The 57,671-nt window shown below is 50.7% G+C and carries 50 protein-coding genes and 1 other annotated feature (2 of these 51 running past the window's edge); of the genes, 3 read left to right on the top strand and 47 right to left on the bottom strand.

Translation table 11 applies throughout. The features are described from left to right. The 14 genes from MHB80_RS11215 to lspA form a co-directional block, all read right to left on the bottom strand. Positions 1 to 520: the 5' portion of an ABC transporter ATP-binding protein gene (locus MHB80_RS11215; protein WP_341282212.1), read on the bottom strand. It extends 365 nt beyond the left edge of the window; the window shows 520 of its 885 coding nt (coding positions 1-520); it begins with the start codon at positions 518 to 520; its stop codon lies beyond the left edge, outside the window. A 5-nt stretch (positions 521 to 525) separates the two neighbouring features. After that, on the bottom strand, positions 526 to 3,456 hold the full coding sequence (locus MHB80_RS11210) for an ABC transporter permease (RefSeq protein ID WP_341282211.1): 2,931 nt from the start codon (positions 3,454 to 3,456) through the stop codon (positions 526 to 528). A 3-nt stretch (positions 3,457 to 3,459) separates the two neighbouring features. Continuing rightward, positions 3,460 to 4,548, bottom strand: coding sequence for an efflux RND transporter periplasmic adaptor subunit (locus MHB80_RS11205; RefSeq protein ID WP_341282210.1), 1,089 nt, complete (start codon positions 4,546 to 4,548; stop codon positions 3,460 to 3,462). Further along, on the bottom strand, positions 4,514 to 5,284 hold the full coding sequence (locus MHB80_RS11200; RefSeq protein ID WP_341282209.1) for an ABC transporter ATP-binding protein: 771 nt from the start codon (positions 5,282 to 5,284) through the stop codon (positions 4,514 to 4,516). Before MHB80_RS11200 ends, MHB80_RS11205 begins: the two co-directional genes overlap by 35 nt. Before the next feature lie 216 nt (positions 5,285 to 5,500). After that, positions 5,501 to 6,148 (bottom strand): orotate phosphoribosyltransferase, encoded by a 648-nt coding sequence (gene pyrE / locus MHB80_RS11195; protein ID WP_341282208.1) that lies wholly within the window; start codon positions 6,146 to 6,148, stop codon positions 5,501 to 5,503. Between the two features lies 1 nt (position 6,149). Next, positions 6,150 to 6,881 (bottom strand): orotidine-5'-phosphate decarboxylase, encoded by a 732-nt coding sequence (gene pyrF, locus MHB80_RS11190; protein ID WP_341282207.1) that lies wholly within the window; start codon positions 6,879 to 6,881, stop codon positions 6,150 to 6,152. A 134-nt stretch (positions 6,882 to 7,015) separates the two neighbouring features. Then, the gene (gene carB, locus MHB80_RS11185; RefSeq protein WP_341282206.1) at positions 7,016 to 10,237 is read right to left on the bottom strand and encodes a carbamoyl-phosphate synthase large subunit; all 3,222 of its coding nucleotides are present in this window, start codon (positions 10,235 to 10,237) and stop codon (positions 7,016 to 7,018) included. Continuing rightward, a complete protein-coding gene (locus MHB80_RS11180; protein WP_341282205.1) occupies positions 10,224 to 11,375 on the bottom strand; it encodes a carbamoyl phosphate synthase small subunit in 1,152 nt (383 codons plus the stop codon). Before MHB80_RS11180 ends, carB begins: the two co-directional genes overlap by 14 nt. Before the next feature lie 62 nt (positions 11,376 to 11,437). Then, positions 11,438 to 12,727 (bottom strand): dihydroorotase, encoded by a 1,290-nt coding sequence (locus MHB80_RS11175; protein WP_341282204.1) that lies wholly within the window; start codon positions 12,725 to 12,727, stop codon positions 11,438 to 11,440. Between the two features lie 31 nt (positions 12,728 to 12,758). Further along, positions 12,759 to 13,658, bottom strand: coding sequence for an aspartate carbamoyltransferase catalytic subunit (locus MHB80_RS11170; RefSeq protein WP_341282203.1), 900 nt, complete (start codon positions 13,656 to 13,658; stop codon positions 12,759 to 12,761). Further along, positions 13,659 to 14,228 (bottom strand): bifunctional pyr operon transcriptional regulator/uracil phosphoribosyltransferase PyrR, encoded by a 570-nt coding sequence (pyrR, locus tag MHB80_RS11165; protein ID WP_341282202.1) that lies wholly within the window; start codon positions 14,226 to 14,228, stop codon positions 13,659 to 13,661. It abuts the gene before it with no gap. Positions 14,229 to 14,812: 584 nt separating this feature from the next. Next, positions 14,813 to 16,048: an LL-diaminopimelate aminotransferase gene (locus MHB80_RS11160; RefSeq protein WP_341282201.1), complete on the bottom strand. Its 1,236-nt coding sequence runs from the start codon at positions 16,046 to 16,048 to the stop codon at positions 14,813 to 14,815. Positions 16,049 to 16,174: 126 nt separating this feature from the next. Further along, the gene (locus MHB80_RS11155) at positions 16,175 to 17,110 is read right to left on the bottom strand and encodes an RluA family pseudouridine synthase (RefSeq protein WP_341282936.1); all 936 of its coding nucleotides are present in this window, start codon (positions 17,108 to 17,110) and stop codon (positions 16,175 to 16,177) included. A gap of 22 nt (positions 17,111 to 17,132) precedes the next feature. Next, a complete protein-coding gene (lspA, locus tag MHB80_RS11150; protein WP_341282200.1) occupies positions 17,133 to 17,657 on the bottom strand; it encodes a signal peptidase II in 525 nt (174 codons plus the stop codon). A 146-nt stretch (positions 17,658 to 17,803) separates the two neighbouring features. Between lspA and MHB80_RS11145 the strand changes: the two genes are divergently transcribed. Beyond that, on the top strand, positions 17,804 to 18,520 hold the full coding sequence (locus tag MHB80_RS11145; RefSeq protein WP_341282199.1) for a TraR/DksA C4-type zinc finger protein: 717 nt from the start codon (positions 17,804 to 17,806) through the stop codon (positions 18,518 to 18,520). 115 nt (positions 18,521 to 18,635) lie between these two features. Here the strand turns inward: MHB80_RS11145 and MHB80_RS11140 are convergent, their stop codons facing one another. The 33 genes from MHB80_RS11140 to MHB80_RS10980 all read right to left on the bottom strand — a co-directional run bounded on the left by MHB80_RS11140 (position 18,636) and on the right by MHB80_RS10980 (position 55,781). After that, a complete protein-coding gene (locus tag MHB80_RS11140) occupies positions 18,636 to 18,983 on the bottom strand; it encodes a DUF5665 domain-containing protein (protein WP_341282198.1) in 348 nt (115 codons plus the stop codon). A 158-nt stretch (positions 18,984 to 19,141) separates the two neighbouring features. Beyond that, positions 19,142 to 22,231 carry an isoleucine--tRNA ligase gene (ileS, locus tag MHB80_RS11135; protein WP_341282197.1) on the bottom strand — a complete coding sequence of 1,030 codons (3,090 nt, stop codon included), beginning with the start codon at positions 22,229 to 22,231 and terminating at the stop codon, positions 19,142 to 19,144. A 42-nt stretch (positions 22,232 to 22,273) separates the two neighbouring features. After that, positions 22,274 to 22,574, bottom strand: a binding site (T-box leader). A 68-nt stretch (positions 22,575 to 22,642) separates the two neighbouring features. After that, the gene (locus MHB80_RS11130; RefSeq protein ID WP_341282196.1) at positions 22,643 to 23,140 is read right to left on the bottom strand and encodes a DivIVA domain-containing protein; all 498 of its coding nucleotides are present in this window, start codon (positions 23,138 to 23,140) and stop codon (positions 22,643 to 22,645) included. A gap of 87 nt (positions 23,141 to 23,227) precedes the next feature. Then, positions 23,228 to 24,016, bottom strand: coding sequence for a YlmH/Sll1252 family protein (locus tag MHB80_RS11125; protein ID WP_341282195.1), 789 nt, complete (start codon positions 24,014 to 24,016; stop codon positions 23,228 to 23,230). A gap of 27 nt (positions 24,017 to 24,043) precedes the next feature. Continuing rightward, positions 24,044 to 24,292, bottom strand: a complete 249-nt coding sequence (locus MHB80_RS11120) for a YggT family protein (protein ID WP_046230427.1) — start codon at positions 24,290 to 24,292, stop codon at positions 24,044 to 24,046. A 34-nt stretch (positions 24,293 to 24,326) separates the two neighbouring features. Further along, entirely contained in the window at positions 24,327 to 24,782 is a 456-nt protein-coding gene (sepF, locus tag MHB80_RS11115; RefSeq protein ID WP_341282194.1) for a cell division protein SepF, read from the bottom strand. A 3-nt stretch (positions 24,783 to 24,785) separates the two neighbouring features. After that, positions 24,786 to 25,502: a YggS family pyridoxal phosphate-dependent enzyme gene (locus tag MHB80_RS11110; RefSeq protein ID WP_341282193.1), complete on the bottom strand. Its 717-nt coding sequence runs from the start codon at positions 25,500 to 25,502 to the stop codon at positions 24,786 to 24,788. Positions 25,503 to 25,507: 5 nt separating this feature from the next. Beyond that, on the bottom strand, positions 25,508 to 26,362 hold the full coding sequence (gene pgeF, locus MHB80_RS11105; RefSeq protein ID WP_341282192.1) for a peptidoglycan editing factor PgeF: 855 nt from the start codon (positions 26,360 to 26,362) through the stop codon (positions 25,508 to 25,510). Positions 26,363 to 26,395: 33 nt separating this feature from the next. Continuing rightward, a complete protein-coding gene (locus MHB80_RS11100) occupies positions 26,396 to 26,674 on the bottom strand; it encodes a YlmC/YmxH family sporulation protein (protein ID WP_046230423.1) in 279 nt (92 codons plus the stop codon). A gap of 306 nt (positions 26,675 to 26,980) precedes the next feature. Further along, positions 26,981 to 27,763 carry an RNA polymerase sporulation sigma factor SigG gene (gene sigG / locus MHB80_RS11095; RefSeq protein ID WP_338555683.1) on the bottom strand — a complete coding sequence of 261 codons (783 nt, stop codon included), beginning with the start codon at positions 27,761 to 27,763 and terminating at the stop codon, positions 26,981 to 26,983. Between the two features lie 102 nt (positions 27,764 to 27,865). Then, positions 27,866 to 28,588 (bottom strand): RNA polymerase sporulation sigma factor SigE, encoded by a 723-nt coding sequence (sigE, locus tag MHB80_RS11090; protein ID WP_046230421.1) that lies wholly within the window; start codon positions 28,586 to 28,588, stop codon positions 27,866 to 27,868. Positions 28,589 to 28,593: 5 nt separating this feature from the next. Continuing rightward, positions 28,594 to 29,598 carry a sigma-E processing peptidase SpoIIGA gene (spoIIGA, locus tag MHB80_RS11085; RefSeq protein WP_341282191.1) on the bottom strand — a complete coding sequence of 335 codons (1,005 nt, stop codon included), beginning with the start codon at positions 29,596 to 29,598 and terminating at the stop codon, positions 28,594 to 28,596. 347 nt (positions 29,599 to 29,945) lie between these two features. Beyond that, positions 29,946 to 31,079: a cell division protein FtsZ gene (ftsZ, locus tag MHB80_RS11080; protein WP_046230419.1), complete on the bottom strand. Its 1,134-nt coding sequence runs from the start codon at positions 31,077 to 31,079 to the stop codon at positions 29,946 to 29,948. A 16-nt stretch (positions 31,080 to 31,095) separates the two neighbouring features. Then, on the bottom strand, positions 31,096 to 32,343 hold the full coding sequence (ftsA, locus tag MHB80_RS11075) for a cell division protein FtsA (RefSeq protein WP_341282190.1): 1,248 nt from the start codon (positions 32,341 to 32,343) through the stop codon (positions 31,096 to 31,098). Positions 32,344 to 32,698: 355 nt separating this feature from the next. After that, positions 32,699 to 33,448, bottom strand: coding sequence for an FtsQ-type POTRA domain-containing protein (locus tag MHB80_RS11070; RefSeq protein WP_341282189.1), 750 nt, complete (start codon positions 33,446 to 33,448; stop codon positions 32,699 to 32,701). Positions 33,449 to 33,532: 84 nt separating this feature from the next. Further along, a complete protein-coding gene (gene murA, locus MHB80_RS11065; protein ID WP_341282188.1) occupies positions 33,533 to 34,810 on the bottom strand; it encodes a UDP-N-acetylglucosamine 1-carboxyvinyltransferase in 1,278 nt (425 codons plus the stop codon). A gap of 15 nt (positions 34,811 to 34,825) precedes the next feature. Continuing rightward, entirely contained in the window at positions 34,826 to 35,731 is a 906-nt protein-coding gene (gene murB, locus MHB80_RS11060) for a UDP-N-acetylmuramate dehydrogenase (protein WP_341282187.1), read from the bottom strand. Positions 35,732 to 35,901: 170 nt separating this feature from the next. After that, positions 35,902 to 36,999 (bottom strand): stage V sporulation protein E, encoded by a 1,098-nt coding sequence (gene spoVE / locus MHB80_RS11055; protein WP_341282186.1) that lies wholly within the window; start codon positions 36,997 to 36,999, stop codon positions 35,902 to 35,904. A gap of 44 nt (positions 37,000 to 37,043) precedes the next feature. Further along, a complete protein-coding gene (gene murD, locus MHB80_RS11050; protein ID WP_341282185.1) occupies positions 37,044 to 38,489 on the bottom strand; it encodes a UDP-N-acetylmuramoyl-L-alanine--D-glutamate ligase in 1,446 nt (481 codons plus the stop codon). 323 nt (positions 38,490 to 38,812) lie between these two features. Then, positions 38,813 to 39,775, bottom strand: coding sequence for a phospho-N-acetylmuramoyl-pentapeptide-transferase (gene mraY / locus MHB80_RS11045; RefSeq protein ID WP_341282184.1), 963 nt, complete (start codon positions 39,773 to 39,775; stop codon positions 38,813 to 38,815). A gap of 4 nt (positions 39,776 to 39,779) precedes the next feature. Then, on the bottom strand, positions 39,780 to 41,246 hold the full coding sequence (gene murF / locus MHB80_RS11040; protein WP_341282183.1) for a UDP-N-acetylmuramoyl-tripeptide--D-alanyl-D-alanine ligase: 1,467 nt from the start codon (positions 41,244 to 41,246) through the stop codon (positions 39,780 to 39,782). Further along, entirely contained in the window at positions 41,243 to 42,733 is a 1,491-nt protein-coding gene (locus MHB80_RS11035; RefSeq protein WP_341282182.1) for a UDP-N-acetylmuramoyl-L-alanyl-D-glutamate--2,6-diaminopimelate ligase, read from the bottom strand. The genes murF and MHB80_RS11035 overlap by 4 nt, the downstream gene beginning before the upstream one ends. A 99-nt stretch (positions 42,734 to 42,832) precedes the next feature. Beyond that, the gene (locus tag MHB80_RS11030; protein ID WP_341282181.1) at positions 42,833 to 44,776 is read right to left on the bottom strand and encodes a stage V sporulation protein D; all 1,944 of its coding nucleotides are present in this window, start codon (positions 44,774 to 44,776) and stop codon (positions 42,833 to 42,835) included. A gap of 148 nt (positions 44,777 to 44,924) precedes the next feature. Next, on the bottom strand, positions 44,925 to 47,204 hold the full coding sequence (locus MHB80_RS11025; RefSeq protein ID WP_341282180.1) for a penicillin-binding transpeptidase domain-containing protein: 2,280 nt from the start codon (positions 47,202 to 47,204) through the stop codon (positions 44,925 to 44,927). Positions 47,205 to 47,213: 9 nt separating this feature from the next. Then, a complete protein-coding gene (locus MHB80_RS11020) occupies positions 47,214 to 47,615 on the bottom strand; it encodes a cell division initiation protein (RefSeq protein ID WP_341282179.1) in 402 nt (133 codons plus the stop codon). A gap of 20 nt (positions 47,616 to 47,635) precedes the next feature. Beyond that, positions 47,636 to 48,586 carry a 16S rRNA (cytosine(1402)-N(4))-methyltransferase RsmH gene (rsmH, locus tag MHB80_RS11015; protein ID WP_341282178.1) on the bottom strand — a complete coding sequence of 317 codons (951 nt, stop codon included), beginning with the start codon at positions 48,584 to 48,586 and terminating at the stop codon, positions 47,636 to 47,638. A gap of 76 nt (positions 48,587 to 48,662) precedes the next feature. Next, positions 48,663 to 49,100 (bottom strand): division/cell wall cluster transcriptional repressor MraZ, encoded by a 438-nt coding sequence (gene mraZ, locus MHB80_RS11010; RefSeq protein ID WP_046230405.1) that lies wholly within the window; start codon positions 49,098 to 49,100, stop codon positions 48,663 to 48,665. Between the two features lie 189 nt (positions 49,101 to 49,289). Continuing rightward, a complete protein-coding gene (locus tag MHB80_RS11005; protein WP_341282177.1) occupies positions 49,290 to 50,333 on the bottom strand; it encodes a DUF4349 domain-containing protein in 1,044 nt (347 codons plus the stop codon). Positions 50,334 to 50,503: 170 nt separating this feature from the next. Beyond that, on the bottom strand, positions 50,504 to 51,763 hold the full coding sequence (locus MHB80_RS11000; protein ID WP_341282176.1) for an adenosylhomocysteinase: 1,260 nt from the start codon (positions 51,761 to 51,763) through the stop codon (positions 50,504 to 50,506). Positions 51,764 to 51,789: 26 nt separating this feature from the next. Next, positions 51,790 to 53,430, bottom strand: a complete 1,641-nt coding sequence (gene bshC / locus MHB80_RS10995) for a bacillithiol biosynthesis cysteine-adding enzyme BshC (protein WP_341282175.1) — start codon at positions 53,428 to 53,430, stop codon at positions 51,790 to 51,792. Positions 53,431 to 53,605: 175 nt separating this feature from the next. Further along, positions 53,606 to 54,001 carry a DUF3397 domain-containing protein gene (locus MHB80_RS10990; protein WP_056041655.1) on the bottom strand — a complete coding sequence of 132 codons (396 nt, stop codon included), beginning with the start codon at positions 53,999 to 54,001 and terminating at the stop codon, positions 53,606 to 53,608. Positions 54,002 to 54,014: 13 nt separating this feature from the next. Next, entirely contained in the window at positions 54,015 to 55,028 is a 1,014-nt protein-coding gene (locus tag MHB80_RS10985) for a 2-dehydropantoate 2-reductase (RefSeq protein WP_341282174.1), read from the bottom strand. 99 nt (positions 55,029 to 55,127) lie between these two features. Next, complete coding sequence (locus tag MHB80_RS10980) at positions 55,128 to 55,781, bottom strand: RsfA family transcriptional regulator (protein WP_341282173.1); 654 nt, start codon at positions 55,779 to 55,781, stop codon at positions 55,128 to 55,130. Positions 55,782 to 56,050: 269 nt separating this feature from the next. Here MHB80_RS10980 and MHB80_RS10975 point away from each other — a divergent pair, with 269 nt between their 5' ends. Both MHB80_RS10975 and MHB80_RS10970 read left to right on the top strand, forming a co-directional pair. Further along, the gene (locus tag MHB80_RS10975) at positions 56,051 to 56,287 is read left to right on the top strand and encodes a DUF2626 domain-containing protein (RefSeq protein ID WP_046230399.1); all 237 of its coding nucleotides are present in this window, start codon (positions 56,051 to 56,053) and stop codon (positions 56,285 to 56,287) included. Positions 56,288 to 56,609: 322 nt separating this feature from the next. Continuing rightward, on the top strand, positions 56,610 to 57,671 hold the 5' portion of the coding sequence (locus tag MHB80_RS10970; RefSeq protein WP_341282172.1) for a hypothetical protein. It continues 36 nt past the right edge of the window; only the first 1,062 of its 1,098 coding nucleotides appear in the window; it begins with the start codon at positions 56,610 to 56,612; its stop codon lies beyond the right edge, outside the window.

The raw sequence follows: 57,671 nt of genomic DNA, 5'->3' as shown, positions 1-57,671 counted from the left end.
CAGTATCTACCGATCCCGTCGGCTCATCCGCCAGCAGCAGCTGCGGACGATTGCACAAGGAAATGGCGATCGCGACCCGCTGCTGCTCCCCGCCGGATAATTGATGGAGCTTGTTGTTCATTCGCTCCTTGAGTCCTACCCATTCCAGCAGCTGCTTGGCATAGGCCCGGTCGACCTTGCCTGAAAGCATCATTGGCATTTCGACATTTTCCAGTGCCGTTAAATACGGCAGCAGGTTGCGGGCATTATTTTGCCAGATAAAACCGACCGTTTCCCGCTTGTATTTCACAAGATCGTCCGGGTTGATTTTCAGCAAATCCCACGGTCCCACTCTGACTTGGCCAGCAGACGGGTGATCGAGGCCGCCCAAAATATTGAGCAGCGTCGACTTCCCGCTTCCGCTATTCCCGATAATCGCCATTAGCTCGCCTGGGTTTACTTTAAGATTAAGACCTTGCAGAGCGACAACCTCGAGATCATCCGTTTTGTAAATTTTGACTAAGCCTTCGCAATCGATCATAGCTGTTAGCGCTCCTCTCCCATTTTAACCGCCTGATGCACCCGCAGCCTGCGAATATGCAGGAAGAGCAGCAGCGCTCCAGTAATCATCATGAAAGCGACGACGATAAACAGCTGATTCGTATCCTTCGCTTCGAAGACGACGCGGAACGGCGGCACCGTTTCTGTGGCATTTTCCGCCGTCTGCAGGAATGGCAGGAACAGTATACTCGTCAGCTTGCCGATCATAACGCCTAGACCGATGGAAAGTCCCGCTGTAAACAGCTGCTCCAGCATGAGCATGCCCGTAAGCTGCCTGCGTGACAGCCCCATCGCCCGCAGCACGCCAAATTGCACGACCCGTCCTGAAAGATTAAAGAACCAATACAGCACGTACCCTGTCAATGTAACGATGACGGATACGAGGAAGCCGAGACTGAGAATCCCGAATACGCCGCCTCGAGTTGGAAGCTTGGACTGGATAATCAGTTCATTGCGTACATCCTTGACGGTAGCGACATCAATGCCCTGCTTCTGCAGCTCTTCCAAAATCGGCGCAACCTTGGCGCCATCCTTCATTTTGAGCCAAACCTCATAAGGCATAATCGGAAGCTGATCGTAAATGTAATCGAGATTCGTAATGACGAACGGCGATTGATCCGGATATTGCGTCGGCCAATAAGGCAGGATGCCTACGACCACAAAATCCAGCTTGCCTTCGGTAAAGCCAACCGACATGGTATCTCCCGGCTTAAGCTGATATTTCTCCGCTACTCCAGTTGGAATAAGCGCCGCTTGCTCATACATCCCTAAGTAGTTCAAATACGTAAACGGATGTGTGGGGAACAAGTCATTGCGGAACCAAGCTACCTTGGAGAAATCGACATTGTCGATGCCCATCACCGTGCCCTGACCAATGGAGCGTCCCGATACGACGATATTCCCTTTCGTTTGCAGCACGCGTGCTGCAGCTTCAACGCCTTCCATTTTGCGGAACAGCTCAAACGGCGGTTCACTGTACAAAATGCGCGTAGGCACAGGCTGCTGCGCACCGCCTCCACCGCCGCCGGAGCCTCCGCCAGCTCCACCACCAGAGCCGCCGCCTGACGACCCGCCACCGCCGGAGCCATTTCCACCGCTGCCGCCATTGCCGCCGCCGTTTCCATTGTTTCCACCGGTATATTTGACTTCTGGCGTACCATCCCACACCGTTTGAATGACGACGTCCGAGCCGAATTTATACAGCGTACGCTCCGTCGAGTTCAAATCGATCGTACGGGCGGCAGATGCGTTATATACACCCAGCCCGAGTGTCAGTACGAGTAAAATCATTAAAGGGTAATAGCCTTTGGAAGAACGCGATAGCTGGGTAAGTGTTAAATAAAGCGGAACGGGTAAAAACTTACGGCCCAGCCAGTTAAACACCTTGAGCAGCCACGGGAACAACCGCAGGAAAAACAATCCCATTGCGAAAATCGATAAAGCCGGCACGAAAAACAGAAACGGCTGCACATTAAGCTGATCCGTCGTAAGTCCCGTCTGGAAGGTCAGCATTTGGCGCTGATTGAACATGTACCAGCCATATCCCGCTGCGCCAAGCAGCAAAACATCGATAAACCAGCGCTGCCAAAACGGACTGCGGTCCGAACGGGCTAGCTCTCTCTTGTAGCTTACAATCGACGATCTGGCATAAATAATCGCCGGAATAATGGTCGAAAGCAGCGCCAGCACAACGGCAGCCACGCCAGCAATCATCGCCTCTGTCGAGAAGCCGACAGGGATGGACGTCCGATTGACGAAGGACAGGAAGCCATTGGCTGAACCGATGCTTTTCGCCATAAACCAGCCGAGGAACGGACCGCATACTAAAGCGATCGCCCCAAGCAGCAAGCCCTCCAGCAAATAAATCCAAATGATTTGCCTCGTTCCAGCGCCGCGGCTGCGGAGTACCGCAATGTCGCTGCGCTGCTTATCAAGGGACTGCCGGGCATTCATCGCGATAAAATAAAACACCATCGCAAGCATTGGAGCTGCGAGCGTGAACAGCAGCGTCTGAAGCTGCAAGCTCTGTCGCTTAAATTCAATGAGCGTATCGGCAAATGAAATTTCCACCTTCGTGTCTGTCAAACGCTGATAAAGCTCAATATTTAAGCGATCCAGCGTTCTTCCCAGCGGCGAAAGCTGACTCGTCTGCACTTGCGATAAATCGAAAGCATAATACCAGCTTGCATTGTTAAGCGGTATTTTTTGCTGCTCCAGCAGCGTCTTCAAAAAGACGTTTTCGTGAATCTGGAGCGTATTCATCAGTCCTTCAAGCCCTTGATACCAATAAGGATCGCTGTCATTCAGCGGCTTGACCGCTCCGACGATTTTGACGCGCAGCGTTAAATTCAGTCCGCTATAAATCGGGTATTCGAATACATCCCCAATATGAACATCATTGCGGTACATCGCTTCTTCAAGCATGACCGCTTCCATCACGCCGTCTTTATCGACCTTGTCGGTAAACCAGCGTCCTTGCATAATTTCGGTTTTGCCTTCCAGCTCTGTCATGGACATTAGTGTCATCTGACGAGTACGGCTCGCATCCACCTTGGTCGGGTCTTCTGGCACGACATCGGCGCCGCGGAGCGACAAGCTGCGAACAAAGTTCTGATAAGCAAACCCGATTTCATTCGGTACATCCTCTTTAATGTATCGGTCGACTTCAGTCAAAGCTGAAAGATCGGTTGTCTGGCCGCCTGGCGACTGATACCGCATCAGCAGCGAGCCTGCCGGCAAGCCGGTGCTCTTCTCTTTGAGCGAAGCCGCGACTACGCGCTTGAGTGCCCCATCCGCATACATCGGGATGCTGGTTGCAAAAGCAACCGCAATCGTCAGACCTGCCAAGGCGCTAAACGTCAGCCAACGGGTGTTCCACATTTTGCGGAACAAAAATCGCAGTAGAGGTATTCCCATCGGCTATCGACCTACAACTTTCTGTCCCGGCTCCAAGCCTTTCAAAATCTCAATTTGTGTCGCCGTTTGCTGTCCAACCTCAACGTCCACTTCACGCTTGCCGTCCGCATCAATGACTTGAACGTAAGTACGCGATCCAATAGAACGCAGGGTAGATGGCGGGATTACAATGACATTTTCCTTGCGCTTCGTAATAATGCTGATCGAAAGCGGAGTTCCGCGAGTTAAGTTTTTAGGCATATTTTTAATGTCCACCTGCATAAAATCTTCCGGCTTCTCTTTATCCGTATTATTTCCGGTGCCGCCGCCATTGCCGCCTCCGCCGTTGTTGCCGCCAGTGGAATCGTCATTGGTCAACGGCATCATTTTCACCGTGCCCTTGAACTGGCCAGCATTGCTGATTTCAGCTACAATCGGCATGCCGACGACGATTTTCGCCCGCTCATCCTTCGTCAGCTTCGCTGCTGGAATAAGCGTCGTTGTATCGGCAATGACCGCAATTGTGCTGTATGCTTTAATCGCTGCGCCCTTCTCGACATTCAGCGAAACAACCGTTCCGCTAATCGGCGCTGTCAGCGTAGCTTTCGCAATATCAGCCTCCTGATCGACCAGTGCCTGCTTCTTCTCTTCAAATAATATCGATCTTTCCTCGAATTCTATCGGGTCCATCTCATCGCGCGTTCTCAGCGCTTCCTTCATCGCTGTCTCTTCCTTGCGGAAGGCCAGCTTATCCATACGCAGCGTCTTGGCGAGGGCATCGACATCAAGCTGGCCAATTACTTGGCCCGCGGACACTTTATCGCCGACCTTAATGTTCAGCTCTTTCAGGTTTTTACCGTCAAGGGTGAAAAAGACAGGCTCCTCGCGGGATGATATCAGCTTGCCGATTACATTAACCTTCGTCTCCAGCGTAGCTGTCGTTACCTCGTACTCTGGCTTCTTGGAAATTTGAGGCGGTGCAATGGAAGGCAAAACTTCCTCTTCATCTTCAGCGGGCAGCAAGGAGCAGCCGCTAGTTATTAACATGATTGCAGCAAGACTTAATATTGCGGGACGTTTAAATAAATTTCCCGTCAACCATTTCATAGACATGGTCGGCAACCTCCATAATAGTAGGATCATGTGTCGTCATACAGATCGTGACTTGTTCCGTGCGAATAATGGTTTTAAAAACATTCATAATTTGAGCGGACATGTTTGAATCCAGCTCTGCGGTCGGCTCATCCGCCAGCAGCAGTATTGGCTTATGCGCAATCGCCTTCGCAATAGCTACGCGCTGCTGCTCGCCGCCTGACAGCTCGAAGGGACGATGGTTCATCCTTTTCTCCAGGCCAACCAGCTCCAGGCAGTGGTCCACCCGTTCCTTCCACGTTCCACGCGGAACGCCAGCCATCCTCAGCGACAGCTCGACATTCTCCTTCGCAGACAGCAGCGGCATCAACGCGAACGCTTGGAAGATAAAGCCCATTTCCTTGCGCCTGACAAGTGTACGCTTGTCATCGCTCAGCTTATGAAAGGGCCTGCCGTTGAACCAGATTTCGCCTTCAGTTGGCGTATCTAGTCCACCCAGACAGTTCAGCAGCGTAGTCTTGCCCGAGCCGGAACGGCCGCGAAGCATAACGAGCTGATTTTGCTTAAGCTCCATATTAATGCCTTTGAGCACGCGCAGCGGCGCACCGCCAGCCTGAAATACCCGTTCAACATTCACAACGGAAAGCAGTGTTTCATTATGTACTTCTTTCTCTAGTTTCAGATCCTGCTTTTCTTCCTTCACTAGATCGGACTCATGCGCCGGTTGCTCATCCTTTTTTTTCTTGCTAAATAACATAGCTGATTTCTATACCTCCTCTTAAGCAGAGTGCCCTAGGATGACAATCAGGCTGCTCAATTAAAAACCTTCATAATTCTCATCTTAACGTGTTAGACGAACGATTACAGCAAAAAGTTACAACAAAATCCGACGATTATAAAATTTTTACAAAAGCTTGCATAATTTAAAAAACTCCAGCCCTTCCGGATGGGAAAGACTGGAGCACTGCTTGCTCTATTTGCCAAACGATTGCGGATCTTCGCGCCACGCTTGAAGTTTCAGCATATCATCGCTTTGCACCTTGCCAAGCTCTACAGCTGCTTCAATAAGCTCGGAATAATTGGACAACGTTTCAAGCGGCATATTCGCCTCGGCAAATGCCGAAGTCGCCTGCTCGAACTGGTAGGTGAAAATCGCTAGTACCGCCAATACCTCGGCACCTGCCTCGCGAACGGCAAGCCCTGCTTTAAGCGAGCTGCCTCCTGTTGAAATCAAATCTTCAATGACGACAACCTTTTGCCCAGGCTCTATGCGGCCTTCAATTTGGTTCTGCTTGCCATGGCCCTTCGCTTTATCACGAATATAAGCCATCGGCAGCCCAAGCTTATGCGCCACCCAAGCCGCGTGGGGAATACCGGCTGTCGAGGTGCCAGCGATGACTTCCACATCCGGATAACGCTCGCGGATGACAACAGCGAAGCCATCAGCAACGAGCTCGCGAATAGCCGGGTAAGACATCGTTAGACGATTGTCGCAATAGATCGGCGACTTCAGACCTGAAGTCCACGTAAATGGCTCATTTGGGCTAAGGGCTACTGCTCCGATTTCGAGCAGGCTGGCAGCAATTGTTTTAGGCAACTCCGAAAGTTTAACTTGGCTCATCTTAAATCAGCTCCTCAATAATCGCTTCTAATACTGCTCTTGCATTTGCGGCAGCCGTAATCGGCCGTCCAATAACCATATAATCCGTTCCTTGCTTTAACGCTTCTGCTGGTGTCATAATGCGCGATTGGTCGCCTATATCGGCCCCTTTCGGGCGAATGCCTGGCGTCACCGTCTGGAAGGAAGCGCCACATGCCTGCTTGATGGCTTGCACTTCAGCAGGGGATGCCACGACGCCATTCAGACCCGCAGCGCGGGCAAGCTCTGCATAACGCAGAACAGCTTGCTCAACCGTGCCAGCAATGCCAATTTGCTCATTTAGCGTCGTTTGATTGGTGCTGGTTAGCTGAGTCACTGCAATAATACTAGGCTTTGCTTGTCCCACAGCAAGCGCAGCTTCCATGCCTTCGACCGCTGCCGCAAGCATCGCGCTTCCGCCCGCAGCATGGACATTGAACATGTCGACGCCAAGCCGGGTGACGCTGCCTGAGCCGCCTTTGACCGTGTTCGGAATATCATGCATTTTCACATCAAGGAAAACTTTGTAGCCCCGCTCCTTGAGCCCCGTTATAAACGCAGGTCCTGCTGCATAAAACAGCTGCATGCCCACCTTCATATAACAAGGAATACCTTCCAGTTCATTCAATAAGCGCTCGGCTGAAGCCGCGTCCGCATAATCGAGCGCAACCATAATTTTTCCGGCTGCCTGTTCCCGTTCCCGTGTCAAACTCATCGTTAACCGTCCCCTTTGCCGTATTTTCAAGAAATATGCGCATTAAAAAGGCCATCCGCCGCGCCACGCGCACCCGCAAAAGCAAAGCCATTTGCGGGCCGCAGGCAATCGGCGCTGGCCGTGCTTGCTAAAACTTATTTGTGCAGCAGTGTAGGCATCGAACGCGAGGAGAAGTTGATGGTTTCCATCATCCGCAGCAAGGCGCGAACCGTATCAAGCGACGTCATACATACGACGCCGTTCTCAACCGCTTCACGGCGAATACGGAAGCCGTCGCGCTCAGGCGTTTTGCCTTTTGTCAGCGTATTGAAGACGAACTGTGCTTTGCCTTCACGGATCAGATCAAGAATGTTCGGCGATCCTTCGCTAAGCTTGTTCACTGTCGTTACCACCATGCCCGCTTCTTCAAGCATAGCTGCCGTACCGCCAGTTGCAATGATTTTGTAGCCAATGCTGTAGAAGCCACGAAGCAATTCGAGCGCTTCTTCTTTATCTTTATCCGCAACGGTGGCAATGATCGAGCCCGTTGTCGGGATTTTCATGCCTGCGCCTAGCAAACCTTTGTACAAGGCTTTCGCATATTGCACATCGCGTCCCATAACTTCACCCGTCGATTTCATCTCCGGTGTCAAGGTAGGGTCAACACGGCGCAGCTTCGCGAACGAGAAGACCGGAACTTTAACCGATACATATTCATCTTCAGGCCACAGACCGTCTTTATGGCCAAGATCAGCCAGCTTCGTGCCAAGAATCGCTTGTGTCGCAAGGTTAGCCATCTGCAAGTTCGTTACTTTGCTCAGGAATGGAACCGTACGCGACGAACGCGGATTTACTTCAATGACATATACAATTTCGTTATGAATAACGAACTGAATGTTAACCAAGCCGATTACGTTCAGCGCCTTGGATACTTTAATCGTAATTTCGACGATTTGCTCCTTCACGCTGTCAGACAACGATTGCGGCGGATACACGGCAATTGAGTCGCCGGAGTGAACGCCTGCGCGCTCAATATGCTCCATGATGCCTGGGATCAGCACAGTGTCGCCATCACAAATCGCATCAACTTCCGCTTCCATGCCAAGCATATAACGGTCGATGAGTACAGGATGCTCAGGATTGATTTTCACAGCTACTTCCATGTAGCTCAGCAAATCTTCATCCGAATATACGATTTCCATCGCGCGGCCGCCCAATACGTACGAAGGACGAACGAGTACAGGATAACCGAGTTTTTGTGCAGTTTCTACTGCTTCGCCAACAGAGGTTACCGTGTTGCCTTCCGGCTGAGCAACGTTCAAGCTGCGAAGCAAAGCTTCGAACTTCTTGCGATCCTCTGCCATGTCGATGCTTTCCAGGCTGGAGCCGAGAATTTTCACGCCAGCTTTGGACAGCGGAGCTGCGAGGTTAATCGCCGTTTGGCCACCGAACTGTACGATTACGCCGATTGGCTTTTCTTGCTCAATAACGTTCATTACATCTTCAAGGAATAATGGCTCAAAGTACAAGCGGTCCGATGTGCTGAAATCGGTCGACACCGTCTCTGGATTGTTATTGATAATAACCGCTTCATAACCAGCTTTCTGAATCGCCCATACCGCATGAACCGTCGAATAGTCAAACTCAATGCCTTGTCCGATCCGAATCGGGCCAGAGCCAAGAACAAGCACTTTCTCTTTCGTCGAAGGCGTTACTTCGTTCTCTACCTCGTATGTCGAATAGTAGTAAGGCGTGCTCGCTTCAAACTCAGCGGCGCATGTATCAACCATTTTGTATACAGGTACGATATCAAGCTCTTTACGGTAAGTGCGAATATCATGCTCATTCGTGTGGCTGCCATTCGGATTGCCTTCTTTGCGAAGCTCAGCAATTGAACGGTCGGAGAAGCCTCTGCGCTTCGCCTGGTACAGCATTTCACGGGAAAGCGTTGCTTCCTGGCGGATTTTATCCTCGAATGCTACGATGCCTTCGATTTTGTCCAGGAACCACCAGTCAATGTTCGTCAGATCTTGAATTTCCTGCAAAGCATAACCACGGCGGAATGCTTCGCCTACCAGGAACATACGCTCATCATCCGGCTTTTGAAGGCGTGTGCGCAGCACATCATCGCTGAGTTCTGTCGCTTCCTTCAAGTGGATGCGATGCGTGCCAATTTCAAGGGAACGAACCGCTTTATGAATCGACTCCTCGAATGTACGGCCAATCGCCATAACTTCGCCTGTCGCTTTCATTTGCGTGCCAAGCTTGCGGTTCGCATTCACGAACTTGTCAAACGGCCAGCGCGGAATTTTCGATACGATGTAATCCAGTGTAGGCTCAAAGCAAGCATACGTCTGGCCTGTTACTGGGTTCACGATTTCATCAAGCGTGTAGCCAATTGCGATTTTAGCAGCCATTTTGGCAATCGGGTAGCCTGTCGCTTTGGAAGCCAGCGCCGAAGAGCGGCTAACGCGCGGGTTAACTTCAATTACATAATATTGGAAGCTTTGTGGATCAAGCGCGAACTGTACGTTACAGCCGCCTTCGATGTTCAAAGCGCGAATGATTTTAAGCGAAGCGGAACGAAGCATTTGATACTCGCGGTCCGACAGCGTTTGGCTAGGCGCTACTACGATACTGTCACCAGTATGTACGCCAACCGGGTCGAAGTTCTCCATGTTGCAGACAACGATACAGTTGTCATTCGCATCACGCATAACTTCGTATTCCACTTCCTTCAAGCCGGCAATCGATTTTTCAATCAGACATTGGCCGATTGGGCTGTAACGAATACCGGAAGCAACCGTCTCCAGCAATTCTTCTTCATTTGCGCAAATACCGCCGCCTGTACCGCCAAGCGTATAGGCAGGACGAACGATAATCGGGTAGCCGATTTTGTTGGCAAAAGCAACTGCGCCTTCAACTGTCGTTACGATGTCACTCTCAGGTACCGGCTGCTCCAGCTCGCGCATCAGCTCGCGGAACAAATCGCGGTCCTCAGCTTTCTCAATAGCTGTCAGCTGCGTGCCGAGAAGCTGTACATTTTCCGCTTCCAATACGCCAGCGCGAGCCAGTTCTACCGCCATGTTAAGGCCTGTTTGGCCGCCAAGCGTCGGCAGCAAGCCGTCCGGACGCTCCTGACGAATGATTTGCGATACAAATTCAAGCGTAATTGGCTCGATATATACTTTATCAGCCATGTTTGTGTCTGTCATAATCGTAGCCGGGTTGCTGTTAATCAATACAACCTCGTAGCCTTCTTCCATAAGCGCCTGGCAAGCTTGCGTGCCAGCATAGTCGAATTCAGCGGCTTGGCCGATAACAATCGGGCCGGAGCCAATCACGAGAATTTTTTTGAGTTTATTATTTTTGGGCATACTGAAGCTCCCCCTTCACTTTCAACGTTTCCGCGAGTACGGCTTGGCGACGCTTTTGCGGGTTATTTAATTTATGTGTGCGAATCATACTCAGGAATTCGTCAAACAGATAGCTGGAATCATACGGTCCTGGAGCAGCTTCTGGGTGGTATTGCACCGAAAATGCAGGATGCGTATTATGCTTCAGCCCTTCAATCGTACGGTCATTATTGTTGATATGCGTTACGGTCAGACCGGAGTTCGCAATCGAATCTTCCATTACGGTGTAGCCATGATTCTGCGAAGTAATGTAGCAGCGGTTCGTTGCCAATTCCTTCACCGGATGGTTGCCGCCGCGGTGGCCGAATTTAAGCTTCGTTGTGTCAGCGCCGCAAGCGAGTGCGAACAGCTGGTGTCCAAGGCAGATGCCGAAGATCGGGAACTCGCCGAGCAGCTCGGAAATCATTTTAACCGCATGTGGAACATCTTTCGGGTCCCCAGGGCCGTTGGACAGCTGAATGCCATCCGGTGCCAGGCGGCGAATTTCTTCAGCCGTCGTGTCATGAGGCACAACTACGACGTCGCAGCCGCGCTTAGTCAGCTCGCGCAAAATCCCGCTTTTTGCACCAAAGTCTACAAGCACAATGCGCTCGCCATTGCCTGGGCTGGAGAATACATGCTTCGTCGATGTGCGTGCTACTTGATCCGTCATTAGTGTAGACAAGCCAAGGCGCTCTTGCAGCTCTTCAATGCGCTCGTTGCCTGTCGTAAGCAGACCTCTCATCGTGCCATGGTGACGCAAAATCCGCGTCAGCATGCGCGTGTCGATTTCGCTGATGCCCGGAATGCCATATTCCTTAAGCAGCTGCTCAAGCGAATATTGGGCGCGCCAGTTGCTCGGCACCGGTTCATTGCGGCGTACGACAAAGCCGTGGATATACGGGCGAATCGACTCAAAGTCATCGCGTGAAATACCATAGTTGCCGATTAGTGGATAAGTCATCGTTACGATTTGTCCACAATAGGACGGATCAGACAATACTTCCTGGTAACCCGTAATTCCTGTATTAAAAACAACCTCACCCATCGTTTGCACTTCCGCGCCGAAGGATAGTCCTGTAAATAATGTTCCATCTTCCAATAATAATCTCGCTTGCATCCGTCTCACTCCTCAGGTCTTCGTATTCCTATATGTCAATTAGCATATCCAAGTTAACGTTCTTATGCTTGCTCCGACCACACAACCGCACCATTCACAATCGTCGCTACCGGCCAGCCTTGCAGCTTCCAGCCGCCGAAAGGCGTGTTGTTGCTGCGCGAGGCAAAGGTTGCCGGATCAACTGCGCGCTCGCTATCCAAATCCACAATCGTCAGATCAGCAGGCGCGCCTGCTGCCAGGCGGCCTGTCTCGAGCTTGAACACTCGTGCCGGGTCAGCTGTCATACGATCCAGCAGGAACCCAAGCGTCCATTTGCCGGTTTTAACAAACTGCGTGTAAAGCAGCGGGAAAGCTGTCTCAAAGCCGACAATTCCGAACGGCGCAAGCTGCATGCCGCGAGCTTTCTCTTCCGCGCTATGCGGCGCATGATCCGTTACGATCATGTCGATCGTGCCGTCCTCCAGCGCTTCGATGACCGCAGCTACATCGCGCGGCGTGCGCAGCGGCGGGTTCATTTTCCAATTGGCGTCAAAGCCTGGAATATCCTCGTCCGACAGCACCAGATGATGCGGGCAAACCTCAGCGGTTACGTTGACGCCGATTTGCTTGCCAAGGCGGATCAGCCTTACCGATTGCTCGGTGCTCACATGGCAGACGTGATAATGAACGCCTGTCGCTTCTGCCAGCAAAATGTCGCGGCCAACATGAATCGCTTCTGATTCATTCGGAATGCCCTTCAGTCCGTTCTCGCTTGAAAACTTGCCTTCCGAGACGAACAATCCCTCAACGAGCGTATTGTCCTCGCAGTGCGCAATGACCGGCATGTCAAGCGACTTTGCCAGCGCCATCGCATCCTTCATCATTTGGGCGCTTTGTACACCGACTCCATCGTCGGTAAAGCCAATCGTGCCAGCCGCTTTCAGCGCTGCAAAGTCCGTCAGCTCACGTCCGAGCTGATTTTTAGAAATAGCGGCGTAAGGCAGGACGCGAACGACGCCTTCCTTCGCATTTTTGTCCAAAATATATTTAATCGTTTCTGGTGTATCTGTCACCGGGCGAGTGTTCGGCATGCAGGCGATTGTTGTAAATCCGCCTTTCGCTGCTGAACGCGTCCCTGTTGCAATGTCTTCTTTATATTCAAAGCCAGGATCACGCAAATGCACGTGCATATCGATGAAGCCGGCTGATACAAGCTTGCCCTCTGCGTCAATCACTTCTGCTGAACCTGTATCTGGCGTTGTTTCGCCGCTTGCAAGCTCGGCGATTTTGCCATCCTCAATTCGAATATGCTGCTTCACTAGGCCGCTTGCGGCTGTATCCCATACGCTGCCGTTAATAATCCATAATGACATAGTTGTTCACCCTCCCGATTTCATCTAAAAGTTAGTTTAAAGCCCGTTCTATGACGGCCATTCTGACCGGAACCCCGTGCTCCATCTGCTTAAAAATCTGGGACTTGGCATGCTCGACAAGCTCATCGTCTATTTCAACATTGCGGTTGATCGGCGCCGGGTGCATAATAATCGCGTGATCCGGCATTGTCGCTGCTCGCTCCACCGTAAGTCCAAACTGCTCGCGGTAGCTTTCAGCCGAGCTCAGCATGCCGCTTTCGTGACGCTCCAGCTGTACCCGCAGCATCATCACGACATCGGATTTCAGCGCTTCCTCCATCGTCACATAACGGGCGTCAAGGTCGGACGCCTGCAAGTTCGCAGGAGCGCAAAACTTCACCGTAGCGCCCAGCTTTTGCAGCGCATATAAGTTCGAACGCGCTACGCGGCTATGCAAAATGTCTCCGATAATCGAGACGGTCAAACCTTTAATCGCGCCAAATTGCTTGCGCATCGTATATAGATCAAGCAGCGCCTGCGTCGGATGCTCGTTGTTGCCATCCCCCGCGTTAATCAGCGGCACTTTAATTTTCGTAGCCAGTTCGGCAAGCAAGCCAATCGGCTTGAGCCTGATGATGCCGACGTCTATGCCCATCGACTCCAAGGTGCGAACGGTATCATATACCGACTCGCCCTTCTGCACACTCGATACGGCTGCCGAGAAGTTCAGCACTTCCGCCCCAAGCCGCTTCTCCGCTACCTCGAAGGAAAAGCGTGTTCGCGTGCTGTTCTCAAAAAACATGTTAGCTGCAAACTTGCCCTGCAGCACGTTCTGCACTTTCGTCTCCTGCTGCTCCCAATGAGCGGCACGATCCAATATGGCGATAATTCCCTCTGCGTCAAGCTCCTTCAAACCAAGCAAACTGCGCTGTTTGAGCTGTAAAAGTGTCATTTAGGCTTGCCCCCTCTGATGAATAATTTTCACCTGGTCTAAGGAATCAATCTCGGTTAGCGTAACGGAGATTTGCTCTTGTTTGGAGGATGGCACATTTTTGCCTACAAAATCCGGCCTTATCGGCAATTCCCGATGACCGCGGTCAACCAGCACAGCAAGCTGAATGCTTTGCGGCCTGCCGCAATCCATCACCGCATCCATCGCGGCGCGAATCGTCCGGCCGGTATACAGCACATCGTCGAACAAAATAATATTGCGGTCCTGTACGACCGACAATTCGACATCCATCTCGCCGATCATGCCTGCTTCCATCTCGGTGCGGCTGCCTAGCGCCTTGCCATCATCGCGATAGCGGGTAATATCCAGCTCCTTGACCAAAACAGGCTTGCCTTCAATTTCCTGAACGCGCTCCGCTATTCTTCGGGCTAAATAAACGCCTCTTGTCCGAATGCCGACCAGCGTACAGTTGTCGATGCCTTTGTTCTTCTCCACGATCTCGTGGGCGATGCGGGTGAGTGCGCGGCGAATGGCTGCATCATCCATAATGACCAAGTGCTCTTCTTCCACCGTTACGTTACCTCCCATCCTAGCGCAGGTTAAACTGCCAACTCTCATCAAGGCGCTTTATAAAAAAGACTCCTTGCGTATTCGCAAGGAGCCCATGATTAACCGCTGTGGATTCCATCCATCCCCGCCAACCTCATGAGTTGCGGAAGATGAGGAGTTGCTAGTCCCCAGCTTAATTAATCAACTATTCACGCTACCTTGCCAGCCTCTCAGGACTGAGTTAAAGGTACAACTTTATACCAAAGGAATTATCCCACGTTCGACATAAGATGTCAAGGGGCAGCAGCAGTAAATACGTACCGACAGCCTTTAATTGGATAAATAACATATTTTTTACAGGCCGTTGGCATACTAACAAGCAGTTACGGTTATTTTGCCAGCAGGAGGGTTTGTACTGCCTACTGCCTCTGCTGCTCATTGTCGTTTATTATATGAAGAAAAAATTAAACAAGGATAACCAACGCGAGAACAGCAGCGCTGCAAATAAGAACTAGCCGTATCAACGCTTATTATTAAAAAAACTCCACAACCTGAGGTTGCGAAGCTTTTTTGTTTTATCGCATATCTTATGCAAGCCGCTTGGCTTACAGCGACATTTTGCGAATACGCTCAACCGCTTTTTCCGTGTTCTCGCGGCTGCCGAAGGCAGTCAGGCGGAAGTAGCCTTGGCCGCTTTGTCCAAAGCCGACGCCTGGCGTACCCACGATGTTCGCTTCCGAAAGCAGCTTATCGAAAAATGCCCATGAATCAAGGCCGTTTGGCGTTTTGAGCCAAATGTAAGGCGCATTTACGCCACCAAATACTTCTAGGCCGAGCGAAGCAAGACCGTCGCGAATAATTTTCGCATTCGCCATGTAGTAGTCAACAAGCGCTTTAATCTGCTCTTTGCCTTCTGGCGAGTAGATCGCTGCTGCGCCGCGCTGAGTAACGTAAGACACACCGTTGAACTTCGTTGTGTGACGACGGTTCCACAGATCATTAATCAATACTTCCTTGCCGTTGTCATCGAAGCCTTTCAGCTCGCGAGGAACGACGGTGTAGGCACAACGAACGCCTGTGAAGCCTGCCGTTTTGGAGAAGCTGCGGAATTCGATGGCGACTTCCTTCGCGCCTTCGATTTCATAAATGCTATGCGGCACATCCGATTCTTGGATGAAGGCTTCATAAGCTGAATCGTAAAGAATGATGCAGTTGTTGCTTTTCGCATAATCAACCCATTTTTGCAATTCCTCGCGGGAAAGCGTCATGCCCGTCGGGTTGTTCGGGTAACAAAGGTAAATCAGATCCACCTTGCGGTCTGGCAGGCTTGGCGTGAAGTTGTTTTCCGCCGTGCATTCCAGGTAAACGATATTTTCATAACGCTTCGTATCGGTATTGTATTTGCCGGAGCGTCCAGCCATAACATTCGTATCCACATAAACCGGATAAACCGGATCTTGAACTGCGACAATGCTGTTTTGGCTAAAAATCTCCTGAATGTTGCCGACGTCGCATTTCGAGCCATCGCTCAGAAAGACTTCGTTCGTTTGAATATCGACGCCGCGTGCTTTGTAATCATTCTCGATAACCGCATTAATCAAGAAATCATACCCTTGCTCCGGGCCATAGCCGCGGAATGAACCAGGTACAGCCAGCTCGTCCACTGCTTCATGCATCGCTTTAACAACCGCTTCCGGCAAACCCCGCGTAACGTCGCCAATCCCTAAGCTGATAATTTCAGCATTTGGATTTTCTTTAATAAACTGTGTACGGCGTTTCGCAATTTCAGAGAATAAATAGCTGCCTTGCAGCTCCTGGTAATTATGATTAATGTTCGTCATTATTTATCACCAATCCTTTAACTACTAGAATAGCTTACTTTTCCCTGAGACTTAATAAAGGATTTGCCCAAAAGTTTGTATTTTTGCGCTACTGCAAAGCTGCACACCTGCCAACCTGTCTTCGATTTAACGACCGCGAAGCACGTTCAATACATGGTTCATATCGCCAGGAATCGGCGCTTCGAAATGCATGAGCTCACCTGTGCGCGGGTGCTTAAAGCCAAGCACGGCAGCATGCAAGGCTTGCCCCTTGAGCGCGACCGTTTTATTGCGTCCATACATCGGATCGCCTGCCAGCGGATAGCCAATATATTTTAGATGCACGCGGATTTGATGCGTGCGCCCTGTTTCCAGCTGAAGCTCCACTAGCGAATAGTCTTCCCCAATACGCTCGATAACCATGAAATGCGTGACCGAATGCTTGCTGTTGCGCTCCGTGACCGTGAACATTTTACGATCATTCGTATCTCTGCCGATCGGCGCATCAATTGTGCCATGATCATGCGGCAAATTGCCATGCACCAAACCGATATATTTGCGCGTAATGGTGTGGTCCTTCAGCTGCGCAGCGAGCGAAGCATGAGCCAAATCATTTTTCGCAATCATCAGCAGTCCTGAAGTGTCCTTGTCAATACGATGGACGATGCCAGGGCGCAGTACACCGTTAATGCCCGACAAGTCTTTGCAATGATACATGAGCGCGTTGACAACGGTACCGGATGAATGACCCGGCGCAGGGTGAACGACTAGTCCACGCGGCTTATTAATGACGATGACGTCGCTATCCTCATAGACGATATCAAGCGGAATATTTTCAGGATCGATGACCGCCTCTTCCAGTTCTGGAATCGTAACGACGATAACATCGCCGGCAGCAACTTTATAATTTCTTTTGCCTATTTGTCCATTCACCGTAACCGCCTCAGCCTTAAGCCATTCCTGTACTTGCGTACGGGATATTGCAGGATCATCCATCGCTTCGGTTACGACTTTATCCAGACGTTCGCCAGCTTGATCCTCGTCAATGACAAACCCCATTTGTTCCTGTTCTTCCTGATCCATCTCTTGCTCTACCTCTTGTCCATCAAACGGTTTGCTGCTCATTCGGGTTAGACTCCTTATCCTCTTCACTTCTCATTTGATCCTGCTTCTCTTGTTTCGAGGTCAGCAAGGCATCAATCAATATCAGCACGACACCTACACAAATCGCCGAATCAGCGACATTAAAAATCGGGAATGAATAGCTGCCGAAATTAAACAACAGGAAATCGACAACTTCGCCGTACATCGCCCGGTCAAGAAAATTACCGAACGCTCCGCCAAGCACAAGTCCAAGACCTGTCAACAACCATACTTTGCCGAGTTTCCGAGTCGTTTGTATGTACCAGATAATCGCGGCTAAAATAACAATTGTAATGACGATAAAAAATAAACGCTGCTCCTGCAAGATACCAAAGGCAGCTCCCCTGTTGCGATGCGAAGTAATGTAAAAGAAATTGCCAATTACACTAATCAAATCACCCAGGTTCATCTTTGTCGCAATTATTTTCTTCGTTATAAAATCTACAACAAATACGAATAAAGCGATCCAGTAGTAGTAATAACGCATCTACTTTCTCCTTTCGTTGTGCATGCAAGGGCTATCCGTCTGCATAACATTCCGTCATATGTCCCAAGCTATTGTAGCATAGTCAATATGGAATGAGCCAGCCTCTGCGGCGCAGAGGACTAAATGAACAAAGGACGGTGCCTGCCATGCGGCTGCCTACGATGGAACAGCTTAGCGAGCTTCACGCTCGATTAATATCGGACAAGCAAGACATTGAACAACGACTTGAGCATAACGGGCATTATGGCCTTGATTCCGAGTGGAAAGCAAGCAACAGCGAGCTGTCAGCGGTGGACAATCATCCAGCAGATGCTGGAACCGATTTATTCGAGCGCAGCAAGGATATTGCCCTGCTGGAGCAGGAGGAGCTGCATTTGAACAGAATCGATGCGGCGCTGGAAGCTTTTCAAAACGGGACCTACGGTTCCTGCATCGTGTGCAAGGAGCCGATTCCTTATGAGCGGCTGGAGGCGATCCCCGATTGCTTATATTGTCTAGACCATGCCCCGCGTCAGGATCTAACTTATCATCGTCCTGTGGAGGAAGAAACAATCCAACTGCCTTACGGCTATTCCAGTGATAAAGCATACACGGGCTGGGCCGGCTTCGACGGTGAGGATGCTTGGCAAATTGTCGAGCAATGGGGCAACTCAGACTCCCCGGCCATGTCTGCTAATCGCGAGGCCACCGATTATGAGCATATTGGCTCTGCTTCAGAGGAAAATGAAGGTTTTGTGGAGCAGCTTGAAAGCTTCGTCGCCACCGATATAACCGGACGCCATGTGTCCATTATTCATAATTCACAATATAAGCGTTATATGGAAAGCAATGAAGGCGACCATCATTTGGAGCAGGACAGTTAAAGCCATTTCGCTAACGGACGGCACCTCCGTTATTTGTTCATAAAATGCCCCTGTTCTTGCCCTACTGGCGTTATGAATAAATAGCGGAGCGTTGGTCCGTGTATGTAACAGCTGCTTAGTAGTTTTTCCCTTCCAGCTGAATCTGAACGATGCGAACGATATCCGCAATATAGTCGCCGATAATCGGCAAATTGAGCGCCCCTAATATTTGCAATACATACAGAATCGTCGCTGCAAAAAAAGTGAAGCCAATCGCGATACCGACGCCTCTGGCCAATCCGGCAAGCACATTGCGCCATATGAGGCTAATCGGCCGATTGAGCAAATCTACATATTCTGCGATTTGCGTACGCTCCATTTCTGCCGCTATTTTGCTCAGCCTGCTATCCAGCTTGCTCAGCGTATGTTCAAGCGACTGCTCATCCTTCACTGAACGATTCGGCTTGCGCTCCTGCTCTTTCATCTCAGCATCCCTCCTAGGCATAAAATAAGGAAAAAACGAGCATAGGCTATGCTCGTTTTTTATTAGCTCCTTATACTATATCCTTAAACGCCTTTTTCTTATGCTGATTAAAAGAAGCTCGGCACAAAATTATTCGCGCCTACGCCTTCGCCTTCGTTTTAACCTTTGATCAAAATACCAATTTCCTTCTCGCCCAATTGGATCCGCTCGCTGCCTTCCAGCTCTTCATAGGAAACGCTGCTCAGCAGTACATTTTCCTCCAGCACATGGCTGAAAGCTTCAAGCGCTGCGCGCAGACCTTCATCGACGCTAAGCACCAGGTCAATGCGCTTCTCGATTGGCAGATCCAGCTTTTTGCGCGTATCTTGAACCGCACGGATCACTTCACGCACCCAGCCCTCTTGCTCCAGCTCAGGCGTAATGTCCGTGTTCAAGGCTACGGTAATGCCGCTGCCCGAGGCGGACGCAAAGCCGGATTTCGCTTGCTTCTCAACGAGAAGCTCCTCGACAGGAATGAACAGCTCCTCCGCATCCACCGCCATAGCGAGCGAGCCATGCGCTATAATGGCGCGCGTCTCGTCTGCCGTCAGCGATTTCAGATATGCCTGAATCGGACCAACGTTTTTGCCGTATTTTTTACCAGCGACTTTGAGGTTCAGCTTGAATGTAAAATCAACAAATCCGCTGTCGCTGTTTTGCACAACGATCGATTTGACATTGATTTCATCCTTCACGATTTCCTCATAGCCTGCTACGTCAAACTCACGGTCAAGGGACACGATCAGCTCAGACAGCGGCTGACGCGTCTTGATGCCCGTTTCGTTACGGACGTTGCGGGCAAGCTCGACGATTTGCTTCGCGCTTTCCATATCCTGCTCTAGCGTTAGGTCAATAGCGGACTCGTCGGCTGTAGGATAGTTTGCGAGATGGACGCTTTCTCCGCCGCCAAGGTTGCCATAGAGATCTTCCGCCAGCAGCGGCGCATATGGCGCAATGACGCGTGCCAGTGTCAGGAGCACATGACGCAGCGTTTGATAGGCATTGATCTTATCCTCGGTCAGTCCGCTGCCCCAGAAACGGTCACGGGAACGACGGATATACCAGTTGCTCAGCTCGTCAACGAAAATTTCAATCGCCTTCGCCGGATTCAGGAAGTCATTTCCGTCAAGGCCCTTCACAGTCGTCTTAATCAGGCTGTTCAGACGCGAGACGATCCAGCGATCCAGCTTATTCGCCGAATGACGCTCTTCATGCTTTTGGTGATCGAAGCCGTCGATGGTTGCATACAGCGCGTAGAAAGCATGCGTGTTGACAATGGTGTCAATGACTTTGGATTTTGCTTCGCCTACGATCGAACGCGAGAAGCGTTTGCTGTTCCACGGAGCGCTATCCGCAAGCAAGGCCCAACGGAAAGCATCCGTGCCGTACTCGTTGATAATTTCCCAAGGATCAATAACATTGCCTTTGGATTTGGACATTTTCTGACCATTTTCATCCAAAATATGTCCGGTCGAAATCACCGCTTTATACGGCGCTTTGCCGTTGTAGAGCGTCGATACCGCAAGCAGGCTGTAGAACCAGCCGCGCGTCTGATCGATGCCTTCGCAAATAATATCAGCCGGATACTGCTCAGCGAAACGCTCGGCATTTTCAAAAGGCACATGATGCTGAGCAAACGGCATCGAGCCGCTGTCGAACCATACATCAATCACTTCCGGCGTACGCGTCATGACTGCGCCTTCGGCAAACGGCGATTTCAGCTTGATTTCATCGACGTAAGGCTTATGCAGCTCAATGTCCTCCGGCACGTCGCCAACTGCACGCTCGCGCAGATCGGCAATGCTGCCAGGCGAATATTGCTTGCCTGTCGCTTCGCAAATCCATACGTTCAGCGGCGTTCCCCAATAACGGTTGCGGCTGATGTTCCAGTCCACTAGATCCTCAAGGAATTTGCCGAAGCGTCCATCGCGGATGTGGCCTGGGTACCAGTCTACCCCATTGTTGTTAGCGATCAGCTGATCTTTAACTGCTGTCGTCTCAATGAACCAGCTTTCTGTCGCGTAATACAATAGCGGCGATTTACAACGCCAGCAGAACGGATAGCTATGCTCGTAACGCTCTTTCGAGAACAGCAGCCCGCGCTCACTGAGCATTTTCACAATGTCAACATCGCAATCTTTGACGAAGCGTCCAGCGAGGTCCGTCACTTCATCGACATAACGGCCGGCATTGTTCACGACGTTCAGCATGCTGATGCCGTTCTGGCGTGCCACTCTGTAGTCATCCTCACCGTGAGCCGGCGCAATGTGTACGATACCTGTACCGCTCGTATCGCTTACGAAATCTCCAGCGATGACTTTATGTGCATTTTCTACGGCAACGTAGCTGAAAGGAGGCTCGTAGCTTTGGCCTACCAGCTCGGAGCCCTTAAGCGAGGACAGCACTTCGTGCTCCTCCTTAAATACGCTCTCCACCAGGTTTTGAGCGACGATAAATACTTCGCCGCCACTTGCTACACGGACGTATTCAAGCTCAGGATTGACAGCTAATGCTACGTTTGCTGGCAAGGTCCAAGGTGTTGTCGTCCATGCCAGTACAGATTCGCCGCTGCCAGCAAGCTTAAACTTGACAGTGGCGCTCAAATCTTTAACGTCCTCATAGCCCTGCGCAACCTCGTGGGAGCTTAGCGTCGTTTGGCAGCAAGGGCAATACGGGCTGACGCGGTGGCCGCGATACAGCAAGCCCTTGTTATGAATCGTCGAAAGAATATGCCATACACTTTCGATATATTCGTTTTTAAGCGTAATGTACGGGTTATCCAGATCTGTCCAATAAGCGATGCCCTCGGTCAGCTCACGCCACTGCTTCTCATATTCAAAGACGCTGTCCTTGCATTTTTTGATAAAAGCTTCTACGCCGTAATTCTCGATCTCCTGCTTGCCAGAAATGCCAAGCTGCTTCTCAACGCCAAGCTCAACAGGCAGGCCATGCGTATCCCAGCCCGCTTTGCGAACAACGCGGTAGCCGGACATCGTTTTGTAGCGGCAAATAAAATCTTTGATGACACGGCCCAGCACGTGGCCGATATGCGGCGCGCCGTTAGCGGTCGGAGGACCTTCATAAAATACGAAATTCGGCTTGCCCTCGCGGTTTTCAATCGATTTTTTGAACGTATCGTTATCCGCCCACTGCTTCAATACGCGAAGCTCGCGCGTTCTTGCTTTTTCCTTCACATCTACACGTTGCATCTTCAATTTCCTCCCGAAAAAAAAATAAAGCCCCGCCCCTGTAGAAGGGACGAGGCTTGCTCGCGTTACCACCCTTGTTCCGTCATCGTCGCTGCATAAGCAGCTTAAAAGACGGCACCTTTGGCGTGAATGCCTTAGCATCCACGGTCCTTGTAACGGAGGACAGACCGTCAGCCCTTACTCCTCGTACCTTACAGCCTTGAAACGCAGCTGGTCTGGCAAAGTTTCGGCGCCGCTTCTCGGAGAGGATATTCTGTAACCGCTTGAACGTCGTCTTGCAGCAAAGCAACGACTCTCTGGGGATCAAGCAACGCTACATACTCGTTCTCGTCAACGAAGTTTTACATCTGAACAATCATTAATCCTATTTATAGCGTATCGCTGACCTGTTGTCAATCAGCCTTGTGCGGATTAACCGCGGGAAAGCTGTTCCAGCTCCGGATGCTGGCCTGGATCAAGCGTTCTCCAATCGTCCTGGCTGAGCAGCTCCAGCTGCGCTTCTACAAGCGTACGGAACCGTGCACGGAAGATCGATGCCTGCTTCTTCAGCTCTTCAACCTCAACCGATACTTTGCGCGACTTGCTCAGCGAGTCATTAATAATGCGATCCGCATTTTTCTCCGCTTCCTTGATGATCAGCTGCGCTTCCTTCTTCGCATTGCTTCGAACCTCGTCAGCCGCCTCTTGTGCGACGATAATCGTCTTGCTCAGCGTCTCTTCGATGTTCGAGAAATGGTTCAGCTTCTCCTGCATATTAAGGATCTGGTTCTGCAGCTCCTTATTTTCGCGGATAATCGTTTCATAATCTTTAATGACCTGGTCAAGAAACTCATTGACCTCATCCTCGTCATAGCCGCGCAACCGGCGACCAAATTCCTTATTATGTATGTCCAATGGCGTTAACGGCATCGGCGCACCTCCTCGACTTATTTCCATACCGGAAAACATTTGCTGTGGAAAGGATTCGACAACCGCCAGCAAAATCCTGCATTAGGGCTAAATAAATTTGCCTACCTTCAGCCGAATTCTGCCTTTCTTCGTCACGCCATCCGCCTCCAAAACTTTAAATCGGCCCAGCCCTTTGATTGAAACGACATCGCCTTCACGCAATTGCTCGGACGGGTCCTCCACCGTTTTCCAGTTCACCCGGCATCTGCCGGCGCGGATAGGATCTACGATCTTTGTACGGCTGATTCGATGCACATCGCTCGCAATACCATCCACCCGCATCGAAGCTACTGTAAAGCTCATTTCCTGCAGCTCCGGCACCACTGGCAATAAAGAGGACAATGGAATAATTTCAGTCAATACACTCGCCCGGTGCACCTGCCTCAAATGAACGTTCAAATAATCCGCAATGTCTTCCGTCATCATAATGTGAGTGAAGGTTTCATGGACATGAATGTCCCCTACCCGGTCACGCTTTATGCCAAGGCCCAGCAAGGCGCCAAGATAGTCGCCATGATCGAGCTGCTGGCTTGTCCCGCCAGGGCCGCTGATCTGAACCTCCAGCACAGCGATACCGGCAAGCTCCTGATTCAGATCCCGATAATCTGGCCCAATAATCGCCCGGCGGCGCTCGGCCTCCGGATAGCCGCCATCAAGCCTCAGCTCCACATCCGGATGACGATTGACGAGGCTTTGCACGATTTGCGCCTGTCTCGGGTCCAAAAAATCGGTCCGCTTCAGCTCATGCTGCTGTGCGGACCGTTCCACCCATTCCCATGCCCGGTCAACGAATGGCTTCTCGTCCGGGTGGAAATGGTCATATATAGGTAATTTCATTGAAATTCCCTTCCTAACTTTTAAAATCTAGCCCGGCAGTATAAAGCCTACTACCGCAATGAGCCCCATTGCCACAAAACGAAGCGCAAAAATCGCTACGATTGGGGAAATATCGATCATGCCACCAATCGATGGAATGAAACGGCGGAAAATGCCTAAGTAAGGCTCAACCAGCTTGCCTAAAAATACGCCTATAAAGCTTTCGCGCGCATTCGGCAACCACGACATTAAAACATAACCAATAATCATAAAGCTGTAAATACTTTGAAGGTTCATAATGAACCCTGATACACTACTAAACAATCGGTGGTCACCTCATTTGGGAGTATTCATTGTCCTCTGCCATCATTTCCGTAATCGACCCTTGAATTTCAACCGAATCCGGCGTACATAGGAAAATGTTCGGGCCGAGCTTCGAAATATTGCCACCCAAAGCGTACACTGTACCGCTGAGGAAATCAACAATGCGAAGCGCCAAGTCTGTACGCACACGCTGCAGGTTCACAATGACGGCACGTCGCGAACGCAGATGATCGGCAATATCCTGCGCCTCATCGTAGGAGCGCGGCTCGCTCAAGATGACTCGTACATTTTTCTGCGAATGTATGCTTACAATGTTGTTGCCCTTTGTATTTTTACGTGCTTCGAACGGAGAGGTTTCAATTTCATGGTCTGGCTCCTCCGGCTGCGCGCTTCTTTCCCGTTCAATGATCTCTTCTTCCTCCTGCAAACCAAGAAAATTCATAAACTTATTCATAACGCCCATTCGTCATCCCTCTTTTCCCACAAGTATCGTTCCTAATCTAATCCACGTTGCGCCTTCTTCAATCGCGACCTCAAAGTCGTTTGACATGCCCATGGAAAGTTCCGTCAGCGGAGCGTTCAAAACCACTGCCCTATTCATCTTATCCCTCAGCTCCCGCAAGGCGCGGAATACGGGCCGGGTCTGCTCAGCTTCAGCCTCATAAGGCGCCATCGTCATTAAGCCAACGGGCTGTACATACTGAAAGCCTTTAATCGCTTCCAAAAGCTCCGGCAGCTGCTCCGGTTCAAGGCCATGCTTGGAGTCTTCGCCCGATACATTAACCTGAATCATACAGGGCACCTGCACGCCAAGCTGCGCTGCTCGCTTTTCAATCGCCTGTGCAAGTGACAAACGATCCAGCGAGTGAATGTATGTAAACTTCCCTATGACATCTTTAACCTTATTCGTCTGCAGCGAACCGATGAAATGCCAGATGGCTTGTCCATCGCCTCCTTCGGCTGTCTCGCCGCTAATCGCTTCCCACTTGGGCAGCGCGTCCTGAAAGCGGTTTTCGCCTAAATGGCGAAGCCCCTCGTCAAACGCCTGTACAGCGGTAGCGAGCGATACATATTTAGTCACCGCAATAACGTTCACATCCTCCGGCTTACGACCGCTTCTCTCGCACGCTGCATCGATCCGGCGCTGTACTTCTGCTATCCGCTCTGTTAATGAGCTCTCCAATTTCGTCACCTCTTTGCAATCCCAATCCAGCTGGCCATTCGTCCTGTTTTGCCGCCCTCCATCCGATGGGAGAAAAACAGATCTTGACGACAGCCAGTACACCACAGTGTTAATTCGATATGGATCGGCATAATTCCTGCTTTCATCATAATCTGACGGTTAATTTCTTTCAAGTCGACCATCGCCTTGCCATTTGGCAGCAGCTTCATCAACTTATTACGCGCTTCTTCGCCCTGCAAAGCGAATGTATCCAGCATAGGCTGCACCTTGCTCGTGACCGTTTGATCCACCTCATAACAGCAGCCGCCAATCGATGGGCCGATGGCTGCGCGCACATGCTCTGCTCTTGTGCCATATTGCGCGGCCATCGCCTCAAGCGTCACTTTGGCAATGTTCGCAGCAGTTCCTTTCCAGCCTGCATGGGCAAGCGCTACCGCCTGATGCTCCGGATCATAAAAATAAAGCGGTACGCAATCGGCATAAAAGGAGGCGAGCAAAATGCCCGGCACATCTGTCATCAGGGCATCGGTATCCGCAATCGCATCGCTGCGGGAATCCCTGCCCCGCCCAGCGTCCTGCTCGGTTACTTTATATACATCAGCGCCATGCACCTGCTCCGCGCAGGTCCACGCCTCGAAGGGAAAGCCGGCCGCAGCAGCAACCCGCTGGCGGTTAAGAACGACGTCTGGGTCGACATCGCCGACATGGAGCCCCATATTCAGCGTCGCCCAAGGAGCGGCGCTTACACCGCCATCGCGGCCGGTAAAACCGGCAGTCAGCTGTTTATTTTCATCCATCCAATTAGACAACAAAAAAAGCGAAGGATTCTTCGCTGAATGATTCCACTTAAAAGCTTCCATTCGGGTCATCACCTCTTTATGCAGTTTACCCTGTTATCCTCTGGCGTGCAAATCCTCTTCCTCCAGGCGCTGCTTCGTTTCATCCATGCGAACGAGCACAACATCTGCCCCGATTTTCACAATGTTGCGCCAAGGAATGACGACCTCGCCGCCAGGCCCGCCAAACAGCCCCATAAAGCGGCTATACTGCGGAATGACGATCGAATCGATACGTCCCTGCCGCAAATCCAGCTCCAAATCGGTAATATGTCCAAGCTTCTTGCCGTCCACAATATTAATGACATCCTTCGTCTGAAAATCAGATATTTTCATCTTCTGCTCACCACTTTTCCAGCGGGATGAATAACTTTTTCATGACCGGGCACCCTGCCTAGCCTAGCTATGCTGTCTCTTATATCAGTATATGTAAGACGCGCCCAAAATGTCCTCTTTCGCAAAATAACCGCCTTTAGCAGCGGCCAGCAGGCATAATCAGCTGCCTCTTCCCTTGCAAAAAGCGTTTAAAAGGCACTAAAAGGCAATTAAAAAGACCGGACACCATTGTCCGGCCTGTTTCCCAAAAGGCAAGCTGCGTGAAAATTAAGCCTTCACGCAGCCGTGCTTCTTTTTCACGAGCATTTATGTCTTAACATGCTTCTGCATTTGCTGGATTGCCGACTTTTCTAGGCGTGATACCTGAGCCTGCGAGATGCCGATTTCATCGGCGACCTCCATTTGCGTCTTGCCTTCGAAAAAGCGCATCGACAAAATCATTTTTTCCCGATTGTTCAGCTTATGCATCGCTTCGCGGAGCGCGATTTCCTCGATCCATGACACGTCTTTGTTTTTGTCGTCACTAATTTGATCCATCACATAAATCGGATCGCCGCCGTCATGGTAAATCGGCTCAAACAACGATACCGGGTCCTGGATCGCATCAAGCGCGAACACGACATCTTCCTTTGGAACATTCAGCATTTCGGAAATTTCAAAAATCGTCGGCTCGCGCGAATTTTGATTCGTCAGGCTGTCTCTGGCTTGCAGCGCTTTATAAGCGATATCCCGCAGGCTTCGCGATACGCGAATCGGGTTATTGTCGCGCAAATAACGGCGGATTTCCCCGATAATCATCGGGACGGCATAGGTGGAAAATTTGACGTTCTGGCCAAGATCAAAATTATCTATCGCCTTCATAAGTCCAATGCAGCCGACCTGGAACAAGTCGTCTACAAACTCTCCCCTATTGTTAAACCGTTGAATGACACTGAGCACAAGCCTCAGGTTGCCATTAACCAATTTCTCTCTGGCTGCCCACTCATTGCGGGTTTGCAAAGCGGTGAACAGCTCCCGCATTTCAACATTTGTCAGGACAGGCAGTTTCGCGGTATCCACTCCACAGATCTCGACTTTATTTCGTGCCAACGTGATTACCTCCCAAGGAGAAACATTAATGTTCATTATCTCCTCGGACGCCCGAAATATTCCTGTTTTGACCTCCGCTTTGCAACTCTATGGATTGCCCTTTTATACCATTTTGTTGAACTCCTTGCGCAGCCGCTTAATAATGCGTTTTTCCAAACGCGAAATATAAGATTGAGAGATACCGAGCAGATCGGCAACGTCCTTCTGTGTCTTCTCTTCCCCATCCGCAAGCCCGAAGCGCAGCTCCATAATGATGCGTTCACGCTCCGTCAGCTTGTCGAGCGCCTTATGCAGCAGCTTGCGATCGACCTGCTCCTCAATATTGCGGTAAATCGTATCATTTTCCGTTCCGAGCACATCCGACAGCAGCAGCTCATTGCCATCCCAATCAATATTCAGCGGCTCGTCAAAAGAGACCTCGGTACGCGTTTTATTATTGCGGCGCAAATACATGAGAATTTCATTTTCGATACACCGCGACGCATAGGTGGCCAGCTTGATTTTTTTCTCAGGATCAAAGGTGTTGACCGCTTTAATTAAGCCAATGGCGCCGATGGACACCAAATCCTCAATGTGAATGCCTGTATTTTCGAATTTGCGGGCAATGTATACGACAAGCCTCAGGTTGCGCTCAATGAGCATCGCCCGGATAGCCGTATCCCCAGAAGGCAGCTTGCCCAGCAAATATTCTTCTTCTTCCCGAGTCAAGGGAGGCGGCAGCGCTTCGCTTCCACCAATATAATAAATCTCTTCGCTTTTTAGTCCGAATAAAAATAAAGTCCGATAATAATATAACTGCAGAACCAATTTCCACTTGACGAGCATCCGGCCTATCCCTCCCCGATAATCGTAGTTTTTTCAGTCTCCTGTTTCACATCCGCTTGCGGGGTCTGCACAAGAGCGGGATGAATGATCGCCTGATACGAGCTGTCTGCTGTCAGCTTGCCGCCATCGAGCCCAATCAACACTTTTTTCGCCACATAAATGCAGCCATCCCGCTCTATTCGGACAAAATCCGGCTTTAGCGCCAGCATGAATTGCGAGCCGCGGTTGACGCCGCGGTAAGGAATGAGACGCAATCGATGCTGCCAAATAAAGATATCATCGCCCATGCCTGCTACCAGACGATCCACCTCGGCCTCACGAATGCTTTGCAGCCATAAAGGTGGCAATTCATTTTGCCAAAGAGCGGCTTCAACGACCATTACCGGAGTTCGTGACAACGGATCGTAGAGCTGATTGCCCGTATCAATCAATCCGATGCAGCGGAATTCCTGATTTTCAATATGAATACTTACATCGGCAAGATGAGTTTGCACCAACTCCCTTTCACGACGCTGCGTCAACACGGTGCGGTATATATACAGCCCGATACAAAACGCTGCAAATAAATAAATAAGGCTCATTTTCAGCTCAACATGCATGCTTCCATCGACAAAGGCAATCGTTCTCCATACTTCTCCCGAGCCCTGCATCAGCAAATAATAAATGCCGATGATCGCTCCTGCCGCCACAAAATTAACGGCATAAAAGGCTGCCGTCGTGCGAAGAAAATGCTGAGTCGACCCATAACCAAAGGCAATCCAAAGCATCAGCATCGAGATACCTAGCTTGACAACCAAGGTAAACAGGATCGACAGCACCGGAAACAGCATGAGTACGACGTAGCTGGCTCCAACACTTGCAGCGGCGAGCACGCGCCATGGCTTGGCACGAATGTTTCTCGCCCATGCTGTCGTCAGCAGCAGCCCGCCGTCCACTAGCAGCTCCCGCACAAACATGACATCGACATATACAGCCACAATCGTCACCTTCCCGCGAATTCCGTCCGCCAAGCTTGGTGCATGGCGCCGGTGAGAACGATTGAGACTAGTATATTAAAATCCTATTTCAAAGTCTGTCTAATCATGACGGGGTGAGCCATCTTTTTTTGTCGAGCGCGCGAATAAAAAACGGCAGGACAAGCGGTCGTTTGACAGCAGCAAAAATGTTTTGGACTAGCTCCTGCTTAGAACAAGGTGAAACGGCTGGCGCCATCCTCTGGCGGCGAGGCGCGTTTCAGTCTGAGAAATATAGGAAAGGATGGAAAACCATATCTTTCCTATATTTTAGAGAACGCAAAAAGCCCGCTCCCCAAGGATAACGGGAAAAGCGGACTTTGTTGCAAGCTATAAACCGCCATCTAGCGGTCGCTGCGTGGACGGTTTCGTAAAAAGGCTGGAATTTCAAGCTGATCGCTCGAAGTGCTGGCACCAAAAGGCTTGACAGACGATGTCGAAGCAGGCGCGGAGGTCGGACTTGCCGGCTGACGAGTCTCTGATTCTCCCTGCTGCTGCGGCGAGCGTCTAGCAGCCGGAGCGGCCTTGTGTTCAAAGCCAGTCGCAATGACGGTAACTTTGATTTCATCTTTCAAATTATCGTCAATAATGGCACCAAAAATCATATTCACTTCCGGATCGGAAGCGGAAATAACAATTTCAGCTGCTTCATTAACTTCATACAGGCTCAGGTTGCTGCCGCCTGTAATGTTCATAATAACGCCACGTGCACCATCAATGGACGTTTCCAGCAGCGGGCTCATAATCGCTTTCTTCGCCGCTTCTGCTGCACGGTTCTCACCGCTGGCTTCGCCGATTCCCATCAGTGCAGAGCCGCGCTCTGTCATAATCGTCTTAACGTCTGCGAAGTCAAGGTTGATCAGACCCGGTACTTGGATCAAATCGGAAATACCTTGCACCGCTTGACGAAGCACGTTATCCGCTTCACGGAACGCTTCCAGCATAGGCGTCTTCTTGTCAACAATTTCCAAAAGGCGGTCATTTGGGATAACGATCAGTGTATCCACTTTCTCTTTAAGCGCTTCTATGCCCATTTCCGCTTGTGCGGCGCGCTTGCGGCCTTCGAAGGTGAATGGACGGGTTACTACGCCTACAGTCAGCGCTCCGCATTCTCTTGCGATTTCGGCTATAACAGGCGCAGCGCCTGTGCCTGTGCCGCCGCCCATACCTGCGGTAACGAATACCATGTCCGAGCCTTTCAGCTGGTTGAGTGCGAGATCACGAGATTCTTCAGCCGCCTTCTTACCCACTTCCGGGTTAGCGCCCGCGCCAAGTCCACGTGTCAGCTTATCGCCGATTTGCAGCTTATGCTCGGATTTCGACAAATGCAGCGCCTGAGCATCCGTATTGACGGTAATAAAGTCAACACCTTTTACCCCATTTTCAATCATTCTGTTAACCGCATTGCTGCCGCCGCCGCCGACGCCGATTACTTTTATTTGAGCGAGCTGCTCCAATTCCATGTCGAATTCCAACATCATCAATTTCCCCCGATCAAATAAATTCATTAAACATATTTTTTATCCGTTCGAACATACCGGGTTTGGATGAAGCGGTGGAACCCGTTTTGCGGCTACTTGCGGCTTTTTTCACTGTGCTGGTCGTTCCGCGCGCTCCCATATATTTCGATACGTATTGAATCATTCCTACACCGCTGCTGTAAGCGGGATCGCGCACGCCAATATAATCCGGAAGTGCCACGCGTACGGTGGATTCAAGCTCTGCTTGAGCAAGCGCCAATGTGCCCGGCATTGTCACTGCTCCTCCAGTCAGCACATAGCTGCTGACCTTGTCATGATAACCAAGACGACGAACCTCTTGCTTGATCAGGCTGAAAATCTCCTGCATCCGAGGCTCGATAATGCTCGCCAAATCGACTTGAGAAAATTCCTTCTCTACATTGCTTCCCATACGGAGAACTTTGAACTTCACATCTTCCGCAGCATCGCCAATGTAGGAGCAGCCATATTTCAGCTTGATTTTCTCGGCTTGATCACTTTGGGTACGCAAACCGTAAGCGATATCGTTCGTTACGTATTCTCCGCCGATAGGAAGCGTAGCAGTCGCGGCAAGTCCGCCCTGCTCAAAAATCGTAATCGTACAGGAGCCTGCTCCGATATCCGCAAGTACAGTACCCATCATTTTCTCGTCTTTCGTCAGCGATATGACACCGGATGCCAATGACATCAATATGACGCCAGAAATGCGGAGCCCTGCTTTCTCCACACAGCGCATCAAATTATGTATCGCTGTCTTAGTACCGGTTACAATGGTGGCTTCCACTTCCAGACGCACGCCGATCATCCCCCGAGGATCGGATATGCCCTCCAGTCCGTCTACCAAATACTGCTTCGGCACTAAATTAATAATCTCGCGTTCAGGCGGCAAGGCTACTACTTTCGCAGCCTGCACAACTCTTTCAATATCTTCTTCGCCAATTTCACGGTCCTCATTGGATACGGCAACGACGCCATGATTGGTTTGCAAAGCAATATGATTGCCTTGAATACCTACATAGACGTCTGATATTTGAATACCTACCATTCGTTCCGCATGCTCAATCGCATTGCGAATCGACTGAACGGTCTGGTCGATATCTACAATAGCTCCTTTGCGAATACCCTCTGAGTCGGCAGATCCAACTCCAATAATATTAATGGCTCCGTTATTCACTTCGCCAATAATAGCACGAACTTTGGACGTACCGATGTCTAAACTGACGATGATGTCGTTGCTGCTCAACCCGCGGCACCTCCGTTTCAACTTATAAATTATACAGCTTGTATCAGTTTAATCACAAAACGCCTTTTTACATATTCAACGCAGTTAATAGTATCCCTCTTTTTAAGAGCACTATTTTTCTAACTCTATATGAATTTTAATTTCATCAAGGTGAAACGGTTGTCGCCATCCTTTGGCGGCGCGGCGCGTTTTCATTCCGAGAAATATAGAGAAAGGACGGGAATATCAGATCCTTTCCTATATTTAAAAGAATACTCATATGGTGTTTAAGCGCCAAGCATGTCGTTTTGCATTCTTTTAAAAAGTCCACCTATAAAATCTTATCACTGTTTTCTAAAAATGAGTAGTCTGTATTTCAACTGTCCTCTTCATTTTCTGGATCTGCCTTAATAAAAGAATCATAAGTATCCGCTAGCAGCAGGGTGATTTTTCCAGGCTCCTGTGTTTCAATGACCGCATTCATCGTTTCGATTTTCTCGCTCAGCAATGAAATGGCTGTTACTACCTCAAATTTCGTGCGCGTATAGATTTTGATGCGGTCAGGATACGCCTTGGATGGATATGGCATAATTTCGGATAAATCAGACAGCTGCTTCACCGGAATTTTGCCAAGCTGCTCCGCTAGCTCCACGCGGTAAACATCTCCCTGCTTCCACCCCGACAATACAGGCTTATTGACTAATAGCTCCTCATTGGCTGCAGGAAGCTCCGACCCGTTCGCCAGCAGTGCTGTCAAATTGCCATCGCTGAACAGCTCAAAGGCAACGACCGGATATTCCTCTACCGTAATCGTCACCTTCCCAGGGAAAGCTTTGTCCACGGTGACATTATTAATGGTCGGAATCGCTTTAACCGCTTCCTCGATCGTTGCCGACGTTGTACCAAAAAAAGCGTCGCCCACCGATATAGCGGCAGCCTGTCCAATTTCTGCAGTAGTTGTATAGGCAGTGCCTTCAATATGAATTTCCGAAATTTTGCTAATAGAAGAATTAAAAAACAGCACGGACAGCAAAATGATAAAAAGCAGCACAAGCACGCTAAGCAGCTTGCGATTGCCCTTTCGTTTGCCAACCGGTTTTTTAAGCACTGGCATCGGCGCGCTCATAACTTGTCCCTTCTTTCCCCAAAAACATCCGGTTCCCAAATAGCAGGAGCCGGGAGTTTCTATTCAGGCGCTTGTTCGCATACACTAGTTATTAGGAGCTTGAGGAACAGGAGAATTGCGAGAAATCCTTGCTCCCAGTCTGCTTAACATCGTCTCAATGCGATCATAACCCCGATCAATATGATGAATTTGCTCCACTACCGTCTTCCCTTGCGCAGCGAGGCCCGCGATTACAAGCGCTGCCCCTGCCCGCAAATCCGTTGCTTCCACCGTCGCTCCATAAAGACGCGGAACGCCCCGGATAAAAGCCGCATTCATATCAACCAGTATATCCGCACCCATTCGTGATAGTTCGTCAACATGCTTCAGCCTGCCTTCGAAAATCGTCTCCTTCATAATGCTCGTTCCGTCTGCAAGCGCCAGCAGCACCATCACTTGAGATTGCAGGTCGGTTGGAAAAGCAGGATATGGAGAAGTCACAATTCGTTCAATGGCTTTGGGGCGGGATGCACAGCTAACTTTTATTATATCATCGTGAGTGGTGATTTGAATACCTGACCGACGAAGCACGTGTATTAAGGAAGACAAGTGGGAGGGGCATGTATTCAGAAGAGTAATTTGACCGCGCGTCGCAGCAGCCGCAACCATTAAGGTGCCGGTTACAATTCGATCAGGAATGACCTTGTACTTACAGGGAGAAAGCGACTTTACGCCATTAATCGTAATAGTATCCGTACCAGCACCGATCATCTCGGCACCCATCGCATTCAGAAACCGCTGCAAATCCTGAATTTCCGGCTCGCGAGCAGCATTCGTAATCATCGTTCGCCCTTCTGCAAGCACCGCGGCCATCATCATATTTTCCGTCGCTCCGACACTAGGGAAGCTTAGATGAATATCGGCTCCTTTGAGACGGTCTGCCCGGCAAATGATACGATTGCCCGCTTCTTCAATATCGGCCCCGAGCGCCCGAAGTCCCTCCAGATGCAAATCAATTTTGCGCTGCCCAATTGCGCAGCCGCCAGGCTGATACACCTGCACTTCACCAAACCTCGCAAGAAGCGGCCCCATTAGAAAGATGGACGAGCGCATCTGCCCCATTAACTTTTCCGGCACATGGGAGAGATGCAAGCTTTCCGTGTTCAGCTGTACCGTATCGCCCTCATGTTCCGCATGACATCCGAGTTCCCGCAGTATGCTGAGCATGACGTCGATATCCAGCAGCTTGGGCACATGCTCCAGCGTCGTTTCGCCTTCGGCCAATAAGCTGGCTGCCAATATTGGCAAAGCGGCATTTTTCGCTCCTTGGATAACCATGGTTCCTGAGAGTGGTTTCCCGCCTTCAATCACCAATTTGTCCAATGTCTCACCTCCGAATTACCGCTCACCCACCACCAGCACTTCCGGCACCAAGCTGATCCCATATCGATCCATAATGACGCCTTGAATATGAGCCATGAGGGTAAGCACATCTTCAGCTGTCGCTTGCCCGGTGTTGACGATAAAATTGGCATGCAGCCCGGATACTTCGGCTGCACCTACACGGTGGCCTTTAAGCCCCGCCTCCTCGATCAATCTGGCGGCATAATCGCCTGGTGGGTTGCGGAAGACGCTGCCCGCACATGCCAACTGCAGCGGTTGGGTACGCAGCCGCCTTTCCTTGTATGAGGCCAGCGTTGCAGCAATTTCCTGACGGTCTCCAGGCGCAAGCTCGAATGTCGCAGAAAGCACAAGCCCTTTGCGATCATGCAGCACGGAATGTCGGTAAGAAAATTGCATATCCTCGGGTCCGTAGGTTACCAATTCACCATTTCCCAGTACAATCTCGGCTGACTTGAAAATACGCGACACATCCGATCCATGCGCTCCGGCATTCATATAGACGGCCCCGCCTACGGTTCCCGGAATGCCCCCGGCAAATTCCAAGCCTGTCAGTCCTTCCTTGCCGGACATCACTGACAGTTTAATGAAGGAATAAGCCGCTCCGGCATGAACAGTGTTCCCGTCGAAGCGAACATAATCCAGTCCGCCCCGCGGTTTAATAACAACGCCGCGAATGCCCTTGTCGCTCACCAGCATATTGGAGCCGCGTCCCAAATGGGTCCACGGTATGCCGTTTTCATGAAGCAGCCGGACAGCCGACATCATTTGCTGCTTTCCATCCGGTATAATAAGAATATCGGCAGGACCGCCTATTTTCCAAGTAGTATGATTTTCCAGCCGTTCATTAATGAGTACTTTTCCAATTTTTTCATTTTCAAACAGCTCAGCTACATGTTCCATGCTGTCTAACCTCCTTCTGCTTCAAGGTGAAGAACAGGCCCGCTCGGCGATGGTCACGATTTATAAGAGTATCCTATGCCCTGTGCCCGGGTAGTGTGACAAATGCCTATAGCGCCAGGCTGCAAGCCCGCTTATTGTATGGAGCAAGCGCCGCAAGCCTAGTTGTTCATTCACCTTGAATAACGTGAAATATTAAGTAAAATGCCCAGCGATGTGAGCAGAAGCGTAAGCGATGAACCGCCATAGCTGACAAGCGGCAGCGTAATGCCCGTTACAGGCATCATTCCGATAACGACACCAATATTGATAAGCACCTGAACGCCGATAATGCTCGTGATGCCGACTGCGAGCAAACTGCCGAACGTATCAGGCGCATAAATGGCCGTTCGAATGCCGCGCCATATCACGATCATAAACAGCACAATTAGAGCTGAACCACCGATAAACCCAAGCTCTTCTGCAACGATGGAGAAAATAAAATCCGTTTGCGGCTCCGGCAAATAGCTGAACTTCTGCCGGCTCATGCCGAGGCCAAGCCCGACAAGTCCTCCTGGGCCAATCGCATATAGCGATTGAATAATTTGATAGCCTGAGCCCAGCGGATCCGCCCATGGATCAAGGAAGCCCGAGATACGCTGCAGCCGGTAGGGAGCAGCCAAAATAAGGCCGACAAGCCCTGCGGCGCCTGCAAGCGCGAGCAGTCCTAAATGCTTGAGCTGTGCACCTGCCGTAAAGATCAAAAGCAGCGATGCCGCGACCATGACCGCGCCGGAACCAAGATCCGGCTGCAGCATAATAAGGCCGAAGGCGAGCAGCGCCATCCCAAGCGGAGGCAGCAGTCCCTTGACGAACAGCGTAATCGTCTGCTGCTTCTCAGAAAGCCATTTTGCCAAAAATAAAACCATCGCCAGCTTCATGAATTCGGAAGGCTGGATGCCGAACGAGCTGATGCCAAGCCAGCTTCGCGCTCCGCCGCGCACGACGCCCACACCAGGGATCAATACGATGACAAGCAGAACAAAGCAGATGATCAAGGCGATTTTTGCCCATTTGCGCCAAACGAGGTAATTCATATTCATGGTGAAGATGAGCGCACAGACGCCGAGACCGGCAAACAGCAGCTGGCGCTTGACGTAATAATAGCGGTCTCCGAATTCATGAAAAGCGAGCACTGCGCTCGCACTGTATACCATAATGATTCCGATAGCCAGAATGAGCGCAATGGAGACGATCATCCATACGTCCGGGGCAGACCTGGCTTTGGCCATAGCGTACACCTCTTTGCATGTAAAAGTAGGGACAAGCCCCCTACTTACAAGGTATGCGCCGAATCTTTAAAAATGCGCCCGCGCTGCTCATAGGATGTAAACATATCCCAGCTGGCACAGGCCGGCGACAGCAATACGATGTCGCCCGGCGCTGCTAGCGCGGCTGCTTGCCGCACCGCTTCGCGCAAGGTCGCTTCGGCGCTGTCTTCAGGTTCGACCAAACGAACGCCTGCTAAACCTGCCAGCTCCGCAACATGGCCCAGCTTGCCGCGCGTTTCGCCGAGCGCCACAAGTCCCTTGAGCCTGTCACGGAACAGCGGCAGCAGCTCCATGTAATCCGAGCCGCGATCAAGGCCCCCTGCAATCAGCACGATCGGCGCAGTCAATGAGTGGGCGGACATCATCGTCGCTGTCGGATTCGTAGCCTTGGAATCGTTGTAATATTTGACCCCTTTTACTTCGCCTGCATACTCCAGCCTGTGTTCTACACCTTTAAAGCTCCGCAGCGTCTCGGCAAGCTGCTCCGGCAATGCTCCGGTTGCTAGACATGCCGCAATGGCCGCAAGCGCATTTGCCGCATTGTGGCGCCCTGGGATGCCAAGCTCGCCCACTTCAAGCAGCTTCGTTTGCGTTCCATCCTGCTTATGCCATACGATATGGCGAACGTCAGCAGCTTCATTTTCACCCAGAGAAGCGTTCGCAGCTGTCTTCACGTATGGAGGCTCAATCGCCACCCCATAGCTTAGCTTTTCATAAAGCGAGAAAGGAAAAATAGTAGCATTCAGTCGATCAGCGAGCTGCCGGCAAACCGGATCATCCCAGTTCAGCACAGCCGTATCTTCTGCCGTCTGATTGGCAAACAGCTTTGCCTTCGAATGTATGTAATCTTCCATGCCGCCATGATAATCCAGATGCGTCTCTACTACATTGAGCAGCAGGGCGACGCGGGGACGGAAGCCCGATGTCCCTTTAAGCTGAAAGCTGCTCAGCTCGGCGACAAGCCAGTTGTCCTCTGTTGCCTCAACTGCTGCTTCGCATAATGGACGACCAATGTTTCCGGCCACGATGGGATTTTTGCCCGCCGCCTCCAGCAGCTCGCCGATCCAGGTTGTCGTTGTCGTTTTGCCATTCGAGCCTGTTATGCCAATAATCGGTGCCGGCGAAAGCCAATAGGCCACTTCCACCTCCGTCACAATTTCAACGCCTGTTGCTGCGGCTTGCCTGATGGGCGGAGTAGAATAAGGGATGCCCGGATTTTTCACAAGCAGTGCTGTATCAGCTGTAATGAGGTCGTCTGGATGAGAGCCGCAAAGCACAGAAATGCCCAAAGCGATTAGCTCCTCCGCTTCGGGACATTGGTCTTGCTCTTTCTTATCGTTTACTATTACCTCCGCCCCATAGGAATGAAACACCTTCGCGACGCTAACCCCGCTTCTCGCTAGGCCAAGCACCACAACACGGCGGCCCCGGTATGATGCCGGATGATCCATAAATGACAGCTCCTTGTAAAGGCCAGCAGCATGAGCCCCGCAACACCGCGATTCGCAAGTTAGAATCTCGGCGTTGCTTGAAGCGCCAGCTGCTATCCCTATTTTTTTGAAAGGTATTGTAGGAAAGGATATGATTTTCCTATCCTTTCTCTATATTTCTACGCGAAACAATTGCTTTGCCGCCAGAGGACAGCGAAAGCCGTTTCACCTTGAATTCTAAGCATTTATAAGTTTCATCCTTATATCCGCTTAGAATTCTAAGGCAAAGCTCTTCGCTCGTCCTAGAAGGACGACGAAGTCGTTTTTGCTTGTGTGAAGTGAATTTAAAATACGCGTATCAACAGCAGAGACAGCACCGCAAACACGAGGCCAACCGTCCAAAACGTCGATACAACGCGCCACTCGGACCAGCCGGACAGTTCAAAATGATGATGAATCGGGCTCATTTTGAAAATCCGCTTGCCGCGCAGCTTGAAGGAACCGACCTGCAAAATAACCGACAGCATTTCGAGTACGAAAATACCGCCGATCAAAATGAGCAGCAGCTCCATTTTCGTCAAAATCGCTACCGCCGCAATGCCGCCGCCGATGCCCAGCGAGCCGGTATCCCCCATAAACACTTTGGCAGGATAGGCGTTGTAGATCAGGAAGCCGAGTACGGCTCCAATCATCGCGGCCGAGAAAATGGCAGAGCCATAAGCCGACACCTGCAGCGCCACAATTGTAAATGCGCCAAAGGCAATCGCGCTTGTACCAGCGAGCAGTCCGTCCAGCCCATCGGTGAAATTAACCGAATTGCTGGCCGCGAACAAAATAATGACGACAAACGGATAATAAAACCATCCCATATCGAAGCTCCATGACGTGCCGGGAACGATGATTTCCGTGCTATGGTGCATCTGGTACAGCAGCGCGCAGACGATAACCGAGAACAACAGCTGCCCGAACAGCTTCTGGCGCGCGGTCAAGCCGAGCGAGCGCTTGAAGACGATTTTGATGTAATCGTCGAGAAAGCCAACGAGGCCAAAGCCTAGCGAGGCGGTAAGCAGCACCCAGAAATCCGCCGTTTTATCGGCAAAATTCAAAAAGGCTATGAGCAGCGCCAGCATAATAATGATGCCGCCCATCGTTGGTGTGCCGCTTTTTTTCAAATGGCTTTGCGGTCCGTCTGTACGAATTTGCTGGCCAAACTTCATTCGTTTCAGCAAGGGAATACAAATCGGCCCAAGCAGAGCCGCGAGCAAAAATGAAAGGCCTAGTGTGAATAAAATAATCATCATGTCCATGCTCTCACCCCACCTCTAAAGCTTGGACAATCTGTTCCATACGCATACCGCGCGAGCCTTTAACCAGCACAATATCCGCAGGCTGCAGCTGCTGTTTGAGCCACTCCGCCAGCTTTTCCTTCTCTTCAAAATGAATAATGTCCGCTGCATCAGCCGCAGCGCCAAAGCTGCTCTTCACGCCGCGCGACGTGTGACGCGACAGCTGCCCGCAAGTAAGCACGGCATCCGCTTTCGCTGGCGTAATGAAAGCGCCCGTCTCATAGTGAAGCTGCTCCTCATCCGGTCCTAGCTCAAGCATGTCGCCAAGCACGATCCATTTTTTGCGGAAGCCGCTTACGCTCTCCAGCAAATCAATAGCCGCCCTTACCGCAGTCGGATTCGCGTTATACGCATCATTCAAAATCATGGCGCCATTAAAAGCTTTTACCGGCTGAATCCGCATGCCTGTCAGCTGCAGGCTGGACAATCCCTGGCGAATCCGCTCCCCAGAGATGCCAAAATGATGGCCAATGGCTATAGCTGCCAGCGCGTTGCTGACATTATGCTTGCCCGGCACAGGAATGGCATAGCTTTCCCCTTCAGCTGTTTCGGCTGTTACAGCCGATTCCGGCACCCCTGCATGGGCTTGCGCGCTGGCGCTTCCGTCTTTCAGCTCGAAGGCTGCCGATACCGCGTCTATATTCATATTCGCAGCTGTCCACTGGTTTCCGTCCAGCAGGCCAAAAGCTTCCAATCTCGCGCCAGCTGGAAGCGCCGCAGCGCCAAGACCGGAGGCGAGCAGCGGCTCATCACCGTTATACAGCAGCAGGCCACCGGGCTGCAAGCCGGAAACAATTTCCAGCTTCGCTTTCGCGATGCCTTCGCGCGAGCCCAATTGAAGCATATGCGCATCGCCAATATTCGTAATGATGGCAGCATCTGGCCTCGCAATTTGCGTCAGCAGCTCAATTTCGCCAAAGCCGCTCATACCCATCTCCAGCACGGCTACCTCCGTCTGCTCATCCAGCTCCAGCACCATCAGCGGCAGCCCGATATGATTGTTCAGGTTGCCTGCCGTTTTGTGCACGCGAAGCGAGGTGCCGAGAACTGCGGCAACCATATCCTTCGTTGTCGTTTTTCCGTTGCTGCCTGTAATACCCACAACGCGCAGTCCTGCAAGCTCGGTGCGATAGGCACTCGCAAGCGCTTGAAGCGCTGCAAGCGTATCATCGACCAGAAGCAGAGGGGCGTCTGCGAGCTCCTGCGGAATAGCCTGGCCGCGCTGCCACAGCGCAGCAGCAGCCCCATCCTTAAGCGCCTGGCTTACGTAGTCATGCCCATTGAATTTATCTCCCACCAGCGGCACGAACAGCTGCCCCGCTGTAATTTTACGAGAATCGGTTCCTGCGCCAGTGATGGCAACGGCGGAATCAGCCGGGTTCCACTCCGCCTTGCACATGCCGCCTATTTGTTCCAGCGTACGTCTAATCAATGTAATAATCCCCTTATCGCTTCTTTCGCAACTAGTCGGTCATCAAACGGATGCGTAACGCCTCCGATAATTTGATAGGTTTCATGACCTTTCCCCGCAATCAATACTACATCGCCAGGGCTTGCCATTTCAACCGCTTTTTCAATAGCGGCATGTCGATCAACGAGCAGCTCATAGCGGCTCTTGTCCACACCACCGCGCAAAAGCCCGGCTTCCACGTCCCGCAAAATGAGCTCTGGGTCTTCCGTACGCGGATTATCCGAGGTAATAATCGCATAATCGCTGTATTTGGCAGCAATGGCGCCCATAATCGGGCGCTTCGTCCGGTCGCGGTCGCCGCCGCAGCCGAATACGCAAATGATGCGTGGCGGCGCTAGCTCCTTCACCGCGCGCAGCACATTGTCGAGCCCATCCGGCGTATGGGCGTAGTCCACAATAACGGCAAAGTTCTGGCCAGCGCTTACCGATTCCACGCGCCCCGGCACACCGGCCATTTTTTCCAGGCTGGCCTTGATCTGCTCAATCGCTATGCCTTCAATCAATGCCGCACTAATGGCTGCAAGCGCATTATACACATTAAACTTGCCGACCATCTTGAGCGTAATATCCGCGCTGCCCGCGAAGGTGTCGACATGGAAGGACGTGCCTTGCGCCGTAATTTGAATACGCGAGGCACGGACATCCGCCTCATGATCAATGCCATAAAAAATGGTATCCGCAGCTGTCCCTTTTGCAAAAGCCTCCGAGGCTGGGTCATCCGCATTGAGCACCGCATAGGAGCGCTCCGCCTCATCACTAGCATACACATTGCCAAGCCGCGAGAAGAAAAGCCCCTTCGCTTCAGCATAACGCTCCATCGTGCCGTGATAATCCAGATGATCCTGCGTCAGGTTCGTGAAAATTGCCGTGCGGAAGCGGCAGCCCTTCACCCGGCCCTGCTCCAGCGCATGGGAGGACACTTCCAGTGCGCAATATTGCGTGCCGACGTCACGCATCTCCGCCAAATAACGCTGAAGCTGGAGCGCTTCCGGCGTCGTGCCGGACATCGGCTCGGTTATCCCTGCATAACGCCGCTCCACTGTACCGATAACACCTGCCGGTTTTTGCTGATCATTCAAAATTTGCTCAATTAAATACGTTGTCGTCGTCTTCCCATTCGTGCCGGTAACCCCGATCAAATGCAAGGAGCTGCTTGGCTGCTTGTAAAAATAGTCCGCAAGTACCGCCATCGCATGGCGACTGCTCCCTACAATGAGCTGCGGAGCCGCAATATGCGGCAGCTCGCGCTCGACTACAAAGGCAGACGCCCCGCGCTCCGCCGCTTGCGGAGCAAAGTCATGCCCATCCACCGTATGGCCTGGCAAACAAATAAACAAGCTGCCCGCCTGTGCCGCACGTGAATCCGTATCAATGGCTGTAATCTCTATATCACCGCTGCCAATTAGCTTGGAAGTGATTAATCTGCTTGCCAATTCGCTTAATTTCATATGCCTATCTTCTCCTCCCATCACTCGGTAAACCTGAAGCCTTGCTGCCTGACCGAGCATGATGTCCTTCATTATTATTTATTATGTCTACCCGTATAGTCAATGCGTATGTGATATATCTTCCTCGTCGCCCAAATAGATGCGAATCGTAGAACCGCGATCTACCCGCGTGCCGGCAGCAGGCGCCTGACGAATAACCGTCTGCCCCGTTCCCGCCGAGCTTAAGTTGAAGTTCATATTCAAATCCTCATAAATATCGGACACCGTCTTGCCGATCAGATTAGGTACAGTCACAATCGGCGTCTCTCCGTATTTGTATACTTTTCCAATCTGCTTTTCCCTTTGCGGCACCTGCAATACCGTCAACGCATCCTCCATCATATTGCGGACGATCGGCGCCGCAACGAGGCCCCCGAATTGGATTCCTTGCGGATTATCGACCGCTACATAGATGACGATTTCCGGATCATCCGCTGGGGCAAAGCCGATAAAGGAAACGATATGCTCGTTTGGCGAATATTTGCCGTTCACGACCTTTTGCGCCGTACCGGTCTTGCCGCCAACGCGGTAGCCATCAATAAACGCATTTCGTCCGGTTCCTTTCGCTACGACACTTTCCAGCGCTTCCCGAACCGCCTTTGACGTTTCCTCAGAAATGACCGTTCGCACCGCCTCCCGCTCTACGGTTTCCACCGTCTCCCCGGTATCTGGATTAATCCAGCCCTTCACCACATGCGGCTTGTACAGCGTACCGCCATTAATAGCAGCCGAGACAGCGGTAATTTGTTGAATGGGCGTAACCGACACCCCTTGACCGAAAGCGGTCGTCGCCAGCTCCACTGGCCCAACCCTGCTCAGCTTAAACATAATGCCGTTTTCCTCGCCGCCAATATCAATGCCCGTTTTTGTGCCAAAGCCAAAATTTTTAATATATTCGAACAGCTTATCTTTGCCCAGCCGCTGCCCAAGCGTCACAAAGCCCGGGTTGCAGGAGTTCTCGACAACTTCCAAAAAAGTCTGGCTGCCATGGCCGCCCTTCTTCCAGCAGCGAAGCCTTGCGCCTCCAACTTCAATTGCACCCGGATCATAGAAACGCTCATTGTTCAGGTTGACCTTCTTTTCTTCAATAGCTGCCGCGAGCGTAATAATTTTAAACGTAGAACCCGGCTCATAGGTCATCCAAATCGGCAAATTCCGATTGTACACTTCGGACGCAACTTTCTTGTACTTATCCGGCTCATAGGTTGGACGGCTTGCCATCCCCAATATTTCGCCGTTTTTCGGATTCATCGCAATTGCCATAATCTGGTCGGGCTGGTGCTGCGCCATCGCTTGGTCCAGCTCTCGCTCCATAATCGCTTGGATTTGCTTGTCGATCGTCAGCTGCATCGTCAGCCCTTCCTTCGGTTCCACATACGTATCCGAGGAATTCGGCATCTGCCTGCCGCGCGCATCCGACAGAAAAGAGACATTCCCTTGAATGCCGCTAAGCTCGTCATTATACTTCGATTCCACACCCGTCAGTCCTTGGTTGTCTATGCCTGTAAAGCCTAGCACATGTGCCGCCAAACTGCCAAAGGGATAGAAACGCTTATTGTCCTCGGCGGCCACAATGCCAGGAAGCGCAAGCTCCCGCACCTGCTGCGCCTTCTCCAGCGTCATTTTGCGGCCGCCGGGACGAAGCTGGACGAGCATTGATTTTTTCGTATTAATTTTGCCATACAGCTCATCTGCCGTCATATCCAGCAGCGGTGCGAGCGCATCAGCCGTCGCCCGCTTGTCTTTAATTTGCGCAGGAATCGCCCAAATGGTAGGCGAGGTTACATTGTAAGTCAGCTTGACGCCATTTCGATCCCAAATTTCTCCACGCTTCGCCATATAGGGAATGTCCCTGCGCCATGAGTTTTCCGCCTTGGCCGCCAGCTCGCTGCCTTGCCAAAGCTGGACATACCCTAGCCGCGCACCTAAAGCGGCAAATGCAATGACTCCAAAAATCAGCACCATAAACAATCGACGGCGCACCGTCACATTTGATACTTTCATCGCTTGCTCCTCCTCCGCCCTTTGCTTAAGGCAGAGCGTACACTGACGCTCATTCCCAGCCTATTCATTCGGCGGAGGAGATAGAACAAGCCTCTGACATGTCCATTATACTACCCGTACTAGCCCATGCCAGTCGTTGCTGGATATTCTATTGTTCCTGAATTTCTCCTGTATCCTCTACATCTTCCTGCATGGAGCTGCCTGAGGGAGCCTCTTCTTCCGTATCAGCCTCATTCTGTTCATTTGCATTTTCCAATGCTTCCTCTGCAGTGATAGCACCTTCGGCCCCAGTTGGCGGCGAAAGCTGTACACGCAAAATCCGCTTATCTCCCTGCTTGTCTTCCTTCTGGGAAATAATGAAGCCTTCACCTTCTGCCAGCAGCTGCACATTCATCAGTGAAGCAACCTCCAGAGCATCACGGAGTGACAGCCCCGTCATATCGGGAATCGTTAGCTTGTCCTGCTGCTCGGTAACGAGATAAACGCGCTGGGTGGGAGCGATGTTTTCCCCTGCTGCCGGAACCTGTTTGACTACCGTGGTCCCGGTGCCAACGACCTCAAACATTACATTGCGCGCTTTAAGCTCAGTCTGCGCCTGCGACAAATTCATTTCCGTGACATCCGGCAGTTGAATGGTTGGCGTCTTTTTATCAGTCGTCGCTTCCTCCGACGCGTTATCCGGCATAATGCCCATATGGCGCAAAGTTTTATAGACGATCTCCTTAAAGGCTGGAGCGGCAACTGTACCCCCGCCCGCAAGCGGATCATTCGGCTCATCGACGACGATATAGACGACGACCTTCGGATTTTCAACCGGTGCGTAGCCAATAAACGAAACAACATATTTATTTTTGGAATATTTCCCATTAATAATTTTTTGTGCCGTACCGGTTTTACCTGCTACACGGTAACCCTCAATGTAGGCATTGCGGCCGGTTCCGTTTACTTGGTCGGATACGACCTGCTCCAAATATTCGCCTACCTTCTTAGACGTATCCTCGGAAATTACCCTGCGTACAACCTTCGGCTCAAACTTCTGGGTTGTATTCGTATTCGGATTGTAAATTTGCTTAATAATTTGCGGCTGCATTAAATTACCGCCGTTTGCTACCGCAGCAACTGCGGCAATTTGTTGAATTGGCGTCACGGATACGGGGCCTTGTCCGAACGAAACCCGTGCAATATCACTGGGAATGCTCAAATTGATATTGAGGACACCCTTGGATTCATTGCCCAGCTGAATGCCTGTCGGCTGACCGAAGCCAAAGCGATTAATATAATCAACCAGCTTCTCTCCGCCGAGCATTTGCCAGCCCAGCTTAACGAAAGCGACGTTACTGGAATGCTTCAAGCCTTCCAAATAAGAGATTTTCCCCCAGCCTACTCGGTTGGAATCACGGACGGGACTACCTGGCACATTAATGCTACCGGATTGAAAGGTCGCATTCGGTTCGAACAGCCCTTCTTCAACGGCAGCGGCTAGCGTTACAATTTTGAACGTTGAACCAGGCTCGTACAAGGACTTGATCGCGTGGTTGTACGCATTTTCAAAGTTCGTATCCCAATACGTATTCGGATTAAAGGTCGGATAATTCGCCATGGCGAGAATTTCCATCGTATTAGGGTCAGCAGCTATAGCCGTGATGCTTTTAGGCTGATATTTATCCGCTACTTGCTTGATCGCGTCCTCTACATAATGCTGAATTTCATTATCCAGCGTCAGCGTAATATCCTGCCCGTCTACGACGGGCTCATAAACGACGTCGCCTTCTGCTAGCTGAACACGCTTGCCATCCTTCTCATACTTGATTTCGCCATTCTTGCCCTGCAGCTTGTCATTGAAAAAGGACTCGATGCCCGCGAGCGCTTTGCCATCCTTATCTACGTAGCCTAGCAGCTGGGAGGCCATTGTGTTGCGAGGATAATAGCGTTTTTGATCATCATATAAATAAATGCCAACGTCATTTACTTTGGTTTCTTTCTTTAGCTCATCCCGCAGCTCCTTGATTTTATCGGCCACCGATTTATCGATATTCCAGCCGCCGTCGCGAATTTCGCGCTGCGCGTAATATTCGCCTTTATCGTTTTGCGCGGTTACGATTTTGCGCAGCTCATCCTGCGGCTTGTTCAAAATCGCATTCAGCCCTTCTACTACCTCATCGGCAATACCCAAACTATCAATCTGCTTCGGACTGACTGCCACATTATACGCAAGTGCATCCATTGCCAGCACATTGTCATTGCGATCCGTAATGGTCCCCCTATTCGCTACTAAAGTCTCTGAATCAGCCCAGCGTTCTTTTGCCATCGTATACCAAGTGTCTCTATCAACTACCTGAACATAAAAAATTCTACCAATTAGAATAAGAAAAAGGAGGGTAATTACCCCTCCAAAAAACAGCGTGCGCATTCTGATTCGTTTTACCATACGTCCTCCTTACTCACCCATTGCAGTAGCCGATTCCTCTTTGCCTGTATTAACGGTTATGCCTGGTTGATAATTGTTGACCATCCCCTGGCTTTCTGCCATTTTCCGAATAAACTCCGGATCGCTCAGCATTTCAACCTGCTTCTTCAGCTCTTTCAGTTCGACGTTCACCGCTTCATATTCACTGGTCACATGTTTAATTTCCACACTCATTTTATAAATTTCGGCATACCTGAAAATAATAACGCCTGCAACAAGCACGCATGCAATTACGGTAAACAGGTACAGCAGCTTTTCCTGCATCGTTAACGTTTTTCTTTTGACGACCACCCGTTTGTTTTGCTTAATTGCTGGCTTCTGCTCAGGCTTTCTCTTAGGCTGCAGAGCCAAATTTCCATTCGTATAGGCCACTCCAGAACCTCCTCAAGGTCTCACAATTTTTCTGCGATTCGCAGCTTGGCCGAACGAGCACGTGGATTGGACTCCAGCTCCTGCTCACTCGGAACGATCGGCTTGCGGTCTACTAACCGAAGCTTTCCTGTGCCGCCGCATACACATTTCGGAAAATCCGGCGGACAAGTGCATTTTTCTAAAAGGCTCGCAAATAGTTGTTTGCAGATTCGATCCTCAAGGGAATGAAACGTAATAACAGCCGCCCGGCCCCCTGGATTCAGACAGCGAATCGCCTGTGCCAAAGCTTCTTCCTCTGCCCGAAGTTCATCATTCACCGCAATGCGCAACGCCTGAAACGTACGTTTCGCAGGATGCCCGCCTGTGCGTCTAGCAGCAGCAGGGATGGACAGCTTGATGAGTTCCACTAGCTCTCCTGTTGTCTCAATCGGCTTGCTGTCCCTCGTCTTGATAATCGTCCTGGCGATGGATCTGGCAAACTTCTCCTCGCCATAATGGGAAAGAATCCGCGATATTTCACGTTCATCCCAGGTGTTGACAATTTCATGAGCGGTCATGGCACCACCTTGATCCATCCGCATATCGAGCGGCGCGTCATGATTATAGCTAAAGCCGCGCTCTGCCTCATCAAGCTGAGGGCTCGATACACCAAGGTCAAACAGGATGCCATCGACTTGAGGTACGCCGTCCACAACTGGCACGTCGCAGGTGAGCAGCATTTGTTCCAAATACCGGAAATTACTTTTCACAAGTGTTACTTTATCCAAATACGGTGCAAGCCTGATCTTTGCGTGGTTCAGCGCAATATCATCCTGATCAAAAGCGATTAACCGTCCTCCCTCGCCCAAACTCGACGCAATGCGTTCACTGTGTCCCGCCCCGCCGAGCGTGCAATCGACGTAAATGCCGTCCGGCTTAATGGCCAGGCCGTCAACCGCTTCCTCCATAAGTACTGTTACATGCTGAAACACGCAATTGCCCTCCCGTTCTTGTTGTCTAGTCGTGGTCGCCCGGTTCCATCATTAGCAAGTTTTCGAAATCACCCGTTTAAAAGTTGAAGTCAAAATCGACCAGCTTCTCGGCAATTTCATTAAAGGTTTGCTCGGACTCTGCATAGTAGCCGTCCCAGACCGCCTTGCTCCATATTTCTACCCTGCTTGAAACCCCCAGAACCATACAATCCTTATCAATTTTCGCATATTCTCTAAGATGTCCCGGCAAGTTTACCCTTCCCTGTTTATCCAGCTCGCATTCGGTTGCCCCGGAGAAAAAGAACCGGGTGAATGCCCTTGCATCCGCCTTCATGAGCGGAAGCGATTTGAGCTTCTGCTCAAGTACGGTCCATTCGCTCATTGGATAAACAAACAAGCAGTTGTCGAGACCGCGGGTGGCAATAAAGGAAGCGCCTAGTGAATCACGGAATTTGGCTGGTACGATAAGCCGACCTTTGTCATCAACGCTGTGCTGATATTCGCCCATGAACATAAGATCGCCTCCACCCTCTCTCCCTTATTCCCCACTTTGCTCCACTTTCCCCCACATAACATAGTGTAATTCGCCATACAACAATAAAATCCTGCTCATAGGAGCAGGATTTTGTTAAAATGTTTGACCTTATTAATAAATTTTCATCTTACCCTTCATATCCAGCAAGGAAAGCAAGCTTGATGCGCTTTATTGCTGCTCCGGCTCCGGCTTTGCAGGCGGAGTTTTGGCGCGGGAACGACGTACAAACCACCAAATAACAAGTCCAATTATGACTGGAATAACGAGTGCAGGAAGCGCTCCTGCGAGGAAGACGAGCAGCCCTTGAATGACGTTCCATGTTCCTTCATAGCTTGTTTTAAAGGACGCCAGCATCTTCCCGCTAAGCGATTTCTCTTCCGTGTCCATCTTAATCGTACTATCGATAGGCTGATACAGCCTTAGCTCAATCGTGGAGAAAGCTACATTTTTGTCCAAATAGCGCGTACGCCCTTTAATTTGTTCAATTTCCTCCTGAACCTTTGCAAGCTGCTGTGAAAACTTGACCAGGTCATCCGCCTTTTGCGCTTTATCCATGAAGGAAAGCAGCCTTTGCTCCACCACCTGCTTTGCCTTCAGCCTCGCTTCCAGATCGACGTATTCCTCCGTCACATCGGTTCCTTTCAGCTCGCGCTCCAGATGCTTGTTCTCGATTCCCTCCAGCCGCTCCACAAATGGCATAAACCCTTGAGCCGGCACCTTAATCGTATAGTTCGCCCCCTGCTCATTGCCATACTGCCCATCCTGAAAAGCAAGAATGTACCCGCCAGCCTGATGGATGGCATTACGCAGCTGCTGGGCCGCCGCCTCATAGTCGGCAACCTCCATCGTCATTGCCGCCGTATAGATCAGCTTTTGGTTAAACGCTTCTCCGCCTATGGCCATGCTGTCAATCGAACTGTCTGCTGACGCATCTGTCAATGCTTTATTGTCGGCAGCGGAGCCCGCTTCAGTAGAAGCAGCCGCGCCATCACTTGCAGCTGAGCTGCTGCTCTGATTTTGAAGCTGCTCGCTAGAAGTCTCGGCTCTGCTCATTTCCCCTTCAGATGCATAATCGCTGTTTGCAGATGAACAGCCCGACAGCAGCATTATAGCTAACATAAACGATGCCAACAGCAAAACGAATGTTTTAGTTAAGCTTCTTTGTTTTGCTCTCTCTTTTGCTCTTTCTTTTGTTTTCTCTATTTTATTCATGAAAATGGCCCCCTTTGCTCTATTTACCGTCCTAGACGTAAATTTTGACAAAAGGTTGCTCATTGGGAAACAACAACAGCCGCTGCTACCGCGTTTAAGCGGCAATAGCGGCTGTTCCTCTAGATCTCTAGATCTCTATTTCTCTGTTGCTATACAACAAGGGGCCGGGATTAAACGTTCCAGCTATCCTGATAAGCAATTTGCTCTGCTGTAAGCGTATCGATGCTGATACCCAGCGATTCCAGCTTGATGCGTGCTACGCTTTCGTCCAGCTCATACGGCAAATTAACTACTTTTTTGCCTAGTGCTTTATATTGCTCATTCACATAACGGAGCGACAGTGCTTGAAGCGCAAACGTCGTATCCATAATTTCTGCCGGGTGGCCATCGCCGGCTGCCAAGTTGACAAGGCGTCCTTTGGCAATGACATAAATGCTTCTGCCATCCTCCAGTTGATACTCCTCAATGTTGTTGCGAACTGTACGCACATTAGTAGAAAGCGCCTTAAGCTCCGGAATATTGAACTCCACATCAAAATGTCCGGCGTTCGCCAAAATTGCGCCGCCCTTCATCACCTTGTAGTGCTCGCCGCGAATGTTGTCGCGGTTGCCTGTTACCGTAATAAACACATCGCCAAGCTTGACCGCTTCCATCATCGGCAGCACAGTGAAGCCGTCCATATGCGCTTCAACCGCACGAATCGCGTCCACTTCCGTTACGACAACTTTGGCGCCAAGTCCTTTGGCGCGCATAGCTACGCCTTTGCCGCACCAGCCGTAGCCTACAACTACGACGGTTTTGCCTGCAATAACGAGGTTCGTCGTTTTGTTCAGCGAGTCAAATACCGATTGGCCAGTGCCATAACGGTTGTCGAACAAGTATTTGCAGTAGGCATCATTAACCGCAACCATTGGAAGCTGCAGCGTGCCATCCTTCTCCATCGCTTTCAGACGAATGATGCCCGTCGTCGTTTCTTCCGCGCCGCCACGAAGATTTTCACGCAGATCCGGACGATCTTTGTGCAGCAGCGTAATCAGCTCTCCGCCATCGTCAATAATAAGATCCGGCTTCGATTCGATCGCTTTAATAATCAGCTCATTATACTCTTCCGGGCTAGGATTATGCTTTGCAAAAACAGTAATGCCGTCTTCTACGAGCGCCGCACAAATGTCATCCTGAGTGGACAGCGGGTTGCTGCCCGCAATTGTAACTTCCGCTCCGCCAGCCTTTACGACTTTAGCCAAATATGCCGTTTTCGCTTCCAAATGCAGCGCAATCGATACTTTCAAGCCTTTGAATGGCTGTTCCTTCTCAAATTGCTCGCGAATGCTCGAAAGCACCGGCATATGGGCGCTAACCCAGTCAATTTTCAAATGCCCTTCCGGGGCAAGCTTAATATCGCGAATAATGCTTTTATCCATTGTGCTCATGGTATATTCATCCTCCAAATTTAAGTTTATAAATAAATGATTTGATGACCGCCTAGCGGGGAAAAAGGAGCTTCCAGCAGCTTGTCGAGCCACGAGGTTCCGTAACGGTTCCAATAAGCGGCCATATTCAGCACCCGCTCCTGCGGTTTTCCGCTTGGCCACAAGGAAAGCGCAATGCGGTCCAGCTGGCGAATAGCCGCTTCGTACTGCTTCTCATGGGCATCCTTCGTGCGCGTCTCAAGAAACGTGATCTGCTCAATGATTTTCTGACGGTTCGTATCGCCAAGCTTGGCAAGGCCCGGCTGTACCGAAGCAGCAAGGTCAAGCAGCGGCGCATACAAATCCTCAAACGCCTGCTTCGCTGTGGCAAACTTCTCGTCAAGGGACAGCTGATCCTGCTCAGCCAGCCACTGCTGCTTGCGCTCCTCGAAGCGCAATGCCACATCCTCGAGCGTCAGCTCATACTTGCCCATATGCTTGGCTACTGTACCTTCTACAAGCGTAAAGGATATGCGCGGCAATACAATCGGCATTTCCATATCCAGCTTGCGGAAAGCTTCTCCAGTAATCGCCCAATAAGCAATTTCCGCAGCGCCCAGCACCGTCCCAAGCACCGGAAACAAATAATCCTGCATCAGCGGGCGCGTCAGCACATTGTTGCTGAGCTGCTCCGGCTGCTGCCGCGCCATGTCCAGCAATTGCTCCTTCGTTAGCGAATATTCGCCCTTGCGGCTCTGGAAGCTTCCTTCCTGCTTATAAAGCAGGGTCCGCTCCTGGCCTTTCTCTGTCTGGAAAACAAACAGATTAGAGCTTCCAGGCGTTACATCAACCTGCAGCGGATAGCCAAGCTCCTTCACTTGATTGGCTGCAGCTGTATACGCCTGCTCCAGCTCATCGTTGTAAGTAATTAGCTTCTCGAACATAGGAGCCTCAAGCTGGCGCAGCTGCGGATCATCAGCATCCATAATAACGAGGCCTTGCTTGCTCAGCAAACAGCTGATTACACCAGCAAACATTTCCGATAACGATTGCGCTTGCTCCGTAATTTGTCCCAGCTGCTGTAGAATTTCCGGCTTAAAATCGGAATTTGGCAGCGCCTGCTCCAGCTCGGTTAGCAGCTCAGCCCACGTACCTGAATCAATAGCCGTCCGGCTAACCGATGTTCTTGCCCCTTCCGGACGCGCAGCCGCCAGCTTGCGCAGCCCTTGGTCAGCAGTAAGCACATAGGCATGATTCGCTTCGTCCCAGTCATGATCCTCTCCAGCAATCCAAAATACGGCAGCGACCTTTCTTCCCAGCAACTGCTCGGCATGGCGGGCTGCGCCGATAATCGATACGGCTTTATGTATAACGAGAAGAGGTCCAGACCATAGTCCGGCCTGCTGGCCGCCAACGATAACTGGCGCGCCTTCCGCAATCGCATCAATGGCAGCAAGCGCCTCGGGCGCAGCCTTCCATTTGCTATTGTAATCACGCAGCACAGCTGCGACTGACGCAGCACCCGCCCTTGTACCCGCTGATTCAGCAAGCCGCTTGGCACGCAGCTCCCAATCGCCCTTGCGACCCGGATGATAGCCAAACAAGGACTCAAGCCTTGAGTCCGTTAGGTTAACATAGGCGTCCGTGAGCGGCTGAGTGCTTGGTAATGAATAATTTTCGGTAGACATAAGCCACCCCTGCCTCCTAATTGAAACCATATATTTAAGCGTAAATGCTTATGATTTTGCCTGTATCAGACAAATTGATTGTACACAAGATATAGGGCGCGCGTCAAAAAGAAAAACAGGCCCTTTGCAAAAAGACCCGTCTTGAAGCAGTTTGCAGTCTGATCACAGTCCACAATTATATCGAAAATATAGATTGCCCGATGGCAATGAACATTAGCAGCAGATAAAGCATGCTCATCGTGAAAAACCCAAGCCGCCATACGGCGCGAAATATTCTTTTCACATTGACGCTGCCGCGTTTGCGGAACTGGGCATTGCCCAGCAAGCCTCCGCCAATCAGCATAAACAATAAAATGCCATACAAGCCGAAAGAATTGTTGAACAAGGAATCAAGCAATACCGCCACACAGCCGATCAGCAATGCGGTCGTCACATCCATCGCCAGACGAAAGGCTTTTTTGCGGTCCTGTATAATAGCTCCGTAGCCAAGATAAATCAAGAGAAAAGGTATTACTGGAATAACCGCCATATAAGCATAAAAATGCTTGATGCTCTCCCATATTATCCCCATCCGTATCGCCTCCCTATAGCCGATCATCCTGCAAATGCCGTACCATTTCGCTCATGGCATCGTTCAGCGGCGATTCCATGCCACCACGTCTAGCGAGGCTGGAAACGCCCCCATTAATCCACTGTACTTCAGTAGGACGGCCTGCCCGTACATCGCTAAGCATCGATGACACGTTGGCGGAAGTAGCTTCGCAAACAGCAAGCACTCTCTCCCAAGCGCCCTCGCCAAGCTCTGCCCCGCCTGCCACGCGTAAAATCTCATTTGTTTCCTCATATAAAGCGCGCATAAGCCGCAGCCTTGCCGAATGCTGTGGCAGCTCGCCGTTCGTCACATCAAATATAGCTGTAAGCGGATTAATGATTGCGTTAATGAGGAGCTTCTCATAAACTCGATTGTTCATTGTCTTCGACAGCAACACCGTAAATCCTGCCAATTGCAAGGCATTTTGCAACATAATTTGTTGATTTTCATCCTTTTTGCCCGCTGCTTGTCTATTTAAAGACGCTAGGCCGAGTGCTAGCTGCCCTCTGCCGGTATGTCGGACCGTTCTTTCATCTTGGCGCAGCGCCCCTTCGGTCGTAACTCCAATAAATAAAGGAAGCGCCGGAAGCTCCTGCGCCGCCAGCTCCAGATGTCCGATGCCATTTTGCAAAAAAAGAATAGCCGCAGCAGGCGCTGCGAGCTTCCCTATGGCGCGAAGCAGCTCCCTCGTCAAGTCCGCCTGCTTGACGGTGACGATTATCCAATCTGGCGCCTGCTGCTGCCCTACGCAGCCAGCCTCTGCCTCTGCTTCAGCTGCTGCCGCACTTAAACTTCTGCTATGTACCTTTGCTATCTTTGCAGGCTGCGGCGACGCTTCCCTGGCTCCGCCCGCTTCGTCAAGCTCCAGCAAGCGAATGCCTTCATCCGCCAGTAGAGCGGACTGATGCTCCGTTCGCGTCCATACCGTAACCTCGGCTTCCGTAGAGGCCAGCTTCGCTGCATGAAGCAGTCCCAGCGCTCCTCCGCCTACTATGGCGATATGCATACCCTCTACCCCCTGCTTCCTTACGCTTTATTCCATTATACGCATATCCTTTAAAGACGCCAACAGCCCGCCGAATCATCCGGCGGGCTGTTATCGATTCTATTCAATTCTCTCCAGGTTGCCATTGGCATCCATCTTGAAGCGCGGCTTCGCTTCCTCATCATTCGTCAGCACGGCAAGCCGTCTGGCACGGTCCATAATTTGAATCAACGTTTTGTAATCATCATTAACGGTGTGGTAATCACTCTGAGCATTGTTCACCTCACGAGACAATCTTTCATTTTCGCCCCGCAAACGGCCAAGCTCCTCTTCCTTATCTCTCAGCTCTTTCTCGAACGACTTTAGCTGACGTCCTACATCGTGATATGTTGTCTTGATTTGACGCAGGAAACGGATAACCGAATCAATGGAAAGCAATTCTTCCGTTGCTTGCGTTTCCGCTTTGAAACCTCTCTCATCTGTCGCCTCATAAGCAGACAGCGAAGATACTTGCGGAGTTGCCGCTATCGCTTGTTTTTTCAAATAATTGCGTTTCTGCCGCTGTTGCTTGGCTATCTGTATGGCTTCTTCATAACGCTTGCGGACACAGCTGTTCCAGCGGAATCCACATGCTGCGGATGTACGGCCAATCCGCTCCCCTACCTCTTCGAAAGCTCCAAGCTGGGTACTGCCTTCTCTAATATGGCGCAGGGTCACTTCGGCGAGAATTAAATCATCGTCTGGACTCCACGCATCTTGTCTGACTGCTGTCATGCAACCAAAACCTCCTAACGTAAAGACGCTTACCTTATATCTATGCCCTTGGTAGAGTTCATAGAATCTATTGGATACTAAATTGTATAACCATTTTTTCAAGCCCTCATACATATTCAGACTGTTTCTGGTGCAAACTTAGGCAGAAAGCAGACTTTCTTCGCAAAAAATGTTGTCCGCAGTTAAAATAGCAGGTTTACACCTATTTGTACAAACGTTATAATAATCTGTAGAAAATCGTGTCTAAAGCGAAAGGGGGATATACAGATATGGCACGTATGTATCGGGTTTTGGGTTTCTGGACCCTTGTCATTGGCCTTATGGCGTTTGCTGGACATATGACAGAATTTGCATTATTGTTTTTCGCCCAAGCAGTAGCTTTCGTATTTTTAGGCTATTTGAACTTTACAGAAAAAACGTACATCGTTATGTTCTGGGGCTACATGATTATCGCATTTGGAGGCTTTACATATTGGACCGTGTTCAAAATGGGCAATCCTTTTTAAAAATATAAGCATGATAAGTTTCATACTTATTATTACGCTTATATTTCTCGGAATGAAACGCGCCGCGCTGTCAAAGGACAGCTTTCGGCCGTTTCACCTTGTGTCCGCTTGAATATTGGGAAAAGACGGCGTGATCCTCATGGGTCCGCCGTTTTTTTGATGTGCTAAACGGGCTGTATACGCTGAAATGCCGCGATTATTGCCCTATAGTCCTGTTCATGCTTTTCCAAATGTAAGATATAATAGAATAATTCGCCGCATATAATGATGGCTGTAGGATATCGACATCCCTTTATGTCGCCAAGAAGAGAGGAGGCCGAGAGTGGCATTTCAAAGCTTTCCTACACGGTTCGCGCTGATTACGCTGATGGCCGGCATGCTGTCCCTCTGGTGCGTGATGCCTGCATTCGCCGAGCCCGAGCCCTCTAATAGCGAGGAAACCCGGCTGCTGCTGGAAAAAAGCCTGTCAGTCGTTGAAATCGATAATGAAATCAAGCGCGTCCAGGCACAGCAGGCCGACTTGACCAAAGAAACAGCAAGCGCCAAGCAAGCGCTGGAAGAACAGGAGCAGCAAATCGCTCACAAACGCGAGCAAGCCGGTAAAGTACTGCGTGCTTATTATATGGGGGATCGGGATATTTGGCTGACCGCGTTGCTGTCATCACGATCATTATCGGATTTTTTGATGGTCATGGAATATGCGGATTTGATTTTCGCGCATGACCGCGATGTGATGAAGCTGTACAAGGAGGAATATGCCCAGCTCGCGCAAGGAATCGAGCAACTGGGCAAGAAGCAGCAAGAACTCGCCTCAATCGAGCAGCGGCTCACAGAGCAGCGTGCCAGAGTGCTTACGCTGCAGGAGCAAATAGAAGGTGGACTTGCCGGACGTTCGGACGCCGACAAGCTGCGGCTTATGATGGAGGAATTGACCAACTACTGGGAGTCAATTGGCCTTTATGAAGTCAAACAGCATTTCAGCGCCTTATCCAAAGCGATGCAGAAGCTGCCTGATTGGCTGCAAAATAATAAGCAGTATTTGGAAACTAGTGGCCTAACTTACACGATTCGTATTCCCGAAGATGCCTTAAATACGTTTTTGCGGGAACAAGATGACCGCTTTGAGCAATTTTCCTTCTCCTTTGAAGATGGCTCCTTAACCGCATACGGCAAGCGGGATGCGCTGGAATTAAGCGTGACCGGTCATTATACGGTTGAGCAAGAGCCCCGCAATGGCATTATTTTTCATGTAGACGAGCTTCTATTCAACGGTCTATCGTTGCCTGACACAACGAAGCAGGAGCTGGAGAAGCAGTTTGACCTTGGCTTCTACCCCTCCTTCATTATTTCCTTCCTGCAAGCAACGGATGTGGAAATTAAAGAC

This window comes from Paenibacillus sp. FSL H8-0537 (genome assembly GCF_038051995.1).
GTDB lineage: Bacteria > Bacillota > Bacilli > Paenibacillales > Paenibacillaceae > Pristimantibacillus.
Note: the sequence above shows the minus strand (reverse complement) of the source record. Positions and strands in the feature narration are given on the sequence as shown.

Bases quoted from the DNA above. Each gene is read 5' to 3' on its own strand.
- MHB80_RS11210 (WP_341282211.1), bottom strand. From the start codon at position 3,456: ATGGGAATACCTCTACTGCGATTTTTGTTCCGCAAAATGTGGAACACC.
- MHB80_RS11205 (WP_341282210.1), bottom strand. From the start codon at position 4,548: ATGTCTATGAAATGGTTGACGGGAAATTTATTTAAACGTCCCGCAATA.
- MHB80_RS11200 (WP_341282209.1), bottom strand. From the start codon at position 5,284: ATGTTATTTAGCAAGAAAAAAAAGGATGAGCAACCGGCGCATGAGTCC.
- pyrE (WP_341282208.1), bottom strand. From the start codon at position 6,148: ATGAGCCAAGTTAAACTTTCGGAGTTGCCTAAAACAATTGCTGCCAGC.
- pyrF (WP_341282207.1), bottom strand. From the start codon at position 6,881: ATGAGTTTGACACGGGAACGGGAACAGGCAGCCGGAAAAATTATGGTT.
- carB (WP_341282206.1), bottom strand. From the start codon at position 10,237: ATGCCCAAAAATAATAAACTCAAAAAAATTCTCGTGATTGGCTCCGGC.
- MHB80_RS11180 (WP_341282205.1), bottom strand. From the start codon at position 11,375: ATGCAAGCGAGATTATTATTGGAAGATGGAACATTATTTACAGGACTA.
- MHB80_RS11175 (WP_341282204.1), bottom strand. From the start codon at position 12,727: ATGTCATTATGGATTATTAACGGCAGCGTATGGGATACAGCCGCAAGC.
- MHB80_RS11170 (WP_341282203.1), bottom strand. From the start codon at position 13,658: ATGACACTTTTACAGCTCAAACAGCGCAGTTTGCTTGGTTTGAAGGAG.
- MHB80_RS11160 (WP_341282201.1), bottom strand. From the start codon at position 16,048: ATGACGAACATTAATCATAATTACCAGGAGCTGCAAGGCAGCTATTTA.
- MHB80_RS11155 (WP_341282936.1), bottom strand. From the start codon at position 17,110: ATGGATCAGGAAGAACAGGAACAAATGGGGTTTGTCATTGACGAGGAT.
- lspA (WP_341282200.1), bottom strand. From the start codon at position 17,657: ATGCGTTATTACTACTACTGGATCGCTTTATTCGTATTTGTTGTAGAT.
- MHB80_RS11145 (WP_341282199.1), top strand. From the start codon at position 17,804: ATGCGGCTGCCTACGATGGAACAGCTTAGCGAGCTTCACGCTCGATTA.
- MHB80_RS11140 (WP_341282198.1), bottom strand. From the start codon at position 18,983: ATGAAAGAGCAGGAGCGCAAGCCGAATCGTTCAGTGAAGGATGAGCAG.
- ileS (WP_341282197.1), bottom strand. From the start codon at position 22,231: ATGCAACGTGTAGATGTGAAGGAAAAAGCAAGAACGCGCGAGCTTCGC.
- MHB80_RS11130 (WP_341282196.1), bottom strand. From the start codon at position 23,140: ATGCCGTTAACGCCATTGGACATACATAATAAGGAATTTGGTCGCCGG.
- MHB80_RS11125 (WP_341282195.1), bottom strand. From the start codon at position 24,016: ATGAAATTACCTATATATGACCATTTCCACCCGGACGAGAAGCCATTC.
- MHB80_RS11120 (WP_046230427.1), bottom strand. From the start codon at position 24,292: ATGAACCTTCAAAGTATTTACAGCTTTATGATTATTGGTTATGTTTTA.
- sepF (WP_341282194.1), bottom strand. From the start codon at position 24,782: ATGGGCGTTATGAATAAGTTTATGAATTTTCTTGGTTTGCAGGAGGAA.
- pgeF (WP_341282192.1), bottom strand. From the start codon at position 26,362: ATGGAAGCTTTTAAGTGGAATCATTCAGCGAAGAATCCTTCGCTTTTT.
- MHB80_RS11100 (WP_046230423.1), bottom strand. From the start codon at position 26,674: ATGAAAATATCTGATTTTCAGACGAAGGATGTCATTAATATTGTGGAC.
- sigE (WP_046230421.1), bottom strand. From the start codon at position 28,588: ATGCTCGTCAAGTGGAAATTGGTTCTGCAGTTATATTATTATCGGACT.
- ftsZ (WP_046230419.1), bottom strand. From the start codon at position 31,079: ATGTTGGAATTCGACATGGAATTGGAGCAGCTCGCTCAAATAAAAGTA.
- MHB80_RS11070 (WP_341282189.1), bottom strand. From the start codon at position 33,448: ATGAGCGCGCCGATGCCAGTGCTTAAAAAACCGGTTGGCAAACGAAAG.
- murB (WP_341282187.1), bottom strand. From the start codon at position 35,731: ATGGAACATGTAGCTGAGCTGTTTGAAAATGAAAAAATTGGAAAAGTA.
- spoVE (WP_341282186.1), bottom strand. From the start codon at position 36,999: ATGGCCAAAGCCAGGTCTGCCCCGGACGTATGGATGATCGTCTCCATT.
- murD (WP_341282185.1), bottom strand. From the start codon at position 38,489: ATGGATCATCCGGCATCATACCGGGGCCGCCGTGTTGTGGTGCTTGGC.
- mraY (WP_341282184.1), bottom strand. From the start codon at position 39,775: ATGGACATGATGATTATTTTATTCACACTAGGCCTTTCATTTTTGCTC.
- MHB80_RS11035 (WP_341282182.1), bottom strand. From the start codon at position 42,733: ATGAAATTAAGCGAATTGGCAAGCAGATTAATCACTTCCAAGCTAATT.
- MHB80_RS11030 (WP_341282181.1), bottom strand. From the start codon at position 44,776: ATGAAAGTATCAAATGTGACGGTGCGCCGTCGATTGTTTATGGTGCTG.
- MHB80_RS11025 (WP_341282180.1), bottom strand. From the start codon at position 47,204: ATGGTAAAACGAATCAGAATGCGCACGCTGTTTTTTGGAGGGGTAATT.
- mraZ (WP_046230405.1), bottom strand. From the start codon at position 49,100: ATGTTCATGGGCGAATATCAGCACAGCGTTGATGACAAAGGTCGGCTT.
- MHB80_RS11005 (WP_341282177.1), bottom strand. From the start codon at position 50,333: ATGAATAAAATAGAGAAAACAAAAGAAAGAGCAAAAGAGAGAGCAAAA.
- MHB80_RS11000 (WP_341282176.1), bottom strand. From the start codon at position 51,763: ATGAGCACAATGGATAAAAGCATTATTCGCGATATTAAGCTTGCCCCG.
- bshC (WP_341282175.1), bottom strand. From the start codon at position 53,430: ATGTCTACCGAAAATTATTCATTACCAAGCACTCAGCCGCTCACGGAC.
- MHB80_RS10990 (WP_056041655.1), bottom strand. From the start codon at position 54,001: ATGGGGATAATATGGGAGAGCATCAAGCATTTTTATGCTTATATGGCG.
- MHB80_RS10985 (WP_341282174.1), bottom strand. From the start codon at position 55,028: ATGCATATCGCCATAGTAGGCGGAGGAGCGCTGGGACTGCTTCATGCA.
- MHB80_RS10980 (WP_341282173.1), bottom strand. From the start codon at position 55,781: ATGACAGCAGTCAGACAAGATGCGTGGAGTCCAGACGATGATTTAATT.
- MHB80_RS10975 (WP_046230399.1), top strand. From the start codon at position 56,051: ATGGCACGTATGTATCGGGTTTTGGGTTTCTGGACCCTTGTCATTGGC.